This window comes from Pacificoceanicola algae (assembly GCF_049341065.1).
Lineage (GTDB): Bacteria > Pseudomonadota > Alphaproteobacteria > Rhodobacterales > Rhodobacteraceae > Pacificoceanicola.
On the sequence record NZ_JBMPIX010000009.1, the window covers coordinates 57,157 to 112,919 of the forward strand.

Consider the following 55,763-nt stretch of genomic DNA (forward strand, 5'->3'; position numbering starts at 1 on the left):
ATCGGTACGATCTGCGCCATGCCGCCGCCAGCAGCACCGCCTTTCATACCAAAGTTCGGCCCCAGGCTGGCCTCGCGGATACAGACTGCCGCCTTCTTGCCGATGCGGTTCAAACCGTCACCAAGGCCGACGGTGGTGGTGGTCTTGCCTTCACCTGCCGGGGTCGGGTTGATCGCGGTGACAAGGATCAGCTTGCCGTTTTCGCGGTCCTGAACCGAGCTGATAAAGTCCTGATTGACCTTCGCCTTGTCGTGGCCATAGGGCACAAGGTTTTCAAACGCGATGCCCAGCTTTTCACCGATCTCCTTGATCGGTAGCTTGTTTGCCTCGCGGGCGATTTCGATGTCGGTCTTGTAAGCCATCAGAGCGGGATCCCGTTGGTGTTTGCTGATATATTGGTCAGAGACATAACGGCCCCCGCAACAGACTGTGACAGCGAATCCGACATTTCTCAGGCGTCTTGCGGCGAAGCCTACGCGGATGTGGGACAGAATTCCTCGCATCGGAAACAGCTGTCGCGCGAAAGCGTCACGCTTCGGGCATCCAGCCGCGCTGATCCGGGATATGCAGACGCAGCTTGTCGCCCACCGCCACACGCCCCTCGCGCGCCACCCAAGCCGTTACCCCGCGGCGCCCTTCGGCGGCAGATTTGAACCCTTTGCCCTGCCCCGGCGCCACATGCTCGATGCTTTTCGCGGGGAACTGGCAAGGGCGGTTCTGCATATCCACCGTCACGGTCGCCCCCGAGGGCGCTTGAAGGCGCGAAGATGGCGGCAAATGGCTGAAATCGGCGATACCACGAATGACCATGCTGGCGCCCAGACGCGCGGGGTCGATCTTCTCTACGCCCATCTTCGCCGCGATCTGGATCAGCTCTTCTTCGGAAATGATGCTCAGCTGCCGTTCATTGCGGATTGCGGTGCCCTTCGGATACTGCGATTTCACCCGGCTGCAGCTTTCGCGTGTCGCCCCGCCATGAACCGAGCCTGCGATCCCGTCAAAGCGCAGCTCCACCGCCTCGCGCGCATCGGCCAACAGTTCCTTGCGGTCCATGTTGGCCACGACACCCAGCCAGATCACTTCGGCCACGTAGTCAGTCGGTTTGAGAGCAGGCATATCGCGTTCCTTCTGCGAGCTGTATTCAACCCGCCGCGCGGGTCAGGGTGAAGAACATCCGCCGGAAGGGAAACAGAACCGAGCCATCCCGAGCCGCCGGATATGCCTTGGCGATGACCTCTTCATAGGCAGAAATCAACTGCGTCTGTTCGTCCGACTTCAAGGCTTGCAGGATCGGGCGGGCGTAGGTGGATTCTGAAAAGCGGCGCACAGGATGCCCCTGATTGGACGGCGGCAGCAATTGGTAATATTCGGTTTCCCAAAGATCGAACTGACCTAGCGGCGACAGCAGGTGATGGTATTCAGCGGGGCGCATAACAGCGGGTAAGTCGCGGTGATCCACCCGGCCGGGAAACAGTTCATCGGCGATGCTCAACCAGATCCGGTGCGACGGCGCGTTGTTCTGATGAGGCACCTGCACGGCAAGCGTGCCGCCCGGGAGAAGCGCCCATACCAACCGAGGCAACAGCGACTCTTGCCCTGTCAGCCAATGCAACGCCGCGTTGGAATAGATCAAGGCCGCAGGCTCCGAAGCTGTCCAGTCAGCGATGTCGGCTTCGACAACCGCGTCGTAGCTGCCAGTCGCGCGGGCCTGTTCCAGCATGGCCGGAGAGTTGTCGACCCCCACCAGGCGCCGTTCCTCGAAACGCCTGCGCAACATCGCCCCGACAACGCCATTGCCGCACCCCAGATCAAAGGCGGCCCCATCGGGCAAGGCGGGCACACGGGCCAAAAGGTCCAGCGCCGGACGCAATCGCAGGTCTGCATAACGGGCGTAGTTCCCGGGGTTCCAATCGGCTTGCGTCATCGCGGCCTCCTGCCGTTTCGGCGAAACCCTAGGCCAGCACTTCGGCGGGTACAAACGCAAACGACCGGACCTCAGAGGCCCGGTCGTTTCAAATATTTAAATTGGCGCGATCAGGCCGAGGGTTCAGGTTCCATCCCGCCATCACCCTTGGGCTTTGACTTGGGCTTGGTCTTGGGGATCGCGGTCACGCTGGGTGTGTCGTCAGCGGCACCGGTTCCGTCGTCGTCAGCGCCCGAGGTCGGCGGCTCGCCGCGCATCACCCGCTTGATTTCTTCGCCGGTCAGGGTTTCGTACTCGAGCAGGCCCTTGGCCAGACGTTCCCAATCTTCCTTGCGTTCGGTCAAAATCTGGAAGGCGCGTTCATAGCCGCTCTGGATAAAGCGCTTCACCTCGTCTTCGATCAGCTCTTTGGTATGGGCCGATACGGACAGGCCAGCGGTATTGCCGGAATAGCCTTCGTGCGCCTCGGAATAGTCGATGTTGCCGACCTTGTCGGACATCCCCCAGCGCAGCACCATGGCCCGCGCCAGCCCCGAGGCCTGCTGGATATCGCCCGCAGGACCGTTGGACACGTTGTCCTCACCGTATTTGATGATCTCGGCAGCCTTGCCTGCCATGGTCATCGCCAGCTTTTCCTCGCATTCCGAGCGGTGCCAGTTCAGGCGGTCGATCTCGGGCAGGGAAACCACCATCCCCAACGCGCCGCCGCGCGGGATGATCGTCGCCTTATACACTGGGTCGCATTGCGGCAGGGTCAGACCCACCACGGCGTGACCGGCCTCGTGGTAGGCGGTTTTTTCCTTTTGATCATCGGTCAGGACCATGCTGCGGCGCTCGGCGCCCATCATGACCTTATCCTTGGCCTGTTCGAAATCCTCCATCGTGACAAACCGTCGCCCGATCCGGGCTGCCATCAAGGCCGCTTCGTTCACGAGGTTTGCCAGATCCGCACCGGAAAAGCCGGGCGTGCCGCGCGCGATGATGCGCAGGTCAACGTCAGGGCCAAGCGGGGTCTTGCGCGCGTGCACGGCAAGGATCTTTTCGCGGCCCTTGATGTCCGGGTTCGGCACTGTCACCTGACGGTCGAAACGGCCCGGACGCAGCAGCGCCGGGTCCAGAACATCGCGGCGGTTGGTGGCGGCGACGATGATCACACCTTCGTTCGCCTCGAAACCGTCCATCTCGACCAGCAACTGGTTGAGCGTCTGTTCACGTTCGTCATTGCCGCCGCCATAACCTTGACCACGGGCCCGGCCCACCGCGTCGATTTCGTCGATAAAGACGATACAGGGCGCGTTCTTCTTGGCCTGTTCGAACATGTCGCGGACACGGGAGGCACCAACACCCACGAACATTTCAACAAAGTCAGAGCCGGAGATGGTGAAGAAAGGCACGCCCGCCTCGCCTGCAATCGCACGCGCCAGTAGCGTTTTACCAGTGCCCGGAGGGCCAACCAGAAGCGCGCCCTTGGGAATCTTGCCGCCCAGACGGCTGAATTTCTGCGGGTTGCGCAGGAATTCAACGATCTCTTCAAGTTCTTCCTTGGCCTCGTCAATGCCGGCAACATCGTCAAAAGTCACACGGCCATGCTTTTCCGTCAGCAGCTTGGCCTTGGATTTGCCAAAGCCCATCGCGCCGCCTTTGCCGCCGCCCTGCATCCGGTTCATGAAGTAGATCCAGACACCGATCAACAGCAGGAAGGGCAGAAGGCTTAGAAGGAACGACTGGAAACCAGACTGCTCCTGCTGTTCGGCCCGCACTGGCACGTTGTTGTCGATCAGCAGGTTGGTGACACCTGCATCCTCGGGCTTGATGGTGACGAAGTCTTGTCCGTCATTGGTCCGATAGCGGACCTGCTCACCGTCGATGACCACATTGCTGACGGCTTTGTCCTCAACGGCTTTCACGAATTCCGAATAGCTGGCTTCACGGCTTTGCAGCGTCGTGCCACCTCCGGAAAAGAGGTTGAAAAGCGCCAGGATCAGAAGGAACAGGACGACCCAGAAGGCGATGTTACGAGCGTTGCCCAAGGCAGAACTCCTTTGAAAAGCTTAATGGCGCCAGAGTAGACGCGTTGCGATGTAACATAGAGATCAAACCCGGCGGTTCAATGCGAAAGAAGGAATGCTTTGAAGTCAAAGCCGCTTTGTCCCTGCGGCGAAAAGGCCGTTGTTCCGCCGGGGCCCACACCAAGCAGGTCACAAACGATCAAATCGTCCCCTTCCCAGACCGCAGGAAGCGCCAGCCCGACACGGTGCGCGGGGGCGCCTTGCGGTTTGTCCCTGACTTGCCGCCATCCGTCTTCGCCCAGGGCGCGGATGGTCAACCCCTTGGAACCCGGCAAGGAAACCAGCCACTTATTGTCCCAAAGAGTGTCCTTTCCTGCCTCGCTGATCTTGGCCTGCACCGCAGCATATTCCCGAAAGATGGTTAACCGTCCCTTAACGATTGCGGCTTCGCAGCCATGCAGAGTGCCGGTTCCGCCGCTGACAAGCCGGTCTCGGAGCGCTTCAAGCGCGTCCGCCCTTGGGCCATAATCCGCCGCCGAGACGTATTGCAACGCAGCCGAAAGCAACCGGCGCTGCGTCGCGGTTTCGACCTGCCCGTGCCAATCGGGCGCAAAGGACAAGCTGCCGTCCGGGTGGTCCTGCCCGATTTCCTGCCAGACTTGCGCCGCGCGCATCATCAATGCCTGCCGTTCGTCGCGCAGGCGGCGCGCTGTCGCGGCAAGGCTGTCTTTGTCCATGCCTTCGCCTTCAAGCACAGTCAAAAGCTGCCTGATCCGGGCACGGTCATAGCTGGGATCATCGTTCGAGGGATCGTCAACCCAAGTCCCTTTGAGCACCCGCAAATAGTGGCGCAGCGCATCGCGCGACATGTCGAGACACGGGCGCAGGACGCTAAATCCAGGTTGCCGCGCGCCGGTGCTTGGTGGGCGCGCGCCGGTACAATCCTCATCCGCGATGGCCGGGCGCTGGCCCACGGCAACCCGTCTTTTGGCGCGCATTGCCGACAGCCCCTCAACACCAGAGCCGCGCCTGAGGCGCATCAGGAAGGTTTCGGCCAGATCGTCTCTGGTATGGGCCATCAGGACATGACCAATATCCCCGCGCCATCGGTCAATCAGGTCAAGCCGGGCGCGTCGGGCCGCATCCAACTTGTTGCCCTGCCCGTCCCAGTGCCAGCGCAGCGTCGCATGAGGATGGCCCAGCGCCGCGCATTCCCGGGCGACCACGGCCGCTTCCTCCGCCGACTCGTGCCGCAGGCCGTGGTCCACCGTCACCACCCAAATCCGAACACCCCAGCGATGCGCCCAGTTGTGGGCCAGCGTCAACATGGCCATGCTGTCACCACCGCCTGAAACGGCGAGCGCAATGTCAGTGGGGAAATCCGGGCCAAGCAACTGGCCCATCGCCTCGGCAAAACGTTGATCGAGGCTCATGCGCCCTACTGGCACCCCAGTTCGGCGCGGCTGGCTTCGGCCTTTTGCACGAACTCCGACCCGGCATAGCGTGTGCCCACCTCGGACAACGTCACGCAGGCCTCGGGCGTGCTGCCCAAGTTGGCCAATGCCGTGCCCAGCCGCCAAAGCGCCTCGGGGGCGATTGGCGCTTCGGGAAAGCCGGAATAGGCGTTCAGATACCGCCGCGCGGCTTCGCGGGTGTCCCCCTGCCCGTCATAGGCCCGGCCTTCCGCGACAAGCGCGGCGGGCTCGAGCGGACCCATCGGATAGACTTCGCGGAACTGCGCAAAAAGCTGGGCGGCGGCGGCATAGTCACCGGCGTCCAGGGCCTTTTGCGCATCCATGAAATCGGCCTCTTCGCTGATTGCAAGCTCGCCCTGATGGGCCGGCAGGCTATCGGTTGCAGGCGCGGGCGACGGCGCTGGGGCGGGCGCAACGGCAACGGCTTCGCCGCCAAGCGGCTTGGTCGTGCCGACGCTGCCCAGATCGCAGCCCGGCTCGGCCTCGCATACCCGGAACTCCAGATCGCCAAGGCGGTTGGTGCCGTCCTTGACGATAGTATTGATCCGGAACTCCAGTTCTTCGGTCTTGGAGGTGACGCGCTGAAGCTCGGCCTCGATCGCGTTCAACCGGTCCAAAGCGGTGCCTCCGACGACCACGCCGCTGCTGCCCGTTGTGTTCAGCTCTTGCTTGAGCCGCAACAGCTCACCATTCAGGATGGCGATGTCCTGACGGATATCAGCAAGGGTTTCGCTTTGCTGCGCGGGCACAGCGCCCGCAACCAGCATCAGACAGACGGCAATAACGGCGCGGCGGATCAAGGTTTAGCTCCCAAGGCCCATGGAAATCACCGTCACGGCGCGACGGTTCTTGGCATAGCAGCTTTCGACCGAACAAATCTCGACCGGGCGCTCCTTGCCGTAGCTGATGAACTTCAGACGGCTTGCGGCGATACCCTTGGAGGTCAGATATTCCATCACGGCATTGGCGCGGCGGGCGCCCAGCGCGATGTTGTATTCGCGCGTGCCCTGTTCATCCGCGTGGCCTTCGATAACCGCCAGATAATCCGAATTGGTCATCAACCACTGGGCCTGCTGGTCCAGCGTCGCGCGGGCTTCGGGGCTCAGCGTCGACTGGTCAACGGCAAAAAAGACGCGATCCCCGATGGCCTGCTGGAAATAGGCGGTCGAGGTCGGGTCATTCGCACTGCCCGGAATGATGCCGCCGTCGATGCCTGTTCCGGCGCCCGCACCGGCGCCAGCATCGACATTGTCGAAACGATTGGGGTTGGTACAGGCTGATACGGCAAGGGCCGCGATCAGCAATACTGCCTTGGTGAGATGTGTCATCAGTCTGTCCTGCTCATTCTTGTGGTTTTGCGCGGCAGGCTACCACAGCCGCCGCCTCAGGAAAAGTTAACCTTATTGCAGCGGGCCCCAGCTGGGATCAGAGGCACCTGCCGGGGTGCGCACCCGTTTCAGGTTTCGTCCGGAGATATCCACCGAATACAGCGCCGAGGCCCCCTGCGCGCCCTGCGTTTCGCGGGCAAACATGATCACCCGGCCATTGGGTGCCCATGTCGGTCCTTCGTCAAGAAACGAGGCCGTGAGAAGGCGCTCTTCGCTGCCATCGGTGCGCATGACGCCAATGTGAAAGCGGCCCGCGTTCTGCTTGGTAAAAGCGATCTGGTCGCCGCGCGGCGACCACACGGGTGTGCCATAGCGCCCCTCGCCAAAGCTGATGCGCGTCGCTTCGCCGCCCTGCGCCGGCATGATATAAAGCTGTTGCGAACCTGAACGGTCGCTCTCAAACACAATCTGGCTGCCATCCGGCGAATAGCTGGGTCCGGTTTCGATCGAGGGAGCGGAGGTCAATTGGCGCGTGGCGCCGGTGCTGATATCCATCGCAAAGATGTCGGTGTTCGAACCGTTGGTCAGCGAATAGACCACCGTGGTGCCGTTCGGCGAAAAGCGCGGAGCAAAGCTCATCACACCTTGATCCGCCTGAAAGATACGGCTTTGCACATCGCCCACGTTCAGCACATGAATGCGCGGGCTGCCGGTTTCATAACTTGTATACAGAACCCGATCGCCGGTCGGGGAAAAGCGCGGCGCCAGAACGATGGCGTCCGAGCCGGTCAGGTACTGAATATTCGCCCCGTCGTAATCCATGATCGCCAGGCGTTTGGCCCGCGCGTTTTTGGGCCCGGTTTCCGAAACAAAGACCACACGGCTGTCGAAATAGGGCGTCTCGCCTGTCAGACGGCTATAGACCTGATCGGCCACCTTATGCGCCAGACGCCGCCAGCCGTCCTGCGTCGCGGTGAACTGCATGCCCTGCCCCAGTTCGGTGCCTGCGAACACATCCCAGACGCGGAACTTGACCACCACCCGGCCGGTGCCATCGGTACTGACCGCGCCGGTGATCAAAGCCTGAGAATTGATCGCCTTCCAGTCGGCAAACTGGATCGGCGCGGCAAAGCTGGCGACGGTGCTGATATGCGCCTCGCGGGGGACTTCACGGAACAGCCCTGTGCCGGTCAGATCATCGGCCACGACGCGACTGATCTGTTCGGCCAGTTGCCCCGCCTCGGCGGTTTCAGCAACAAAGTTGGGGACCGCATAGGGCATGGGTTCGACCACACCCTCGGTGATCTCGATCCGCAAGGGGCCATCCTGCGCCGCAGCGCCCGAGACACCAAGGATCAGAGCCAGCGCAAGGGCGCTGATCATCAGGCTCGCAATTCGGTGCATCATCCTGTTTCCCTCCTTCGGGAGCTGCTCATTGTGTCCGCAACGGATCTGCGCCCGTTTTCGGGCAGCATACGCGGCTTTGGTCCATTGCAAAACACCCCTGCCGGGCGCTTTCACGGGGAATTTGCGCGGGTTGTCGCTCATCTCAGACGCATATCGGCAGGGTTGAAGGTCATCTCGATCTCGCGCCATTGGTCGTATTTCTCGCCGGGCAGGTCATAGCCGTCTTTCTGGCAGCGTAGCACGGCCCGGCGAGCAGCCTGAAAGGCGGTCTCGACCGCAGCGCCCGAACCGCCAGTGGCATCAATCATGTCAATGCTACCTGACACGACCTTGCCATCACGGTCCATCTCCATCGACAAGGTCACGGTTACATTGGCCGCCTGACTGCCGACATCAACCACCCAGCAAGCCTGAACCGCCAGACGCAAGGCCTGCCGTTCGCCGCGAGTCAACGGCGGCCCGCTTGGGGCTTCGGGTTCCGGGCCGCCAGCCAATGCTTCTGCCAGCGCGGCCGCGACGGCGTCGGCGGTATCGCTGGAGTCGGCCGGTGCGGTCTCGGCTGCGCGCTGAGGGCGCGTCTTGGGGCGCGGACTGCTGGTCGGCGCCAGAGGCGCGCCCGCAGGCTCTTCGGCCTCGGTCACGATTTCGGTTGCGGCCTCTTCGGGGGCCGTGGCCTCTTGGGCCTGTTCGACCTGATCGGGCGAAGTGGCATCGGGATCGGCAGCTTGCTGGGTTTCTTCGGAAACGGTTGCATCCGGTTCAGGCCGCTCGACCGGTTCCGGCGCCACGCGCGGCGCCGGGCGCGGCTTGGGCCGGACCGAGGCCTGCGGTGCAAGCACGGGCGGCGGTGTCACTTCGGGAGGTGTCAGCGCATCCGGCGGCGGCGCGATCTCAACCGGCGGCGATGGGGGTTGAACCGGCTCGGGCAATGGCTCGGGCTCTGTTGCGGGGGTCACAGGCTGCGGGGCCGGTTCTTGAACCGGCTCCGGCTCTGGCGCCGGGGGTGTCGGTTCAGGCTCGGGCTCGGGCGGAGGTGTGGGCTGCGCGGGCGCAGGTTCGGTCTGTGGCTGGGGCACGTCCGGCGCGGGCTGCGTCAGGGCGGCGAACTCGGCCTCGGACAGCACGGTGACATCGGCCACTTCCATTTCCGGAGGGTCCGCCCGGAACACGCTTCCGAACAGAACCCACAGGATCGCGAGGGCGTGCGCCCCAACGGATATGTACTGACCCGTCGTCACATTGGCCTCTACTGACCCGACCCGTTAAGGGCCGGCCCGCCGATATCCGTCACAAGGCCGATTGAGGAAAATCCGCCCGCGTTCAGCGCGCCCATTATCTGCGCCACCTGTTCGTAGGGTATGGCTCCATCGGCACGCAGATAGACCCGATCATCGCTGCGCTCGGCGGCAATGGCGCGCAAACGCGGCACCAATTCATCACGGGAAATCTCGGTCGATTGCAGCAGGACGGCGCCATCGGCAGAGATGGTCACAGTCAAGGGTTCTTCGGTCTCGGAAGGTAAGGCCTGCGCGGCGGTCTTGGGCAATTCCACTGGAACGCCAACCGTCAGCAGGGGCGCGGCCACCATGAAGATGATGAGAAGCACCAGCATCACATCCACAAAGGGCGTGACGTTGATCTCGGACATGGGTTGGCTGCCGCCGCTTCTGCGGCGACGCCTGCGGCGGCTTCCGCCCCCGCCCCCGGATTTCACGACACCTGCGCCCATGGCTCAGGAATCCAGCTGGCGCGAAAGGATGGTCGAGAATTCGTCGGCAAAGGCCTCGTAGCCGCCAAGGATGCGATCGCTGTCCGCGCTCAGTTTGTTGTAAAAAACCACCGCCGGAATCGCGGCCATCAGGCCCAGACCGGTCGCCAGAAGCGCTTCGGCAATGCCGGGCGCCACAACCACAAGCGAGGTGTTCTGCTGCTGCGCAATCTCGATGAAGGCGTTCATGATCCCGAAGACCGTCCCGAACAACCCGACGAAAGGCGCTGTCGACCCGACGGTCGCCAGCACCGGCAGCCCCTTTAGCAGGACTTCGGATTCCTTCTGGATGGCCACATCCATGCTGCGGTCGATCCGGCTCTGGGCATTGGCGATCAGCCCGCCGTCCTCGCGGTGCGACCGCCGCCACTCAGTCATCCCGGACGCAAAGATCCGCTCGGCCCGTCCGCTTGGCTCTGGTCCAAGCTGTTCATACAGCTCGTCCAACGGCTCGCCCGACCAAAAGGCCTTGTCGAACCGCGCCGCCTCGCGCCGCGCCGTGCGATACGAGATCAACTTGTCAATGATTATGCCCCACGACCAGACAGAGGCGATGATCAATACGAACATCACCAGTTTGACGGTCAGTGTGGCGCGCGCAAAAAGCGCCCACATAGAGAAATCAATCTCCTGCGCAAGCGCTAGGGTTTCTGTTTCCATGAACCTGCTCTTTCCACCTGTCGGCCCTCTTGTGGGGCCGTATTAAAGGCGTGTTTACCTGATTTGCAGGGGAAAGGCCAACAGAATGCTGTGAGGTCGGTGCAAATAGGGCTTTTCGGCAAATCTTTGCTTTTCCGCCACAGCGTCATTCTGTCAGAACGCCATGTGGGCGACCTGCCAGAGGTACAGCGGCCACCGAGCCTAATGTACGCGCTTGCGAAGCCCCGCAGGAAGGCGCGCCGGTTGCCCCTCCAATGTTGCGCAAACCGCCGTGACCTCGGCGCGGAACAAAACCTCTTCGCCGCGAAGCACTTCTTGCGTCATGACCAGCCGCACACCGGTCATCGCCTTGACCTGGGTCCGCACTTCAAGGGCATCATCGTATTTTGCGGGCAGCAGGTAATCGCATTCGATCCGCCGCACCACAAAGACAATGCCTTCGTCGCGCATGGCGTTCTGGTCCAGCCCCTGTTCCTTAACCCAGTCGCTGCGCGCCCGTTCGATGAATTTCAGATAGTTGGCGTGATATACAATCCCCGCCATATCCGTGTCTTCGTAATAGACGCGGACGGGAAAGACATGGGTCATGGCAAGGCTCCGGAATGTGCTTTGGCAAAGCCTATCCGTTTGTTTGCAATAGCTTCAAGGCCCTAACGTTTGCGCCGCCCTCCGGCGCTTCGGCTGTGGAACTCGAGAGGGCGTTTGGCCACCCACGCCAGAAAGCGCGCAATCCGGGGATGCGCGCGCAGCGCCGCGATGGTGGAGTAGTCCCGCGCCAACTCCGCCTCGGTAAAGACCGCGTGGATTTCGCTGTGGCAAATCTGGTGGAGCAAAACCACCGGACCGCCTTTGCCGCCTTTCAGCTTTGGGATCAGGTGGTGCAGGCTTTGCTTGGCCCCGGGCGGAATCGGGCGCAGACACAACGGGCAGACGGGATCATCCATGGCTTGGACTTGTGCCTGACCGCGTCCCAAGGCAAGACTGCCTGAACCGCAAGACCCGGAACACCCCAATGAATTTCGACCTCGCTTCCCAGCCCATGATTGTTCAACAGGCCGCTGGCTATGTCCTGCAAGGCTGGGACGTTGCCAAAACATGGTTGCTGTCACCCGCCGCATGGTCACAGTTCGGCCTTCTGATCGCGGCCTTCGTGCTGGCCTGGCTTTTGACGAAAAGGCTGCGTCCTTGGCTGGAGCGCTGGCTGACACCGGACAAAGGCAATAATTCCATCCTTGCCACGATCCGCCGTTTCCTGCTGATCTTCGTGCCGCTTCTGCTGCCGCTTTTGGCCTGGGGCTTTACCGGGATCGGCGAACAGGTCACCCGCTCGCTCTTTGGATCGGGCGCTGTCATCGCCTTTGGCAAGCGGCTGTTCCTGCTTCTCGCCGCACGCATTCTGGTGCGGGAAATCATCAGCGACGGCTTTCTCAAACTGCTGGGCAAGTACGTTTTGCTGCCAATCATGGCGCTTTATGCCTTGGGTTTTCTGGACGACAGCATCGCCCGCCTGAACGAGATGACCATCTCGCTTGGCAATATCGAATTTACCGTCATGTCGGTGATCCGGGGTATGATTGCCGGGTCGATCCTGTTCTGGATCGGGCGGTGGTCGAACGACCAGACCGGCAGCTTCATCAGCAAACAAGAGGAAATGCCCCCCGCCACGCGTCAGCTGGCCTCCAAGGCGGCCGAGGTGGCGATCTTCGGTCTCGCCTTCCTGCTGCTCATGAACATCATGGGTATCCCGCTGACCTCCTTGGCCGTGCTGGGCGGCGCCATTGGTGTCGGGCTTGGCTTTGGCCTGCAAAAGATCGCGTCGAACTATATCTCCGGCGTGATCCTGCTGCTCGAAGGGCAGGCCACCGTCGGCGACTTCGTCGAACTGGACAGCGGCGAGGCCGGCACCATCGTGCAAACCACAGCCCGCGCCATGATCCTCGAAACATTCGATGGCCGCTGGATCGTTGTCCCGAACGAAGATTTCATCACCACCCGCGTGATCAACTATTCCGATCAGGGCAGCGCCAACCGATACGAAGTGCCCTTCTCGGTCAGTTACAAGACCGACATCAACACGGTTCCAGACATCATCGAAGCGGCTGTCGCGACCCATCCGGACGTTCTCCGAGAGCCATTCCCGCCCGATTGCGAATTGCGCGGATTTGGCGACAGCGGCATCGATTTCGCGGTCGAATTCTGGGTGAACGGGCTGGACGACGGCAAGAACAAGTATACCTCCGATGTACTGTTCCTTGTGTGGAACGCACTCAAGGACAACAATATCGAAATCCCCTATCCGCACCGCGTGATTGAAATTCGCCCTGCGCAGGACAGCTGACTACCTTATGCCTATCCGGTTATTCCAAGGACTCGAACCATGAGCACCGCCCTTGTCATTGGGGGCGGCCCAGCGGGCCTGATGGCAGCGGACGCGCTGCTCAGCGCCGGTGTCCCCACCACTTTGATCGAGGCCAAACCCTCGATCGGACGCAAATTCCTGATGGCGGGCAAGTCCGGTCTCAACCTGACCAAGATGGAACACATGGGCCCGTTTCTGGCCGCCTATGGCGCCGCCACCGGCAACCTGACGCCGATGCTCAACGACTTTGGCCCGCAGGACGTCAACGCCTGGGCCGAAGGTTTGGGGCAACAAACCTTTACCGGATCAACGGGGCGGCTGTTTCCAAAAACCATGAAGGCCTCACCCTTGTTGCGGGCTTGGCTTAAGCGGCTGAACGACATGGGGCTTGAAAGCCGCACAAGATGGCGCTGGACCGGCTGGACAGATGAGGCTCTGAGCTTCGACACCCCGGACGGCCTGCAAAAGCTTAGCGCGGCGGTTTGCGTATTCGCCCTTGGCGGAGGGAGTTGGGCGCGGCTTGGATCAGATGGCGACTGGGCCATGCCATTTGGCGCCGCTGGGATTCCGGTCATGCCGTTCCAGCCTTCGAACGCCGGGCTCAAGGTCGACTGGTCGACCCATATGATCCGGCATTTCGGCGCCCCGATCAAGAATGCCACGTTCCGCGCCGGGGACCTGATCAGTCGGGGCGAGGCGGTGATCTCGGCGCGCGGCCTTGAGGGTGGCGGGATCTATCCGCTGACACCGGCCCTGCGCGAGGGCGCTGCTTTGACAGTGGATCTGGCCCCGGACTTAAGCATCGAGGCCGTCACCGCACGGCTGGCCCGCCCGAAAGGCAAGCAAAGCCTGTCCAACCATCTGCGCAAGGCGCTGAACCTGACACCCGCCGCCCAAGCGCTGGTGATGGAATGCGCCCGCCCCTTACCCACTGAATCCGGCGCCTTGGCGCAATTGATCAAGGCCCTTCCCGTCGCGCACAACGGCCCGCGCCCGATGGACGAGGCGATCTCGACTGCGGGCGGGCTTGGCTGGGAAGGTATGACCGACGCGCTGATGCTCCGGGACAAACCCGGGACCTTTTGCGCGGGCGAAATGCTGGATTGGGAGGCCCCGACCGGAGGCTACCTGCTGACCGCCTGCCTTGCCACGGGCCTTTGGGCCGGGCAGCACGCCGCGCGTTATTGCCAGATGTAGGTCACACGCTCGCCCTCGGGGCCTGCAGCCGCGCCGCTGACGTCAATGCGGCCGCGCGGCACGCCGCGATCGGCCAACGCCCCGCGCAAAGCCTCGGCCCGGCGACGCGCCAATTGGCGGTTGAGCGCGGGATACTCCGTCAGACCCGCCTCTGCCTGAATCCTCAGGCGCAGATCGCCCGTCCAGGTACAGGCCCGGGCGACCGCCGCGAAATAGGCCAAGGGATGCACGGCGCCCAAGGCCGGTGCAAAGCGGGCTTGGGCGAACGGCACCGCCTGCCCTTTGTCCATCGCCTCGGTGCAGGCTTGCGCCCCCGCCTTGACCCGCACCTGCGGCAGCCAATAACCGTCCTGAAAGACCTGCGGCTGATCAAGCAGCACATGCGTCCTTTGGGTTCCGGACAAGGGCGGTTTGGCCCGTGCCACCGACAGCTGAACGGCGCTTGGTAAGGCAAGGCGCTGGGACAGGGTCTCGAACTGACCGCCCGGCGTGACTTCCAACTCCAGCGCAATCGCCTCGGGGCTATAGGTCAGCCGCATCCCATCCAGCAAAGACAGATATGGCTGCACAGCACGCAAGGCAGACAGAACCAGCCCACCATCGCCCTGCGGCGCAACGCGCGGATCGCCACGCAGCTCCAGCCCGCCCAAGGCCTCGCCCATGGCTTGCGGCGTCAGGCCCGCGGGCAGCTTGCCCTGCACGGCGGCCCCGATTGCCGGATCATACGTCAATTCAAACACCGCGGGGGCGCCATCGTCCGCCAGTTGGATCGCCGACTGCCCGGCGCCTCCCAAGACCGCCCGTGCCTGTTGCCGCGCAGCCGGATTGGCCGCCAGCCCGCTCAAATGCAGGCCCGAGACACCATAGCTCAACTCGCCGTTGCGCAAGATTTTCAGCGCCGCAAAGCCCGCCCGCAAAGGTGCCTGCCAGTCCTGCAAATCAGGATAAAGGCCGCGATCCAGACCCAGCTTTCCCAAGGCCATCCCCATAGGTGCGACCAGGGCTTCTGCATCAAAATCCGAAGGCACTCTGCCCGTCATAGCCAATGCCTGTCCGTCCCAGGACGCATGCAAGGACAGTGCCGGGCCATCGTCTACCGGGATCAGCGACAGGTTCAGCGCATAGCCCTGCGGCAGCGCCATGCCTGCGATCTTTTCGATTGTTTTTTGTGCAATCGGCCCGCCCTGCACCGATACGACGCCTGGCGCGATACTGACCGCTCCTTGGGGCAACTCTGCGATCATGGGCACCGCTGCGGCAAGCGCCTGCTCGAACCCCGGCACGTCCAGCGGTTTGGGCGCATAGTAGACCTGTTCAAAGGCGCCGTCCAACACGGACAGTCCGCGCAAATCGTAGTCTGGCGGCAATTTACCGGACAGGCGCACCCCCATGTAAGGATCGCGCGTCACCAGCAAACCATAGGGCAGTCCGTCATCCAAGGCTGTCAGCTTCAAGTCAGCAGAATACCCCTCGGGCAACTGCGCAAAACCCGCCTCGATCTGTCGGACCTGTTCGGGCAGATGCATCACGCCGACAAAGGTCAGGTGGGCGTCGCTGAGCAGCACATCGCCTTCCTCGGCTCCGGCAAGTGCCTGCGCCGCCGACAAAGCCACCTCGCCCCAGGCCGCATCCGGGGCGCCAACAGCCACGGTCAGCGGGGTCTCGTCCAGAGCAAAGACCTCTGAAATCGCCTCGGCGGTCTGGCTGTCAGGGACGTATCCGGACACCGAAACACCACGCGTCCGCTTTTGCATCCGCAGATCAAAAGGCGCGATTGTGGGCAGGATGACCAGCCCGCTCACGACCTCTTCGACGCCCTGAAGCGCAGCGAGGCGCGCAATGACTTGCGCCCCTTCGTCCTCGCTTTCAACCCGGCCGCTGACGGTCACGACACGGCCCTCGACGGCGATGCTCAGCGGATGGCGCGCCTGATAGACAGCGCCTTCGGCCCCAGCCTTGATCCCGGCGGCAACCAGCGCGTCTTCGTTTGGTACCTGAAAGACCCCCAGCGCTACCACCGCCAGAGCAATCACCAGAATGGCAAAGAAATCGCGCATGGCCCGCGGGTCTTAGACGGCGGCCTTGCGGCTCTCGTCCAGATAAATCTCGCGCAGACGCAGCGCGCGGTTGCCCGGCACTCCATCGCCCAGCGCGACACCGTCGATTTCGACAACGGGCATCACGAAAGTGGACGCCGACGTGACAAAGGCCTCGTCCGCCTCTTTCGCCTCGTCGATGGAAAAATTGCGCTCTTCGACCTCCATCTGCGCCTCGCGGGCAAAGCGCAGAACGGCGGCGCGGGTGATCCCGTGCAAGATGTCGTGCGACAGAGCGCGGGTGATGATCTTGTTGCCTTTGACGATATAGGCGTTGTTGCTGGTGCCTTCGGTCACGAAACCATCCTCGACCATCCAGGCATCATCTGCGCCGGCCTTCTTGGCCATCATCTTGCCCATCGACGGGTACAGCAGCTGCGTTGTCTTGATATCGCGGCGGCCCCAGCGGACATCCTCGATGGAAATGACCTTGATGCCCTTTTTCGCCACCGGATTGTCGGCAAGGCCGGGCTTGTTCTGGGTAAACAAAACCAGCGTCGGTTCGGTCGTTTCCGGATCGGGAAACACGAAATCGCGGTCGCCGGGAGCGCCGCGGGTGATCTGAAGATAGATCATGCCTTCGTCGATGCCGTTCAGACGCACCAGTTCGCGGTGGATCTCAAGCAGATCATCAAAGGCAGCGGGCTTGGGCATGTCGAGCTCGTTCAGCGACCGCTCCAGCCGTTTTGCATGGCCTGCAAAGTCGATCAGCTTGCCGCCCAAAACGCTTGTCACCTCATAGACCCCGTCCGCCATCAGAAAGGCCCGGTCAAAGATGCTGACCTTGGCTTCGGTTTCGGGCAGGTATTCGCCGTTAAGGTAAACGGTGCGGGTCATGGGCGGGTCTCCTTATCCCCAGAGGGCAGCGGTGGACGGATGCACACCGGCCTCGTCATAATGCAAAGCGTTGTCCCGGTCTTCGGCCAATAGCAGCGGCCCGTCAAGGTCCGTCACCAACGCACCCTGCGCCACCAACACCGCAGGCGCCATCGCCAGGGATGATCCGACCATACACCCCACCATGACCTTGTACCCCTCGGCCAGGGCTGCCGTGCGCAGCGCCAGCGCCTCGGTCAGACCGCCGGTCTTGTCGAGCTTGATGTTCACCACGTCATACTTGCCCTTGAGCCCAGGCAGACTGGCGCGATCATGGCAGCTTTCGTCGGCACACACCGGCACCGGCCGATCCATTCCGATCAAGGCATCGTCATCACCCGCAGGCAAGGGCTGCTCCACCAAGGACACGCCCAACCGCACCAGATGCGGCGCAAGCTCGGAATAGACCTTTGCGCTCCAACCCTCATTGGCATCGACAATGATCCGAGAGCCCGGCGCGCCGCGCCGCACGGCCTCCAACCGGGGCATGTCATCCGGCGTGCCCAGCTTGATCTTGAGCAATGGGCGATGCGCGTGTTTGCGCGCCGAGGCTTCCATCGCCTCGGGTTCCCCCAAGGACAACGTGTAGGCGGTCACCTCGGTCTTTGGCGCCGCCAAACCAGCCAGTTCCCAAACCCGGCATCCTACCTGCTTGGCCTCAAGATCCCAAAGCGCACAATCCACGGCATTGCGCGCTGCGCCTGCTGGCAAAATCCCGGCCAAGTCTGCCCGGGTAACGCCCTCGGGCAGACTTTTTATCTCGGCCTCGACGCTTTCCAATGTCTCATCATAGCGGGCATAGGGCACACATTCCCCCCAGCCGGTCACGCCGTCCCGGCTTACCCGGACCGTCAGCACCTTGGCCTCGGTCCGCGATCCACGCGAGATCGTGAACGCCTCTGCCAGCCGGAACACATCCCGCGTCACTTCAATCGACATCACTTGCCCTTCATCTTGTCAAAATTGCCCGCCAGCGGCACGACGGGACGGTGGGCGGGGCGAGGTTCCGGCGCAAAGCCGGAACAAGCGCCGTCCCGCCGGATCACAAAGTCGCCAAAGCCTCTGCCAGTCGCTCCGCACCATGGCGGAACGGATCAACCGTGGGCAAGCCCAACCGCGCCTCGACCTCTTCACAATAGCGCGCCGCCTCCGCCGCTCCCATATGCTGGGTATTGATCGACACACCGACAACCTGACAGTCCGGATTGGCCACGCGTCCCAATTGCAGCGACAGATCCCGAACATCTTCGAGCGACGGCAAGCCATAGCCCGGCAATCCGCGCATGTGGCTGCGCGTCGGCTCGTGGCACAGGATCAGGGCGTCTGGTTGCCCTCCATGGATCAAGGCCATGGTGACCCCCGAAAAGCTTACATGGTACAGGCTGCCCTGCCCTTCGATGATATCCCAATGATCAGCGTCGTTATCCGGCGTCAGCCATTCAATCGACCCGGCCATGAAATCCGCAATCACGGCGTCCAGCGGCACGCCATCGCCGGTGATCAGAATGCCAGTCTGGCCGGTGGCGCGAAACGTGCTTTTCATTCCCTTGTCGCGCATCGCCTTGTCCAACGCCAACGCCGTGTACATCTTGCCGACCGAACAATCCGTCCCGACCGCAAGTACCCGCTTGCCGCTGCGCTTTTCGCCATTGGCAATCGGATATTCGACCTCCGGCACCCGAACATCATGCAACGCCCGACCGCAGGCCTCGGCCACGGCGACCAGATCGGTCTCGTTCCGCAGCAGGTTGTGCAACCCCGAGGCCAGATCGAAGCCTTCCTCAAGGGCGGCCACCAGCACCTTTTTCCAAGCCGGGCTGATCTTGCCACCCCGGTTGGCCACACCGATCACAAGCGTCTTGGCCCCGGCAGCCCTGGCCTCTTCGAGGTTCATGTCGGTCAGACCCAGATCAGCTTTACAGCCCTCCATCCGGTACTGCCCAACACAATTTTCGGGCCGCCAATCCTTGATGCCTTGCGCCACTTTGGCTGCCAGCGGATCAGGGGCATCCCCCAAGAACAGCAGATACGGTGTCTCGATCATTTCATTCCCCTTTCCAAGCCGTTGCCGCGACTGTGCACAAATCGACATAGGATATTCACCCCGAGTTCCGAGGGAATCGGGGCAAGCATCGAAGAATCCGCGCGTTTGGACAATTTCTGCGCAACCTTCTCCCGATTATTATGCAAAGCACGCCAGAAACGGCCCGCCGCCTTTCAGAAATGCTGCAAACGCAAAATCCCCTTGCGCAGCGCAGCGTAATTTCATAACCAATTCCAGACCTGAAACGCAATTTCCTTACCGAAGGGGAGCTTCCCATGTCCTTCCGCATCCAGCCCACCGCACCTGCCCGGCCCAACCGCTGCCAGTTGTTCGGCCCCGGTTCGCGCCCCGCGATCTTTGAAAAGATGGCCGCCAGTGCTGCCGATGTGATCAATCTCGATCTCGAAGATTCGGTCGCCCCCAGCGACAAGGACAGTGCTCGCGCAAATATCATCCAGGCCATCGGCGATATCGACTGGGGCACCAAGACCCTGTCGGTGCGGATCAACGGGCTGGACACGCCCTATTGGTACAAGGACGTTGTCGACCTGCTCGAACAAGCCAGCGAACGGCTGGATCAGATCATGATCCCCAAGGTCGGATGCGCCGCCGACATCTATGCGGTCGATGCGCTTGTCACCGCCATCGAACGCGCCAAGGGCCGCAGCAAGCCAATCAAGTTCGAGGTCATCATCGAATCCGCCGCTGGCATTGCCCACGTCGAGGAAATCGCAGCCGCCTCTCCCCGGCTTGAAGCGATGAGCCTTGGCGCCGCCGATTTCGCCGCGTCCATGGGCATGGCAACCACCGGGATCGGCGGCACGCAGGAAAACTATTACATGCTGCACGAGGGCCAGAAACATTGGTCGGACCCGTGGCATTGGGCGCAGGCCGCCATCGTCGCCGCCTGTCGCACCCATGGTGTGCTGCCCGTCGACGGCCCCTTTGGCGATTTCAGCGATGACGAAGGATTCCGCGCTCAGGCGCTGCGTTCGGCCACGCTGGGCATGGTCGGTAAATGGGCGATCCACCCCAAGCAGATCACTTTGGCCAACGAAGTCTTTACCCCCTCCGAGGCCGCAGTGGCGGAAGCGCGCGAAATCCTTGCCGCGATGGAAGATGCCAAGGCCAAAGGCGAAGGCGCGACCGTTTACAAAGGCCGTCTGGTGGATATTGCCAGCATCAAGCAGGCCGAAGTCATCGTGCGTCAGTCAGAGATGATTGCCGGAAATAGTTAAAATCTGAAACCTCAAAGCCCTGTTAATACAGATGTACGACAGTCCCTGCGTGTGGAAAACCGCGTGGGGGCGCGTCGCTATGCTACTGGGAAACAATCTTGTTGAATTTGCCGCGCCGATAGGGCTGCTTTGCATCTTGATCGTCGGCTTCGGTGAAGTCAGGCGCTTGCTGATCAGCCAAGCGCAGGCGCAATATATCATGGGCACCATTTTCGGTGCGATTGCCGTTCTGGAAATGGAAATGCCGATCTCACCGTTCGAGGGTGTGATTATTGATTTGCGCAATGTTCCAATTGTTCTGGCCGGCGCGTTCCTTGGTTGGCGCGGTCTGGCGATATGCCTCGCCATGGCCATGGTAACCCGGCTGCATATTGGTGGCATTGGCGCGACGGCTGGCATATTCGGCATGCTGATCGCAGGCTATGTGGGCGCCATCTGGGCAGAAGTGACCAAATCACCTTCAAACCGTGGATTCTGGCCACTATTGGCCTTAGGCGCTTTGACACCGCTCAGTTTTCTGGCTGTGCTGTTCTTGCCAATGGAAATCGCCTTCTGGTTCTTCAAGCATGCCGCTCCCATCACCGGAGCGATCTACCTTACGGTCGTGCCATTGATGGGCGCATTTCTGCAGCGCGAAATCCTGCGGACAGAAGCCGAGCATTACATGCGAAGTGGCGCGTCGACTTGCCCGGGTAGCGGGCTGCTTCGCCCCGCATCATTCATGCGAGAGACCGTGCAGCTGTCGGTCAGTGGGGCAAAAGGCACGGTTGGCGGTTTACTGGTGATCTCTCCTGTCTGTCCGAAATGGGTGATGACGTTCTGGGGTGCGGTGGCGACAAACCGGGTCAATTCGGCCATGGCAACGGCATTGGCGGGAAAGCTGACCCATTGTGATCGCATCGGCCTGTCGCACGGCGGTTTGCTGTTGGTCCCCCTGACCTCGACCGAGGTTTTGGAATTGGAAAACTCGACCGAGCAACTGGGCCAACTTCTGTCCAAAGCAGAGCTTCGCCTTGCCACCAAGGCAAAATTTCGTTTGCGGGCAGATCTGAAGGTTTCCGCGGTCTCTGACGCGACCGAGCTTTGCGAAATTCTGCAAATGGTCGACGAAACAAGCGCAGCGCCGCGACTGACCGCGGATCCGCCCGAGGATATGAACAAAACAGTCAAAGGCTGTCTGCCCGCCGCGAAGCAACAGCCGCTTTTTGCCAAACTCGAAGCGACCCTGGCCTCGACCCGCTCCGTGACCGTCCACCTCAATGATTAGGCCAGGCTCAGACTAGCTTCGCTCGTCCTTGGGAGATCCCATAACGACATAGGTTTGCAGGGTGTTCACCTGCGGAAGGGCGCCCAGAATATCGGTGTGGAAGGCTTTGTAGGCAGTCAGATCGGCGACCTCGACCCTAAGCAGATACTCCACCGCGCCCGTGATATTATGGCATTCGCGGACCTGCAGAGCGGTTCGCATCGCGCGTTCAAAGGCCTCTTGCGCGGATTTGGTGTGCTGATTCAGGCCCACCGTGACATACGCGGTGAACCCAATCCCCGTCTTGTCCGGCGACAGGACCGCGCGATAACCCTTGATCACCCCACGCTTTTCCAGGGTGGCAACCCGGCGCAAGCAGGCCGAAGGAGACAGCCCCACGCGTTCTGCCAAGGCAATGTTCGACAACCGCCCGTCCCGGGAAAGTTCGCGCAATATCCTGCCGTCAATTTCATTCAAATCGCTCATAAATTGCAACTCTACCGCCAAACCGGTCGATAATGCAATTTCATGGCGCATTAAATCGGCGAAAATTGCGCCATGACACCCGAGATTCTTTTCGCGCTTGCGCTGTTTTGTGCTGCGACCCTGTTCACGCCGGGGCCGAATAACCTGATGCTGATGGCGTCGGGGGCAAACTTTGGCCTGCGCCGCACGGTGCCACATCTCAGCGGCGTTGCCTTGGGGTTTCCGCTTATGATTGTGCCCGTGGGGCTGGGGGTCATGCGGCTGTTTGATCTCTGGCCGCCCGCCTATCTGATCCTCAAAGCCCTGTCAGTGGTCTATATCCTCTGGCTGGCCTGGAAAATCGCCCATGCCGCCCCGCCCAGGGAAAGCAGCGCAGAGGCGCGCCCCCTAAGCTTTGTTCAGGCTGCGGCCTTTCAGTGGGTAAACCCCAAAGCCTGGTCCATGGCCCTTGGTGCGATCACGCTATACGCCACCGGACGCGAGCTTTCGTCTATCCTCTGGGTGGCGGGCGCCTTCCTGGCGATTGGGATCGTTTCGGCCCTGACATGGGTGACACTGGGCACCGGTGTTCGGCGCCTTCTGGCGAAACCGGCGCGCTTGCGGGTCTTCAACTGGGTCATGGCTGGCCTGTTGGTGGCCTCGATGCTTCCGGTTCTGATCGGGTAATCAAGCTTTATTGCATCCGGCGCGCCAAGCAGCCATATAGCGACAAGTTGCAAGGAGGCCATGATGACCCATTACCTCGACTTTGAAAAACCGCTGGCCGAGATCGAAGGCAAGGCGGAAGAGCTGCGCGCCATGGCGCAGGGCAATGAGGATATGGACATCGAGGACGAAGCCAAGGCGCTGGACCGCAAGGCCAACGCGCTGCTTCAGGACCTCTATAAAAAGCTGACGCCATGGCGCAAATGCCAGGTCGCCCGGCACCCCGAGCGCCCGCATTGCAAAGATTACATTGAGGCGCTGTTTACCGAATACATGCCTTTGGCTGGGGATCGCGGCTTTGCCGATGACCATGCGGTGATGGGCGGACTTGCCCGGTTCAATGACCGCCCCGTCATGGTGATCGGCCACGAAAAAGGCAACGACACCCAATCGCGCATCGAACGCAACTTTGGCATGGCGCGCCCCGAAGGCTATCGCAAAGCGATCCGCCTTATGGAAATGGCAGATAATTTCGGCCTGCCCGTGATTGCGCTGGTCGACACCCCCGGCGCCTATCCCGGCAAAGGCGCAGAAGAACGTGGCCAGTCCGAAGCCATCGCCCGGTCCACCGAAAAATGCCTGCAAATCGGCGTGCCACTGGTGTCGGTCATCATTGGCGAAGGCGGCTCGGGCGGGGCGGTGGCCTTTGCCACATCGAACCGGCTGGCGATGCTGGAACACTCGGTCTACTCGGTGATCTCACCGGAAGGCTGCGCTTCGATCCTTTGGAAGGACGCCGAGAAGATGCGCGAAGCGGCCGAGGCGCTGCGCCTGACCGCGCAGGACCTCATGCGGCTTGGCGTGGCGGACCGGGTGATCCCGGAACCGCTGGGCGGCGCGCATCGTGATCGCACGACCACCATGGATCTGGTCGGTGCCGCGATTTCCGGAATGCTGGATGATCTTGACGGAAAATCGCCCAAAGAGCTGATCACCACCCGTCGTCAAAAGTTCCTGGATCTCGGCACCAAGGGGCTTGCCGCCTGAATAGGCTAAAGCATGCTTTCCAGCCCGAGCGAGGCGATCAGCTCGTAATAGGCGACGACAATCGCAGCGAAAAACGCCAGCATGATCAGCTCCAGCTTGAACTGGTGCGAATGGAAAAAATTCCGGTCGCGGTGGTGCAGGACGTCCATCAATTCGTCGCCGAACCGGACCGAAAGAAACGTGCCTGCCCCGGACAGTAGGATGATCGCCCAGTAGGGCATCGGGTGGGTCAGGATCTGGTGAAACAAACGCGTCAAAACCGTTGTGTCGTAGAACTGCGGCGCCATCAAAAGAACGCTCAGGTTGATCGTTCCGGCCAAGACCCAGACCACCATTTCAGAAAGCACCATGCGGACCCCGAACAGCAGCCGCAGCGGGAAATCCAGCAGGAACCCCGCATCCGCGATCGGCGTGCAAAGCACAAAGAACGACCATGTCAACGCCGCCGTAACGGCCCCGGTCGCCGCGTCAAACCGCCACCAGAGGTATATGAAATAGCCAACCAAAAGCGCGCAAAGCAGGGCGAATTTGAAAAACACCTGAAGGTGAGGTTTGGCGGAATTCGGGGCGGTCATAGTGGTCTTTCGGAGCTTGGGCGAACTGCGAAGCGCAGCAAAGCTGTTTCGAGCGAAAGAAACGTTACCCGGCCAGCATCCGCAACCCCTGCGTGACATCAGAGCGCACGGCAAGACGCAACCCAGGTTCGTCTCCAGCCTTGAGCGCCGCAATGATCAATCGGTGGTACTGCGGCGGCTCGGATCGGCGCAACCGCCCGTACAGCGCGCGCATCGTTGGCCCCAGTTGCAACCAGACGGTTTCACACATGGCCAGCATCGCAGGGGCCTGCGCGCGCAGGTAAAGCGCGCGGTGAAATTCAAGATTGGTGCGGATATAACCCACCGCATCGCGGTTGCTGACGGCATCGGCGATCGTCGAATTGATGGTTTGCAAGCGCTCGATCAGCGCCATATGCGCACGCGGCAAGGCACGGCTGGCCAATTCAACCTCGAGCAGAGACCGCAGGGCGGCGAGTTCCTCAATCCGCTCATTTGACAGTTCGGGCGTCGATACGCGGCCCGAATTGGACATGCTCAGCGCGCCTTCGGCGACCAGCCGATTCACGGCTTCGCGGGCCGGGGTCATCGACACGTCGAATTCGCGCCCGATGCCGCGCAGGGTCAGGGCAAAGCCCGGTTCGATCTGGCCGTGCATGATGCGTGTCCGCAATCCGCGATAGACGCGGTCATGTGCGGAAGTCGAGGGATCGATGGCGCGAGGGATGATGCTTTGCATGGCGCGATGTGATCACAAAATTCAAAGCCGCGTCAATCACCAAAGCGATAGCGATGCAGGGCCGCGCCTTCGGTGCGCAACCAGCCGCGGGGCTGCTTCCAATCACCATAGAGATCTTCGACCAAGCGCCAAAAGGCCGCCGAATGGTTCATCTCCGCCAGATGGGCCACCTCATGCGCGGCGACATACTCCAACACCTCAGGCGGGGCGAGAATCAGCCGCCACGAATACATCAGCCCACCATCCGCCGTGCAGGATCCCCAGCGCGACCGCGTGTCGCGCAGCGTCAGGCGAGTGTAGGGCCGTCCCAGCGCCCCCGAATAGCGGTCCGAGGCTTCGGCCAGCCGATCACGCGCCAACGTCTTGAGAAAGGCCTGCACCCGCCGCGGCACCTGCGCCTCGGCGCCCGGCACTTCGATCGCCCCTTCGGTCAGGCGCACCGACCGCCCCGCACCGGCGAGAATCGGCAGTGGAGCTCCCAAAACGGGCAGGATCGCGCCATGGGTGACATAAACCTCGGCCTGCTGCTGATCCAAATGGCCGCGCAGCCAGCTTTCCTTGGCCAGCACAAAATCGCGCCCTTCGGATTCGCTCACGCCCTTGGGTAGTGTCAGCGTCACGCGGCCATCCAGACGTGACAGGCGCAATGACAGCCGCCGCGCCCGGGCCGAGCGGCGTAGAATCACCTTTATCGGAGGGTTGCCAGGTAGGCTAATCTGCCCCATATGCCGCTTGCCCGTCTGTTTCGCGCCAAAGCCTTTGACATGCCCCCCCTGTTATGGCAGTTGGCCCGGATTGTCGATATGACCACGAGTTTGAAGGGAATCTCCGATGCCCAAAGAAGAATGGGGCGTTAAGCGCATCTGCCCTACAACCGGTAAGCGGTTTTACGATCTGGGTCGCAACCCTGTCGTCAGCCCCTACACCGGCGAGGCTGTAAACCTCGACACAGGAAAGCGCGGCCAAATCGAAGCGGATAGCGAAGATAAGGCAGCAAAGTCCAAGGCAACTGAAGCGACCGAAGAGGTCGATCTGCTGGACGACGACGACGTTGATGTCGATCTCGAAGACGATGATGTTCTCGAGGACGAAGACGACGACAACGTGTCGCTTGACGACATCGCCGATGTCGCAGCGGGCGACGACGACGAGTCTTGAAAAATTTGTTGCCGGGCGGGATTTTTCTGCTTGATCCCGCCCGCAGCATTGCGTAATCACCCGCGGACGGTGCCCATGGCACCAACACTGATGGGGCCTTAGCTCAGCTGGGAGAGCGCCTGCATGGCATGCAGGAGGTCAGCGGTTCGATCCCGCTAGGCTCCACCAAATCCCTTGGTTCATAGCGCGATGACTTGGCCAGTTCGCAGGCTGTTTCGGCTTTGTGCGCCGTTCTTGCGAAGCTTGGGGCAAGAAGTGTTTTTCGTGTTAGAGTTTCCGCCGGAAACCGCCGCACGAGGACAGGCACTTGGACAAACTCTCGGTCATGAATGCCTTTTGCCGGATCGTCGATCGCGGCAGCTTTGCCCGCGCCGCAGAGGACCTTGGCGTATCGGCTGCCTTGCTCAGCCGCGAGGTCAAATTGCTTGAGAATAGTCTGGGGTGCACGCTGTTGACCCGCACCACGCGCAGCATGTCGCTGACCGACCAGGGGCGGCTTTTTTATGACGCGGCACAGGACATTCTGGGCGCGGTGGACCGGATCGAAAGCCGCCTGCAGGCGCAGTCCGGTCTGGTGCGCGGCCACCTCAGGATCAATGCGCCGAACTCCTTTGGGCAATTCGTGTTGTCGCGCATGCTACCGGATTTTCTGAAACAGCACCCTGACCTGAAAGTGACGCTGTCGCTTGATGATCAGGTGGTGGATATGATCGAAGGCGGCTTTGATCTGTCGTTGCGCATTCGAGCCGAGTTGCCCGACAGCGCATTGCGCGCCCGCCGTATCGGTGACGTGCGCCAAAGGGTGTTCGCCGCGCCTGCCTATCTTGATCGCGCAGGCGCGCCCAGCACTCCAGAAGATCTGCAGCAGCACGAGACCATCGGGTTCCTGCTGGCCGACCATTTGGCGGTTTGGCAACTCAATGGGCCAGAGGGCAGCCATATCGTCAACCTTGCGCCAAAGGTCCGCGTTGGCAGCAGCGTCGTTCTGCGGGATCTGCTGATTGCCGGGCATGGCATTGGCACCCTTCCCGATTTCATCTCGGCCGAGGCCGAAGCGCGCGGCGATCTGGTGCGCGTACTGCCGCAGCATGAATTGCCGCGCCGCCATGTCTATGCTGTCACCGCATCGCAACTGGGTGCCGATGCAAAGGTTTCGGCCTTTCTGGATCACCTGCGCGCCGCGCTCTAGGCCGGCATTCTTCACTCAGCGTTAAGAGTGATTTGCAAGCGGGCCGCTTATTCCAAGGCACCTTTGGATGCATCTTCCCGGGATCGCAACCCGACCCCAAGGAGGATCGTCATGACCCGTATTCTTGTTCTGTATTATTCCAGCTATGGCCACGTCCGCACCATGGCCGAGGCCGAAGCCGACGGCGCGCACAGCGTCCCCGGCACCCAAGTCGACATTCGCCGCGTGCCCGAGACTGTCCCCGAGGCCGTGCGCCAAAGCGCGGGTTTCATCGACGATGACACGCCGATCGCCGCCCCAGCGGACCTGGAAAACTACGACGGGATCATTTTCGGCACGCCAACGCGCTTTGGCATGATGGCAGGGCAGATGAAGCAGTTTCTGGATCAAGCCGGTGGCCTTTGGGCCCGCAACGCGCTGGTCGGCAAGGTCGGGGCTGTTTTTGCCTCGACAGGCTCGCAGCACGGCGGGCACGAGGCGACCTTGCTGTCGACGCACATCCCGCTGATGCACTTTGGCTTGCTGATCGCAGGACTGCCTTACAGCTTTGCTGGCCAGACCGGTGCCGAGGGGATCATCGGCGGCGCCCCCTACGGAGCCGGGACCATTGCCGGAGCAGACGGATCGCTTCTCCCAACCGGGACCGATCTTGATGGCGCCCGTTTCCAAGGCGCGCATGTGGCCCGGATCGCTGCCCGCCTTGCCGCAACCTCTGATCAGGCGCAGGCCGCCTGACATTCCCTGAACCGGAGGCTTACCATGTCCCGCCAATCCGACATCCTGCTCACTGCGCTGGCCCCTGCTATCTGGGGCAGCACTTATATCGTCACGACCGAAGCCCTGCCTCTGGGGTATCCCATCACCCTTGCGGTGCTCAGAGCGCTTCCTGCCGGGCTGCTTTTGCTGCTGCTGACGCGCAACCTGCCGAACCGCGACTGGCTGGGGCGCGTTCTTGTGCTGGGGGCGCTGAATTTCGCGGTGTTCTGGACGCTGCTTTTTGTGGCCGCCTATCGCCTGCCCGGCGGATTGGCGGCGACGCTGGGCGCCCTGCAGCCCCTTATGGTCATCGCCCTCAGCTTTGGCTTTCTAGGCACGCCCATCCGTGCGGCGGCGGTCCTGGCCGCACTGGCTGGGCTGGGCGGCGTGGCGCTGCTGGTGCTTGGCCCCGAAGCCCGGCTTGATCCGATTGGCGTGGCGGCCGGTCTTGGCGGCGCGGCCTCGATGGCAGCGGGCACTGTGCTCAGCCGCAGATGGCAGCCGCCGGTCTCTCCGCTCAACTTTGCCGGATGGCAGTTGACGGCAGGCGGTCTGATACTGGCGCCGGTCGCCCTGATGTTTGAACCATCGCTGCCGCCTTTATCGGCGCTGAACCTCAGCGGGCTTGTCTGGCTTGGCGTGATCGGCGCCGCAGGCACTTATGTCCTGTGGTTTCGCGGCATCGCCCGGCTCGACCCCGGCACGGTGTCGATGCTGGGCATGATGAGCCCGGTGACCGCCGTCGGGCTGGGCTGGCTCTGGCTGGGGCAGGCACTGACGCCGGTTCAGGCCATTGGCGCGGTTGTCGTCCTGTCAGCCGTCTGGCTGGGGCAGGCGGCCAACCGCACCAGGCCCAGCCCTAAGCCTCGGCCGGTTTATTGACCTTGAGCAGGCGCACGAGGAACCCAAGCGATCTTCCGCGCCCGCCATCAATCACGCTGAACAGCGACGGCACAAAGACCAACGACAGCATTGTGGACAGCAGCAGCCCGCCGATCACCGCAATCGCCATGGGCGCGCGGAATTCGCCGCCCGTCCCCAACGCCAGCGCCGACGGCACCATGCCCGCCGTCATCGCAATGGTTGTCATGATGATCGGGCGCGCGCGTTTGTGGCAGGCATCCAGCATGGCTTCGGACTTTTGAACGCCGTTGGACATCGCATCCAGCGCGAATTCCACCAGCATGATCGCGTTCTTGGTCACGATCCCCATCAGCATCAGGAACCCGATGATCACCGACAGACCGATCGCGTTGTCTGTCAGGTACAGCGCAAAGATCGCGCCGCCGATTGCCAAAGGCAGCGACAACAGGATCGTCACCGGGGTGACAAAGCTTTTGAACAGGACCACCAGCACCACATAAACCAGCAAGATCCCCGCGATCATCGCCAAGGCGAACTGGCCAAAGATATCCGCCATGATCTTGGCATCGCCCGAGGCGTCGATTTCGGTACCGTCAGGCATATTTTGGGCGGCTGGCAGGGCATAAATCGCCTCGGTCGCCGGTCCAAGGATCGCGCCATTGGCAAGGTTGGCGGAGACGGTCGTGTTGTATTGCCCATCGACCCGCGAGATCGTGCTCGCCCCCGAGGACAACGAGATATCAGCCACCGCCTCAAGCGGCACCTGCATACCGAAGGACGACGGAATACGTTGGCCGCGCATCAGAACCAGATTGTCGCGCACCTCTTCCTTCATTCGCACAACGATGGGAATCTGGCGGTCTCCGGCATTGAACTTGGCTGCATTCGCCCCTGTTTCACCCAAAGTGGCGATGCGGATGGTCGAGGCAAGCGCCGAGGCCGTCACCCCCAGTTCGGCCGCCTGTTCGGGGCGCGGGGTGATACGGATCTCGGGCCGGACCAGCGCCGCGTCGGTCTGCGCGTCGGTCAACTCGGGCAGGGCTTCGATCTGGTTGGCAAGCTCGGCGGCGGCGCTGACCACCGCATCCTGACTATCGCCAAGGATGTTGAGGATCACGTCCCGCTGGCCGGTTTCCGAAACGATCAGACGCACGTCGGGCACGTCCTGAAGCGCCGCGTGGATGTCCGCCTCGATGGCCTTGAAACCGCGCTCGCGCGTGTCCTTCTGGCCAAAGTTCACGGTCACACGTGCCTTCGTGGCCGAAGTGGCACTGACGAAAACCGAGCGCACTTCGGGAACCTGCTCAACGCGCGCGGTGATCATCCCGGCAGTTTCGCGCATGTCCGCGATCTCGACGCCCGGAGGCATTTCGACCGAGATGATGGTCCGTCCGGTGTCCGAGGCAGGTACAAATTCCGAGGGCAACAGCGAGGCAGAAAAGATCGAGGCGGCAAAAATCAATAGCCCGGCAATCAGCGTCACAACCCGGTTGCGGAGCGTCCAGTTCAGCATGCGCATGTAAAGGCGCATGACCAACCCGTCCTTTTCCTCTTCTGCGGGCAGGCCGTCGCGCAAAAAATAAGCGGCCAGCATCGGCGTGATCAGACGCGCGACCAACAGGGAAAACAGCACCGCCACGGCGACGGTCAGGCCGAACTGCTCAAAGAACTGCCCGCCGATGCCGGACATGAAGCTGACCGGGGCAAAGACCGCGACGATGGTGAAACTGATGGCGATCACCGTCATGCCAATCTCGCCAGCGGCTTCTTCGCTGGCTTCGTAGGCCGGTTTGCCCATGTGGATGTGCCGGACAATGTTCTCGATCTCGACAATTGCATCGTCGACCAGAATCCCTGTGACCAGCGTGATCCCAAGCAGCGACACGGTGTTCAGCGAAAACCCCAGCATGTTCATCACGATAAAGGTCGGGATGATCGACAGCGGCAGGGCAAGAGCGGTGATGATCGTCGCGCGCCAGTTGCGCAGGAACAAGAACACCACGAAGACCGCCAGAAACGCCCCTTCGTAAAGCGTGTCCATGGCGGCGTGATAGCTGCCCTCGGTATAGACCGTGGCATCGTCGATCAGCGAAAAGGTGACGTCCGGATAGGCCTGCGACAGCTCGGCAATCTTTTCCTTTGCGGCATTTCCGGCAATCAGGTCACTGGCACCGCTGGCGCGATAGACGCCGATGGCGACCACCGGGCCGCCGTCCAGCAAGGCAAAGCTGTTTGTCTCTTCGGCGCCATCGATAACGCGCCCCAGATCGCCCAGGCGCACAGTGCTGCCTGCCGGCGTCGGGATCGGCATTTTGGCAAGCGCCTCGATGCTGTCAGCCGAGCCCAGCGCGCGTATAGCATATTCTTGCCCAGCAAGGCTGCCGCTACCACCGCCCAGATTGACGTTTGCCTGCCGGATCTGATTGTTCACGGTGCTTGCAGTCAACCCCAGCGCCAGCAAACGGTCCGGGTCGAGCGCCACTTCGATGGCGCGATCCGCCCCGCCGATCCGCTCCACTTTGCCTACGCCTTCGGCATTGCCGACATCCCGGGCGACAACGTCATCCGCGAAATAGGACAGCTCTTCGATGCTGCGGGTCGGGTCGGAAATGGCATAGCTGAGGATCGGCGCCCCGATCACGTCAACCCGGGTGACCTGCGGCTCCAGAATGCCGTCCGGCAAGTCGCTGCGCACCTTGCTCACCGCATCTTTGATATCGGCCACAGCGCGGTCAAAATCGACCTCAAGATCAAAGTTGATCACAATCGACGCGCTGCCATCGGTGGCGGTGGCGTTTACGGTATCGACGCCCGTCACGTCCGTGACCACGTCTTCGATCGGCTTGATGATCTGGTTCACAATCTCGGACGGCGATGCCCCCGCCTGCGTCACCGAAACCGAGACAACCGGGATATCGACATTCGGCATGTCGGTCACGGGAAGCGAGCGAAAGCCAAACATCCCGGCCACGACCAGCACCAGAAACAGCGCCACCGGGACAACCGGCGACCGGATCGACCATGTCGAGATGTTCATTGCCCCGCCCCCTCGGCAAAGACAGGCTGGACCTTGTCGCCGTCGCCAAAGAACGTTCCGGCGCGCAGCATCACCACGTCGCCTTCGGCCAATCCATTCAGGATCTCCCGCTGGTTCTGATAGATCAGCCCCGCCGTCACATCCACGCGCTGAACCACGCCCTCTTCGGTGATCCGCAGAACATAGGTGCTATCTTTGTCCACCAAAACGGCGGACGACGGGACGGTCAGACCCTGATGCCGGTCAATCGTGATCATACCGCTTGCAAAAACACCGCTGGGAAGGCTGCGTTGCTCATCGGTTTCGATGTAGATCCTTCCCAGTCGCGTCGCCGGGTTCACCGCCGGCGAGATCAGCCGCACTTTGCCAGGAACCGCGCCAACACCGGCAATCTCAAGCGCGACAGGATCGCCTTCCGAGACAGAGCCAAGCGCGGTTTCGATCACCTCGGCCTCGACCTCGATCCGGCCATTTTCGGCGATCCGGAACATCGGATCCCCGCCGGTGGTAGCGATCATGCCGATGTTGCCGTTGCGGGCAAGGATCAGCCCATCGACCGGCGCATTGATCGTGGCATGACCCAGATTGGACTCTGCAATCCCAACCGCCGCATCCGTCCGCTCGGCAGCGGCCTTTGCCGCCGCCAGACCATCGTGCGCCGAGGCCGCCGAGGCCCGCGCCGACTGTGCATTGGCCCGCGCGGTTTCAAGATCGGCATTTGCCAGATTGCCCCGGTCAGCCAACTGCTGCGCCCGGGTCAGTTTGTTCTCCGCATTGTCCAAGGCAGCCTCAGCGGCGTCGATCTGGCTTTGCGCCTGACGGACCGACGCCTGCGCGCTGCTTTGTTCGGCCTTGGCCTGCAACAGCTGGCTTTCCAGAACCCGAGTTTCCATCTGCGCCAGTACGTCGCCTGCACTGACCTGATCGCCAACATCGACAAAGATGCTTTCAAAGGCGAAGCCACCGACTTTTGGGAAGACCAGCACTTCTTGCCGGGGGGTCGTTGACCCCGAAACCGGAATTTCGTCCACCACTTCCGCCCGGCTTGCCCGGGCGACCGTGACATGCGGAACAAGCGCCGATTTGTCGGCGGGCATGTCAGTCTGCGCTGGCAATGCCGCGCCGAACAGGGCGAAGAGAACCGTCAATGCCAAGGCGGGCACCGATCGAAGCGGAGCGGAACATGGAGTGTGCATTAACAAGGGCCCTGGTTGAGTGACTATGATCTTGGTAGAAATACGCTGCACGCGCAGCAATTCAAGTATTTTGTTTAGTACAACCTGAACAAATTGACTGTCCAAGCGTATGACGTTGGGTCGGGCCCTGTTTAATCCCTGTCCAACCGCTCTGCGCTGTCCTGCGCCAGATCACTTAACGCGCTGTAAAATTCGGCATAGGCGCGCACCCGGTCGCGGGCTGCACCGTCCGAAAGCTGCGCCACGGTGGCCTCGACTTCGGCCTTGGAGCGGTCAAAGGAAAGCCGGGCGTTGCGCATCATCGTGGCATAGGGACGTTCGCCCAGTTGAAAATAGTCCTGCCGTTCTCCGGGCTTGGTCACTCGCTTGATCAATCCGCGATCAATCAAGGTGCGGGTCGAGGTGCTGATGCTACCCCGACTGACCTGCAATTCATCCGCAAGACTGCCAAAGGACACCGCCTGCCCGTCAAAGATCAACAGCCCCAGAACCCGCCCGGCGATCCGGGGCAAGTTTTCGCCCTGAGCGATCAGCCCGACTTTCTCGATAAATTCTGCCCTGACTTTGGCCTGATCCGCCATCATCCCCCCCCGACATGCCTTGCCTGGCTTTGAAAGGACAGCATGGCCGAGCCTTCCGGAAAGTTCAATTCGTTCGCTTTGAACTGAATTCAATATCCTGTCGATACCGTTCGCCTCAATCGCCCCGATAATCGTCATCCGCCGAGCGCAATTCCTCGGGCGAGGCCAGTCCGTCCTTGTTCACATCGACGATATTGAAGGCAAAGCCATAGGCTCCGAAGGTCCGGATCGTCTTGGCCGTGGGCTGGCCGCTGCGCGCCATGGCCTGCACAAAGGTGCGAAATTCGCGCAAGGTCAGGACCCCATCGCGGTTTTTGTCCGCCGCAACAAAGGCATCAACTTCTTGGTCCGTGGCGGAAAAGACCTGAGCCGACAGCGGCAGCGGCAGCAGCATTAAACTGACCAGAACGGGTTTCATACTCATGGCTCCTGTTTCAAGGCGCCCATGGGGGCTTCGACCAACCATTCGAGAAAGATGAGCCGCCCCGCCTTGCCGCGCAAGTCCAAAGGGGCCACCAGCGCGGGCACCAGTCCTCCGGCAGCGCCTTGTCGCCACAGAACCAGCGACTGGCGCACAGCAGCCACGGTGATGCAGCCCGCCTGCCCGGACAATATCGACGCCTCTGGCGGTGGCAGGCGACGATTGCTCAGCGCTTTGGCTCCGGAATTGTAACTGGGGTTTTCAAGGCAAAGGCGCACCGGGCAAGGTACATGATCGCAACCCGGCCCGATCCTTTCTTGAATCTGCACTTGATCACCCGAGGCGCTTTGCAGAACCAACATGTCGGCCGATCCGGCCTGCCCAAACTGCGGCGCGCCCAATGTGAGAAGTGTCGCCACCAACGTAGCGGCGTGGCGTAGAAGGAACATGACCGGTCTCCCTGGATCGCGCGGAGCGCCGTGCACCGCATTTGACCAAGGTAGCCAAGGCCCCCATCCGCCCCCATGGGGTGATCACCCCAATCGCCTAAAGTTCCGAGGCCGGATCGACCAGACCTTCGCGCAGCGCATAGGCCATCAGTTGCGGTACCGAATGCACGTCCAGCTTTTGCATCATGCTGGTGCGATGCTTGTCCACGGTCTTGGCGCTGATCCCCAAAAGCGCCGCGATTTCCTTGTTGGAATGGCCGCCAAGGATCATGTTCAGGATCTGCTTTTCGCGCCCCGTCAGCAGCCCGGCTTCGGGTTTGTCCTTCAGGGCGGTGACGAACCGATCCGCGATATGGCGCTGGCCGCGCAGGATACCGGGCAAGCGGGTGTAAAGTTCCTGATTGTCGTCCCCCTTGGAAAACAACCCATCAACGCCGCTTTCCACAAGAGAGCTGATCATGCCCAGCGCGGTGACCCCCGTCAGCACGACGATCTTGGTCGCTGGGCTCCAACGCTGCACTTCGACAATCACTTCGACGCCGCCCGCCATCGGCATCTGAACATCCAGCAACAACAGGTCGGGTTTGTGCACGCGCGTTTGTGCGATGGCCTCAAGACCATTTTCGGACTCGGCCAGGACCTCGATGCCTTGGGGTTCGATCAAACCGGGCTGCTCCAAAGCGCTGCGCAACCCGCTGCGCACTATTGCATGATCGTCGGCGACGACCGCATAGTACTTTCCACGCTCTCTCATTATATCATTATCCCAAAACCTTTTGCCCAAAATGTGCCACGCCCGCCTGAGAATACCCAGAATTTTCGCGGCTTTCCTGCTGTTTTTGCTGATGTCTGGCGCCGCTCAGGCACAACTGGTCGAATTGGACCCGGGCCATCAGGTTGCAGATCTGGTTCCCGATCTGCGCTATTGGCCCTCGCTGGACCCAGAGGTCAGCAATGCGATCACGGCCTATCGCGAAGGCCAATTCGAACGCGAGATGAAGACCGTCGCCTATAGCGCCGGGTATTCGCCTGAAACATGGGCCGCCGTGGAAATCGTCAACCGGACCGCAGCGGACGGACGCCCGCCAGACCGTTTTGCCGTAACGATAGACGCGCCCTTGGTCAGTGGGCTCAGGATTTTTCTGGTACGCGCGGACGGGCTGACCGAGAACCTGACCGACTATTCGATCTTCGCGCCCTTTGATCCGCTGGACCATGCCGTGACCCGTCTGCGCACCCCCGAATTCGATTTGGCCCCCGGCGAACAGGTGACGCTTCTTGCGCACGTGCAGCTTGGCCCGTTTCCCGATTTCGGCATGGCCCTGCACAGCCCTGAACACCTGACCGAAGCGACGTTTCTTTGGGGGATCGGACACACAGCTTTTTACGCTTTTGCGCTGAGCTGCCTGATCTTTTTCTTCGGGTTTCAGGTGGCCATGCGCAGCGCCGTCGGAGCGTGGAACACGCTGCTGTTCCTCGCCTTTCTCGGGCTGATCGCCTTTGTCGATGGGCTGCTGTTCCGCGCCTTTTACCCGCAGCACCCCGAGCTTCAGTCCCCGATCGGCTTTGGTCTGCTTTTCGCCCTTTCAGGCGCGGGGTTTCTGGTGGCGGGCGCGGGTATCAGAAGTGCCGCGCCTAGCCGTGCGCGGGCTGTCTCTGCGCTTTCGCTGCTGTCTTTTGTGGGCTTCCTGCTGGCGCTGTTGGTGCCCGGACCGCTTACGGCAAGCTTTGCCTACGTCTTGATCGGCGTCATGCTGGCCGCCCAGATTCCGGCCGCCCGCGCCATGCAAAATGATCACGTTGCGCCGCCCGTTGGTGCAGTTGTCGTTGCGGCTCTGGCTGTGTTGGGGGCTCTGGCGGTGATAGCCCTTATCCTCAGCGGATGGGGTGGACGCTGGCTGGATGCGCCGAATGCCATGCGCATGGTCTTTGCCTTTTTGCTGCTGGCGACCATGACCTTTCTCACCGCCAATGTCATCGCGCTGCGCCGCCGCCATCTGAGCGCCGTCGAAGCCCGCGTCATCGCGCTCGAGGCCGAGGCCGAACGCAGCCGCGAATTGCTGGAGGCCGAACGCAACTATGTCCGCGCCCGCGAATTGGCCGCCCTGCGCCAACGGCAGTTGGCGACCGCCTCGCACGACCTGCGGCAACCTCTGATGTCCCTGCGCATGACCTTTGACACGCTCGCCTCGGAGATGCAGCCCGAGGTAAAGACCCGTCTGAACGAAGCCTTCGACTATCTTGGCGCGCTGGCCACTGGCTATGTCGATGACAGCGTGCCCGACACCGAACCCGAGCCCCCGGAAACCGAAGCCTATCCGCTTGCGGTTCCATTGGGCACGACCCGCCAGATGTTCGAAAACGAGGCGGTGTCGAAGGGCATCAAACTTCGTGTTCTGCCGACTTCGCTTGACGTGACCGTGCCGCCCATCGCCCTGATGCGGATCGTCACCAACCTTGTCTCCAACGCCATCAAATACACAGCAGACGGCCGGGTTGTCGTGGGGGTGCGCCGCGCCAATGGCCCTCGGATCTGCGTGATTGACACCGGCCCCGGCATGACCGAGACCGAAATCGCCGCCTTCCGCCAAGCCTATGCCAAAGGCGAAAACTCGACCGGGCACGGCCTTGGCTTGTCCGTCTGTTTTGAACTGGCCCGCGCCAACGGGATGTCGCTGGATGTGACCTCGGTCAAAGGGCGCGGCACCTGCTTTTCACTGACCGTTTAGGGGCATCGTCCGGTTGTCACCTGCGGCGTCCCGCGCTGGCAGACATTTGCACGGCCAAGCTCCGTCACGGCCCATTCGTCACCGCGCTTTTCCATCAGCACGCGGTAAACCTGCCCTGCAACCGAGTCGTCCGCCCAGCCGAAATCCAGAACGTTCGCCGCAACCTTGTCGCCGCTTTGCTCCATCGCAACCTGCATGCGCGGTCTGCCCTCTTCCAACGAAGGGAAATCGACATCAAGCATGGCGACGATCTCTCGCGGGGTCTTTAGCGACCAGTCGGGTGAGGCGAGCACGTCAAACCCGTTCAGATCGAAGGACAGGCCAAGCTCTTCCAGTATGGACGGACGCTGTGGCGGCCAGATTGTCACTTCACCGGAATCCAGGCTCACCGCCGCGCTTTCAAGCGCCGCGCCCCATTCGCTGACCGCGTAGCGGTAGACAAACGCCCCTTCCCCCATACCGGGAGCGATCCTTGAGGCGGATTCGATCAGCATTTCCTCTGGTCGAACAAACCCTGACGACAGCAGCGGCGAACTGTGGATCGCGCCCAAATTGGGACGGGACCAGTTGATCAGCTCGTCCGGCCCATAATCGAATTCAAAGGAAGGCTGAGCAAAACTCAGCGGCATCAGCCTGCCGTCAATCTCGAAAACCATGACCGAAAGTTCGTCGGCAAAGGTCGTCCGGCAGGGCATCTGGTGCAGCACGCCATTTCCGAAGGGCTGGCTGATGACATCGCCGGGCAGGGAGCATTCACCCGGGGCCAGTGCGTCGCGCAGGGCCAGCAAGGCGTCATCCTCGGCGGCATGGGCCAGCCCTGCGCTTAGGATCGCCGCTATGGTCAGCACAAAAACATTTCGGGACAACGGCGATCCACGGTGAGCCTGCTGTTCCCCGAATGGCTGTGGGTGAAAAAGCGTCATGGCGATATTCCTTCGTGAACAATCGGGCCGCGGCCCAAGCGAAAAGGTCTACCCGATCATGGGCAGACCCGCAGATCAATTCCAGAGTTTCGTGTAGGCGTAGGTCAAAGCCCCGCCGCCACCGATGCTGCCGATCCCGACACCCAAAGAAAATCCCTGGAAATCAAAAGGCTTGGCAGAGAACCACATGTTCAGCCCTGCGCCGCTGCCGACGTCAAACTCGGCAATCGAGCCAAAGGCATGGCCGTCGATATGCGCGTTTCCGGATTTGAAGAAGGAAAAGACCAGATCGTTGCCACCACCAAAATGGTATCCGCCGGACAGCGACGTTGTCGTGTAAACCTTGGCGGCGCTGTCGAAATCCATATCCATGGAAAACCCGGTTTCATGCGCCCCGCCGATCCCATAGGAGCCGCTGGATTCGATCCCCACTGTGATGGTCCGGAACCCCAGCCTTTCAAGCTGGTCAAAGCTTTGCCGCATTTGGGTGTTGCGCTTGAGGATGCTTTGCACGCGGTTGCCATCCTTGTCCCTGATCGCCTTCGCCAGATCCTTGGCGTCACGGCCACTGGGCAGGGCCTTGCTGATCTGGCGGGCAATGTCGGCGATCTGGGCGCCCTGCGTTCTGGCAGCCGCGCGGACCTTTTCCTTGTTACCGCCGCTGAAGACATTGCCAATGCCGCTGCCCACATCCTGCAACTTGTCTCCGACACCGTCACCGATGTCTTTGAGACCCTCACCAACCTTTCCAACGATCGTCTGGCTGGCCGGGACACATTTGCCCCACTTGTTCCGCAAGCCCGGCTTGCATGATGGCCCCTTGTGGTGCCACGGGCAGGCTTTCTGGCCGTTGCTGCCGCAGCTTTTTGCTTCGGCCATCGAAGCCGGGGCGAAACTCGCGGAGGCCAAACCAAGGGCCACCACCATCATCGTGCGTTTGACAAAGCTTTTCATTGGTCTTCCTCCGCGTTTCGGTTTGTGGGGATCAGTCGGTCAGCGAAACTTCGTAGACGTGGTTGCGTGTGCATTCCTGGAAATCGGAGGTTGCCCGTTTCAGACCCGACCACTTGTTGAAGTGCGCGTTGTCGGTGCGAACCCGGTAGACTACGATCACCTGAGTGTTGCGCTCATTGGCGCGCTCAAGGTTGCGGGTGATGCTGAAGACCTGCCCGGCCGGGATGTCCTGATTGCGGATCGGTTCGGATTTCTTGCCGTAGCCCGAGATCTGGTAGTGCATGTCGACAACCTTGACCTTGTGGCCGGTGTCATTGGTGGCGACGACATAGGCGTCCTTGCAGGTTCCGCGGGCAAAGCTGGGGGTGGCAACCGTGGCGGCCATGGCGAGGATTGCGGTGGTGAGGAGCGTCTTGGTGATCATTGTTCTGGTCCTTGTGTGTGTGCCGGATTTCTGTTTGTGCCCCGGCGGTTGCTGTTTCTCGGATCGGCTGGTGTGCCGTTCGATGACCTCACAATGCCCGTTGGTCGCCGACTTCGGGATCGGGGAAACACCCCATTCGAAGGGGCGACTTATGGGGTATTTCCCCCAGTGCCCTTTGGCCCGGTTTCGGGCCTTTTGATCGCCACGCGGCCAACGCAGGCCGACACGTCAAACACCGTTTCAAAGGAGAGCCCTTATGTTCCGCCCCCATTTCACCCTGTCCGCAGCCCTGCTTGCCTCGACCTGCCTTGCCGGTCTGGCCCAGGCCCAAAGCATCCCCGAAATCACCCGGATCGAATTGGGTCAGGCCGGTATCGCCCGCTACACGATGACCGCCGAGACCACAGGCAATCTGATCACCTTCACCGTTCCCAAAGGCGCCTCCAGCGATGTGCTGGCCTCGCTTGTGGTGCGTGATCCGGCGGGCGGCGTGGTGGACCTTCAGACCGAAACGCCCGGCTCGGCGACCGCAGCGCTGCGCGAGACCGCCTTTGCCGCGGGCATCCCGACGGACACGCCCAGCCTGCTGGCGGCGCTGACCGGACAGACGGTGACCCTGACAACTTCGCTTGGCAGCACCACGGGTCAGGTCATGGGCCTGCGCCGCTTTGATGCTGTCGAAGATGGGCAGCGGGTTGACCGCATGGCCGCGCTTTTGCTGAACCAGTCCGGCGTGGCCGAGGTGGTCCTGTCCCCTGGCACCAAGGTCGGGTTTTCCGAGGCGGCAGCGCGCCATCTGGCGGAAGCCATGGCCTCAGCCCAAAACCGCGATGACAGCCGCCGTTTCGATCTGACCCTTGAGGCCGAAAGCCCCCGCTCGGTGGATCTGTCTTATGTGACCGAAGCCGCCGCGTGGAAAAACTCGTGGCGCCTGCTGCTGGACGAAGGGCGCTTGCAAGGCTGGGCCACCTTTGAAAACGTGTCCGGCGCCGGTTGGGACGATGTGCAACTGACCCTGACGACCGGCGCCCCGGTGGCCTATCGCCGCGATCTGATCGACCCGCTGTTCATCGCCCGGAACGAGTCAGACGACACCGCACCCAAACCGATCACGGCCAAGGCGGATAATGGCGTTACGGGATTGATGAACCTTTACAACGGCACGGCCCAATCGGAGTCACGGACACTAAGACCAATGCCCGCGCCGCCGTCTGGCAGCGCGTCAGAGGCAGCGGCGTCAAACGACAGCGGCATCCTGCGCTACACCCTGCCCGAAACGGTTGATCTGGAGAACGGCCGAACCGCGAACCTGATGTACCTTGATCTGCCGATCGAGCCGGAAATCCGCGGCCTGTACCGCGCAACCGAGCGGAGCAGGACATTGTTGCTGGCGGCTTCGATCACCGCTGATCAGCCGCTGGCCTCGGGGCTTGTGTCGGTGCAGGACGCGGATGGCTTTGTCGGCGATGCGCCGTTTCAGGGGATGCTGGCCGATCAAACCCGCCTGCTGCCCTTTGCCTCGGTCTCGGGCGGGGCGATCCATACCGACAGTCAGGCCATCGCCCGGCTGACATCCATCGTGCATCAAGAGGGCATTCTGACACTGGAACTCCTGCGCACCCGCACCACCACCTATTCCGGGGCTCTGCCTGAAATGGTCGATCTGTTCACCGTCGAGCACCCCATCGGCTATGGCGCGCTGGACAGCTCGAACGGCACAGCCGAACGCGGCGACGGGTTTTACCGGGTCACCGTCCCGGTTGCGGACGGCACAGGCACCGTGCGGCTTGTCGAGAAAGAGACGGTTCAAAAGCAGGTCCGTCTGGGCGCGGGCGATTTCGGTTCATTGCTGGCCGAGATCGAAGCCGGGCAAATTGAACTCTCGCAGGACTACCGTGCCGCCTTTGATCAGGCCAGCCGCCTGAAGACCCAATTCGAAGCAGCCCAGCGCGAGGTGTCGTCGGTTCGCAACCGCTATTCCTCGCTGGTCGGGGAACAGGAACGCCTGCGCGAGAACCTTGAGAGTGTCACCCAAGAGGCCCTGCGCAACCGTTATCTGACCGCGCTGGACAAGACCGAAACCGAGATCGCCAACAGCTTTGACCGGATCGACCAGCTTGAAACCCGGATGTCCGAGATCGAGCAACAGGTTCTGGCGGTCTTCGCGGCACTATAGAGATCAGGCATAGGTGCGCTGCGCCATGGGCGTGTCGTCGATCACCTCTTGCAACATGGTCAACAAAATCTCCTCGGCGCGGTTCAGGATCGCGCTGGGGTTCCATACCAGATGCACGTCAATGGGCGGCAGATCGTCATAAGGCGGCACTTGCCACAGCAGACCATCCTCCAGATCCCTCCGCACGACGTGCACCGGCAAAGGCCCTATCCCCAGCCCCGCAATGATCATCCGCCGCACTTCTTCGAGGTTGGAAGAGGTCGCAACCACCCGTTCACCCAATTGCGATTGCGCCCGCATCACAGTGACCGGGCGCAGCACGTCCTGCAGACGGTCGGTGTCAAAGCTGACGGCGGTCTGCCCGGCCAGATCCGCATGGGTCAGACCTTTTCGGCCAAAGAGCGAATGGTCCGGCCCGCAGAACAACCCGAAAAACTCGCGATAAAGGCGTCGGTATTCCAGCCGCGGGTTGCGGTCCCGCACAAGGCAGACCGCGAAAGACGCGCGCTTGGCCTGCACCTCGGCGATGGCATCCGCACTGGACAAGACGTTGATCGTCAAGCCCGCCGCCGGGTGCTGCGCATGAAAAGCGCCCAGGGTCTGATCAAATAATGGACAGACCACATGGCTGGCCACGGCGATCTTGACATGGCCGCGCACCTCATCGGTCATCTCGCGCAGCAGCGTCGACAGCCGCAGAATCGAGCCGTTGATGTCCACCGCTTCACGGTACAGCAACTCTCCTGCTTCGGTCAGCGCGTATTGCCCCGGCCCGCGTTTTATCAGTTTACGGCCAACCCGATCTTCCAGCCTTTTCAAAGCGGTAGAGACCGATGGCTGTTTCAGCCGCAACCTGCCCGCCGCCTCGGTGATCGAGCGGCTTTCGGCAAGGACAACGAAGGTCCGCAACAGGTTCCAATCCAGCTCGCGCGCAATGCGATCCGGGTCGTACCAACTGTCCGACTGCGTGCCGACCATAGATCACCTCTATATTGACAATATCCATTATCTATTTGCGTGATACCTCGCCCCTTCGCAAGGTCTTGGATAACCCGAATGACCTAGGGAATCCCAAATGTCGGTCGAAGCCCGCGAGGCGCGCCAACCATGGATATTGCTCGCACCGTCCCTGACGGCAGTTGCCCTGTTGCTCTTCGTGCCGCTGATGTTCATCGTGGTCTACAGCTTTTGGCTGCGCACTGCGACTGGCGCGGATCAGGTGGGGTTCTTCCTCGACAACTGGCAAGAGGCGCTGACTGACGCCTTTTACCGCGACATCCTGCTGAATACGCTGAAGATCGCCGCGATCACCACCGTGGTTTGCGCCGTCATGGGCTATCCGGCGGCCTATTTCATCGCCCGATCGCGTGGCAACAAGCCTGTCCTGCTGCTGATGCTCATGCTGCCGTTCTGGATCAGCTACATCATCCGCACGATGAGCTGGATCAACATTCTGGGAGTCTCGGGGGCGTTGAACACCTTCCTGATGTGGATCGGCATTATCAATGAGCCGCTTCAACTGCTCTACAACCAGACGACGGTGATCCTTGGCCTCGTGCATTTCCTGCTGCCTTTCATGATCCTCAATGTCTTTGTCAGCCTCGAAGGCATCGACGTGACGCTTGAGGATGCCGCCAATTCGCTTGGAGCCACCCGCTGGCAGGCGTTCTTGCAAGTCACCCTGCCGCTGTCCCTGCCCGGTCTCGCCGCCGGAGGGCTGCTGTGTTTCGTTCTGGGGGCGGGCACCTATATCACACCGCTGGTTCTGGGCGGGCCGACCGACGCGATGTTCGCCAACCTCGTGTTCGAGGCAATCATCACCCAATTGAACTGGCCGCTTGGGTCGGCCCTGTCGCTGATGCTGCTGGCGGTGCTGGGCGCGCTGGTGATGATCTACAATCGCTACCTTGGCATGGCGCAATTGATGAAGGGGCTGGGCTGATGGGCGGCATGGGATGGCAATTGATCCGCGCTTACGCAGTGCTGGTCTATATCTTCATGTTCCTGCCGGTGGCGGTGGTGGTCCTTCTGTCCTTTAATGCCAGCCAGTTCGGCAGCTTTCCCATGACCGGCTTTTCCTTTCGCTGGTTTCTTGAGCTATGGAACAACGACGCCATCCTGCGCGCCTTTCGCACCTCGGTCATTCTGGGGCTTCTGACGGCCGCAATCTCGACCACTCTTGGCGTGCTCGCCAGTCTTGCGCTTGTCCGCTACCGGGTGCCCGGGGCCAACATGATCTCGACCATCCTGATCGCGCCCATTCTGGTCCCCGAGGTGGTTCTGGCCGTTGCTCTGCTTCTGTTTCTCAATTTCCTTGGTGTGAACAAGAGTTTCACTCTGCTGCTGTTCGGCCATGTGATCTTTACCCTGCCTTTCGTGATCCTTGTGGTGCAGGCCCGACTTGTCGCCATCCGCCGCGACGTGGAAGAGGCCGCGATGAGCCTTGGCGCCTCGCCCATTCAAACCTTTTTCCAGATCACTCTGCCGCTGATGCTTCCGGCGGTTCTGGCCGGAGGGCTGTTCGCCTTTACCATCAGTTTTGACGATATCACCGGCACCCTGTTCTGGAAGCCCGGCGGTGTCGAAACCGTGCCGACACAGATTTTCGCCATGCTGCGCAATTCCATCAGTCCAGAAATCAACGCCCTTGGCACCGTGATGATTGTGATGACGGTCGGCCTGCCCCTGTTGGGCGCGGCCATCGCGCGGCAAATTTCCAAGAAAAGCGGCGTCTAAGGCCGCGTTCCCCCAACCGACAAGGAGAAACAGATGAAGAAAATGGACAACACAACCCGCTACGAACGCCTGCGCGAGCGTTACATGAATGGCGATATCGATCGCCGCTCTTTCCTTGGGTTGCTGGGCGCAGCCGGTGCGGCCTATGGCCTTGTGACACCCTATCGCGCCATGGCCCAAAGCGTCAGCCAGGTCCGTTTTGACGGCTGGGGCGGCGTCGTGTCGGAAGCCTTCCGCAAATACGCCTTCGATCCCTACACCGCCGCAACCGGCATCGAGGTGGTTGATGGTACCTTTGGCGGCGGCGACGAATACATCAGCCGCGTCAAGGCCAGCCAGCCGGGCGAATACAACATCGCCCACCTGTCCGGCGTCTTCGACTATGCACGTTATCACGGGCTCGGGCTGACCTCGGAATTGAACGAAGACAACATTCCCAACCTCAAGTTCGTGATCCCCAAGCTGGTCGATGTCTTCCGCGCCGTGACCGACGGCAAGCTGTCCTGCGTGCCCTATGACTATGGCACCACGGGCATCGCCTATAACCGCAAGCACATCAGCGACGATCAGATGCAGGAGATGGGCGCGAAAATCCTCATCGACGAAAACCTCAAGGGCAAGATTTCCGGCTGGGGCGACTGGCGCACCCGCATTTGGTTTGCCTCGTTGCAGACCGGGCAGGATCCGAACGGTGCCACCGATATGGACGCCGTCTGGGACGCCATCCGCAAACACCGCGACCTGTCGCTGAAATACTGGGGCTCGGGCGCGGAACTGATGAGCCTTCTGGCCGAGGAAGAAATCTATGTGACCGAAGGCTGGTCGGGCCGCATCTATGCGCTGCAGGAGCAGGGCCATGATATCGGCTACATGGACCCGCCCAATGGCTATGGCTGGCAGGAATGCATGTTCGTGATCAAAGGATCGCCGATGGAGGCCTGCGAAGAACTGTTGAACTTCATGTTGGCACCCGAAACCTCGATCGCGGTGGCCGAAGGGCAGAACTATCCGCCTGCGCTGGACCCGCAGAAGGTCGATCTGGGGTCGAAGATCCCGACCTTGCCCGCCTTTGATCCCAGCGGCACGCTGGAGGGGCTGACCTTTGCCGATCCGGCCTATTGGAACGGCAACGAGGCCGAGTGGTCAAAAACCTTTGGCCGCGTTCAAAAGGGCTACTAAGCCCAAGGGGGCAGGCCCTGCGGCCTGCCCCGACACCCCCTTCAGGATACCCACATGAGCTCGGTTACGCTGAAAAACATTGTCAAGCGGTTCCACAACTTCACCGCTGTGCATCAGACCAATCTTGAGATCCCCGAGGGCGCCTTTGTGACGCTTCTGGGCCCGTCGGGCTGCGGCAAGACAACGAACCTGCGGATGATCGCCGGTCTGCTGGACCCGACCGAAGGTGAAATCCTGATCGGTGGCAAGCGCGTCAACGACGTGCCGATCCACAAGCGCAACCTTGGCATCGTCTTTCAGAACTATGCCCTTTTCCCGCACAAGACCGTGGCCGAAAACGTCGCCTTTGGCCTGAAATACCGCGATGTGCCAAGCGCAGAAATCGCCGGCCGTGTGCAGCGCGCGCTGGAACTTGTGCAACTGCCTGATGTTGGCGACCGCTATCCAAAGGCGCTGTCCGGTGGCCAGCAACAGCGCATCGCACTGGCCCGCGCCATTGTCATCGAACCGGATGTTCTGCTGCTTGACGAACCCCTGTCCGCGCTGGATGCCAACCTGCGCGAAGACATGCGGGTCGAGCTCAAGCGGATTCAGGACCAGATCGGTGTAACCACGGTGTTTGTCACCCACGACCAGTCCGAAGCCCTGGCGATGTCCGATCAGATCGTGGTGATGAGCGCGGGCCGGGTTGAACAGGTCGGCACCCCCGAAGAGGTCTATAACCGTCCGGCCAGCGAATTCGTCGCCAATTTCCTTGGTGCTTCCAACATTCTGCAAGCGCAATGCGCCGCCATCACCGCCGACGGGGCCGCGTTGGAAACCACACTTTTTGGCTCGGTTCTTGTGCCGCCGGACAAGATGGCAGAGATAACCGAAGGCCCCGCCAAGCTGGTTCTGCGGGCCGAAAAGTTGCACGTTCGGGCGGGGGACGCCCCAACCGATGGCCTGTGCGCCGCGCCCGCAACCGTGGAAACCGTGGATTACCAGGGCCAGACCGTGCGTTATTTCCTGCGCGTCGGGGACACGCAACTTCAGGCCATCAACATGATCGACGTCCGCCCGTTCGAGCAGGGACAGTCCGTTCAGGTCGCCTTTCGACCCAAGGATTGCGCGGCCCTCAGAGGGGGGCAGTGATGAGCCACCTGTTCTACCAAGGGCGCGGCCGCAAACCCGTGCTGGATCAGGCCCGCGGCGTCTACATGTGGGACACCGACGGCAAGCGCTATCTCGACGGCTCCAGCGGCGCGATGGTGTGCAACATCGGACATTCCAACGAGAACGTGCTGGACGCCATGCGCGCTCAGATGGAGCGATCGACCTTTGGCTACCGGCTGCATTTCGAAACTGAAGCCTCGGAAAAGCTGGCCGCCAAGACCGCTGAAAAGATGCCGGACGGGCTGACCAAGGTCTTTTTCGTCTCGGGCGGCTCTGAGGCGGTGGAAAGCGCCATGAAGCTGGCCCGGCAATATGCGCTGGCCGTCGGCCAGTCCGAGCGTTGGAAGGTGATTTCGCGCAGCCCATCCTATCACGGCTGCACCCTGGGCGCGCTGGCGGTGACGGGGTATTCCACCCTGACGACGCCTTTCGCGCCCATGATGCGCGAGATGCCCAAGGTGCCCGCCCCCCGCGCCTATCTGGACGGGTTGGATCCGGACGATCCGGCCACCGGGCACCACTACGCCGAAATGCTGGCCCGGCAGATCGAGGCCGAGGGTCCGGAAAGCGTGCTGGCCTTTATCCTTGAACCCGTAGGTGGCGCTTCGACCGGGGCGCTGGTGCCGCCCGCGGGTTATATGGAGCGGGTGCGCGAGATTTGCGATGAATACAGCGTGCTGCTGATCATGGACGAGGTCATGACCGGCGCGGGCCGTACCGGCGCTTTTCTGGGGTGCGAACACTGGAACACCCGCCCCGATATCGTCGTGATGTCCAAGGGTTTTGCGGCTGGCTATGCGCCGCTTGGCGGCATGGTTGCCCCAGAATGGATCGTCGACCCGGTGCTGGACAAGGGCGGCTTTGCGCATGGGTTTACCTATGCCGGCAACCCTCTGGCTTGCGCCGCAGGACATGCGGTTCTGGAAGAGATCGACTCGCAGGGATTGGTGGCCAATGCCGCCACCATGGGCGACAAACTGAAAGCCCGCCTTCAGGCCCTGATGCAGCGCCACGAAATCATCGGCGACGTGCGCGGCAAAGGGCTGCTTCTGGCGTTCGAATTCATGTCCGACCGAACGACCAAAGCGCCGCTTCCGCGCAGTTGGAACGCCCATGACCGCTTTGTTCAGATCGCCTATGACAAGGGGCTGATCGTCTATTCCCGGCGGACACGCGATGGCCTCGAAGGCGATCACATCCTTGTCTGCCCGCCACTGATCGTCAATGACACCCACCTTGACGAAATCACCGAGGTGCTCGACCAATCGCTGACCCAATTCACTGCCGAAATACCTGGCCTTCGTGAAAGCGCCTGATGTCCAAGATCCTGATCTCCTGCGCCATCACCGGCTCGATCCACACGCCTTCAATGTCGCCCTATCTGCCGATCACCCCGGATCAGATTACCGAACAGGCGGTGGGCGCCGCCGAGGCGGGCGCCGCGATCCTGCATCTGCACGCCCGCGATCCGGATGATGGGCGCCCCTCGGCCAGCCCGGAACATTTCATGGCTTTCCTGCCGCGCATCAAACAGGCGACGAGCGCAGTGCTGAACATTACCACAGGCGGTAGCGCGGTGATGTCGCTGGAAGAGCGTCTTGCCGCCCCCAAAAGGGCCGAGCCGGAAATGTGCAGCCTCAACATGGGATCGATGAACTTTGCCTTGTACCCGGCAGCAGAGCGGATCACGGATTGGAAATACGACTGGGAAAAGCCGTTTCTGGAAAATTCCGACGATCTGGTCTTCAAGAATACCCCGCGCGACATTGCCCAGGTGCTGACCCACTTGGGTCTTGAACGTGGCGCGAAGTTTGAGTTCGAATGTTACGAGGTTGGCCACCTGTATATGCTGCGCCATTTCATGGATCGCGGGCTGGTCAAAGCACCGGTCTTTGTCCAGTTTGTTTTTGGTGTGCTCGGCGGCATTGGCGCTGATCCGGAAAACCTGATGCATATGAAGACAATCGCCGACAAGCTGTTCGGCGACGATTACACTTTTTCGGTGCTGGCCGCGGGACGCCACCAAATTCCGCTAACCTCGATGTCGGCGGCGCTTGGCGGGCATGTCCGCGTCGGGCTTGAAGACAGCCTCTCCATCGCGCGTGGACAGTTGGCCAAAAACAACGCCGAGCAGGTCGCCAAGATCCGCCGCATCGTCGAAGATATGGGCCGCGAGGTTGCGACACCCGATGACGCACGCGCGATGCTGGGCCTCAAAGGCGCGGACCGCACGGCGATATGACACAGATCCGGCAAGCAAACCGCAGCGACGCAGCGCGGCTCAATCGCGCCTTGGCCCGTCTGTCGCGTGATCTGAGCGACACCCATCGCGCCACCGACGCCCAGATCGAAGCCGCCCTTGCAGGACAGCGCCCGATCGCGCGCGCGCTGCTGGCCGAAGATGGCGATGACGTGACCGGGTTGGCCTTTTACTCGCCCGGGTTTTCCACCGCGCGGGGCGGCGCATGGGTTTATGTCTCGGATCTGTGGGTCTGCGATTCCCGTCGCGGCAAAGGGTTGGGGCGTCGCTTGCTCAGGGCTGTGATGCAGGACGCCAGCAGCGTCTGGAACGCAAGATGGCTAAAATTGTTCGTCTACGACCACCGGCCCGAAACACGCGCCTTTTACGAGAACCTGGGCTTTGTCCCGACCACAAACCAAAGCGAGCTGAGCATTTCAGCCGAAACACTGCGAGGACCGACATGAAAGGTTTTTTCGACGACCGCCAGTGGAAGCATGACCCCAAGCATTTCATGGCCAATGGCGCGATCATGCCCAACCCCGAGCAGCCGCGTCGCATCGAGGTTCTCAAGGCGGCCGCCGAAGAGGCTGGCATCGGCTTCGAGGCGCCCGGCGACGCGGGTCTTGGCCCCATCGCCGCGCTGCATTCGCCGGAGTATCTGGTTTTTTTGCAGAACATCTACACCCGATGGCGCCGCATTGATGGCGCCGGCCCCGAGGTGATCCCCAATATCCACCCCGCCAGCCGCAACAACGGATATCCGAAATCCGCTGTTGGTCAGGCGGGTTTCCATCAGGCCGACACCGCCTGCCCGATTACCGAAGGCACGTGGGAGGCGGCCTATTGGTCTGCCCAGACCGCCATCTCTGGCGCTGATCACATCGCTGGCGGCGGCAACGCCTATGCGCTGTCGCGCCCGCCCGGCCACCATGCCTTTGGCGATCTGGCGGGGGGATTTTGCTTTCTCAACAACTCTGGCATCGCCGCCGAGCGGTTGCGCACCAAAGGCATGCGCCCCGCGATTCTGGACGTGGACGTGCACCACGGAAATGGCACGCAAGGTATCTTTTACGACCGCGACGACGTGTTGACCGTTTCGATTCACGCCGACCCTGCGCGCTTTTACCCCTTTTTCTGGGGCCATGCGGATGAACGCGGCACCGGGCGCGGGCTGGGTTACAACCTCAATCTGCCGCTGCCGCGCGGCACCGGGGATGCAGATTTTCTGAAGACGCTGGACACCGCTTTGGCCCGCGTGCGCGCCTTTGGCTGCGATGCGCTGGTGGTGGCGCTGGGGCTGGACGCGTCGATCGACGATCCGTTTCAAGGGCTGGCCGTAACGCAAGACGGTTTTGCCCGCATCGGCGCTGCAATAGCCGGGATGGGTCTGCCGACGTTGTTCGTGCAGGAAGGCGGTTATCTGAGCGACACGCTGGGCATCAATCTGACACGCACGCTGAAAGGATACGGGGACGCATGACACAGGCAGATATCATCGTGATTGGCGGCGGCATGGCTGGGATCAGCGCGGCGGCGCGCTTGTCCGAACATGCGCGTGTGATCGCCCTTGAGGCGGAAACGCAGCTTGGCTACCATTCCACAGGGCGCTCTGCGGCGATCTTTATCCTGAACTACGGCAACGCCACGCTGCGCGCCTTGAATGCCCGCTCGGTCGGGTTTCTGGAGGCCCCCGAAGGCGTGTCCGAAACCTCTCTCTTGTCGCCGCGCGGCGAGCTTTTGATGGCGACAGAAGCCAACATGAGCGATGCCGAAGACTATGCCGCTGGCGCGGAAGGGCTGGAATGGCTGACCCCGGCCGAGGCCCATGAATTGGTTCCGATCCTGCGGGACGACATCTTTGTCGCCGGGCTGTATGAGGCGGACGCGCAGGGCATTGACGTGGATCGAATGTTGCAGGGCTTTGCCCGATTCCTCAGGGATCGCGGCGGCCAGATTGTCACCAAGGCGCGGGTCAACGCGCTGACCCGCAGCAACGGCCAGTGGGTGGTGACAACCGAAAGCGGCAGCTACAGCGCCCCCTTGGTGGTGAACGCAGGCGGCGCATGGGCCGGAGTGCTCGGTCAGATGGCGGGCGCCTTGCCGATCACGCTGACCCCGTGCCGCCGCTCGGCTGCGCTTTTGCCCGCGCCAGACGGCTTTGAGATCGACAATTGGCCAGTTTTCGGGTCGGTCGCCGAAGATTGGTACGCAAAACCCGACGCGGGCAAGCTGATGGTCAGCCCCGCCGACGCCGACCCGGTCGAACCGCAAGACGCATGGCCCGACGACATGGTTATCGCCGAAGGGCTGCATCGCTACGAAAGTTCGGTCACGGTGCCGGTCACGAGGGTCGAGCACACTTGGGCAGGGCTACGCACCTTTGCCCCGGACAAAACCCCAGTGGTCGGCTTTGATCCGCAGGCCGAAGGCTTTTTCTGGCTGGCCGGTCAAGGCGGCTATGGCATTCAGACCGCGCCTGCGTTGGCCGATCTGGCCTGTGCCCTGTGCCTTGGCAAGGGGGACAACGACGCGGCGCTGCTCGAGGCGTTGTCGCCCCGGCGCTTTGCATAGCGCGCCGTTCGTCTACCCCGCGAGATAGCGCAACGCGCTGCGTCCGGGCAGGAAGAAATAGCCGCCGCCGCACATCCGCACAACATCGTTGAAGCCCTCGACGATCACCGGCCCGGCCTCGGTCGGGACGGTGAGTTGCCCGCCTTTGCCGCCACGGCCGAGGATCGCATCCACTTCCTCGGTCAACCCGTGGAAATGGCGCGACATCGCCCATGTCTGTTGGACAAATTCAAACTGCCGTTCCAGATCGGCGTTGAGACACATGAACAGCAGGCCCTGCGCGGCGCCCTCGTCATAGGGTCTGCCGATCCTCAAGATCCTGTGACGATTCACGATCCCCATCTGCTTTTCCGACCCCGGCTCAAAACTGTCGCGCGGGTTGCTACGCCGGATATGGGCGCTGAAAGGACAACGACGCCCGGCCGGGTCCTCTTGGCCATGCAGGAAATCGTTGTCTGGCACACTGTCCTTTTCGCCTGCCCAACCGCCGGCCGGCTCATGTGGGTGGCGGGTCAGGGATGATCCGTCAGGCCAACGCCCCACCGCCTTGGCCCTGATCCATGTCGCCCTTTGGTCCCGTGACAGACCCGGGGGCACGCCGGGATGCGTCTCGAGCCTGTCGGCCTGATCCAGCGATTGCTGATGGAATTTCTCTACCGCTTGCTCCAGTTGCCGGACCACCATGAACGAGCCATTTCGCCCCAGATCGCGGGCGATGCTGGCGGTGTCACGCTGAAAGTCCGGCCAGTCCGTGTCCGCAGTCTTTGATGTCCGCGCGGGCAAGATGTTGTCCGGATCGCGCTCTGGCGGCACGCAGGGGGACACCGGCAAAAATCCCCGATTGTCGGGGTACCCCAGCAGAAACTCTCCGGGCTCTACCACATCACGCGAGGTCTGATCCTGCGCCCAGCGCCGGGACCCGCGCAGAATGGGCTGCGACACACCATCGACAAACCCAAAGGGTTCGCGCACCGGCCCCTCCTTGGGCAATTGCCGGGTTGCAATCTTGGCAACCACCGCGCCGCCGTGTTTTTGCAGCGCTGCCACGGTCTGGGCTGCACTGTCCACAGCCGCGTTTTCGAGTCCTTGGGCCGGACGCGCAACGACCATCAGCGCAAGATCGACTCCGCTTGTCCCGTTGCCCCATTTCCAGCGCGCCGGCTCATCCTCGCCAGTGTCCATCAGCACCCGCGCGGCCCGCTTTTCGTCGTCCATGCCCTGAAGAAAAGCGACCGGAAACTGGGCCATATCGACCTTGTTCAGGCCAAGCCGCGCCAAGCCTGTCGCGCTGAGCGCCAGAATATGTGCGCTGTCCAAAGGCTTGCCATCGCCAAAGGACACCGTGGGCAGAGTCTCGCGCAGCCAATTGCGCGCGGCCTGCGTATTTTCCGGCAGGCGGAGGCCGTAGAACACCCCGTCCTGCAAACGTCGCATTCCGCCAAAGACGATCTTCTGGATCTCATCCGTTTCAAGCGAGCGGGTCCGACGCGGACGCGAGCCGAACAGGTCAAACCAGTCCTGCGCCTCGTCCTCGGTGCTGGCGGTCAACAGACCGTGCCGGATCGCTGCATGGAGCCGCACCTGATGCGCCGTGGTATTTGGGTAAGCCCGATACCAGAAATACGACGGGCGCTGTTGCCGCCTTGCCCAGCGCTTGAACCTGTCACCATCGGTGGCGCCATCGAAAAACAGGTTCGAGGTGCGTGGAAACCCGATGGTATTGGACCAGACCCCGGTCAGTCCGCTGTTCGCCTTGGTTATGAAATCCTCAAGGTAGCTTTCCCAACTGCCGCTGTAATTGGAGAAGAACAGCAGCTTGTCCGTGCCCGGCACCAGCACCCAGCGTGCCGAATGAATGGTTCCGATCTCACCGAGAAACCCTGGACGAAACTGCCGCGTAGCCAATTGGGCGATCACCCAAAAGGCAAGCCGAAGGGACAGGCGCCGCAAACGCCCCGGTTTCATCTTTGAAATCCCGGCCAGATGATTGACGACGCCGTCATCCTCGATCTGCATGACCTCGCTGAGGACCTTGTAATCGGGCGGGCTGTCGTCCACCTCGTCGGTTTTTTCGGCCCGTCGCAACGCGACATATAACGCCCCGATCCACGCAAGCAGCGCCGCCAAGGCCAGCACCGCCGTCAACGCGGCAATGCCAATGCCCGCCCAAATGCCGCCTGTCACCCCGGCCCATAGGCCAAAGCCCAAAACCAAAAGCGCCACCACCCCCAGCACCGGCCAAAAGAAGTTGCCGACCCCGCGCAGCACCATGCCCAACAACGACGCCAAACCGCCGCCGCCCTTGGCCGGAGCAAGAAAGCCGACATCGGCCTTGGTCATCATCTCTTTGAAGGCGACTTCATCGGCAATACGGGCGCGGATCAGCCCCAGCCGGTGCAATGCGCCGCCGTCGCTGCGATCACGCGCGACCATCTCGCGCAGGCGCCGGGCAAAGGCCTCTTCCTTATAGATCCTGTCCACCGTCATCCCCGGTGCCCCGCGATGCGGCAGCCCAGGAACGGCGCGCAGCTTGGTTCCGGTCTCGATGGACTGGTCGCGCAAGAACCGGGCAAGGTCCGAAGGCACCGAAATCTGTGCGGCCTGAAGTATTGCGGTCAAAGTCTCGGGGATGTGGCGGGCCAACACGTTGATCGCCTGCGCCTTGCCCCCATCATGCGAGGATTCGAGCACCAGAAAAGCCGAATGCCCATCATCCTCGGGAACCGTTGTGATGCTCAGAAAATGCACGCCTTGCCCGCGGAGCGCGTCGCGGATCGACCCGCCGCGATATGCTTGCCGGCCCTGTTCTGCCAAAATCTGATCGACGGCCTCTTGCCGAGCACCGGAAAACGGCACGGCCACTGTCAAATATGTAAAGTCCATGTTTCTATCCCGCGTATTCAAAATCTGACCAGCGCGTAAAAATGCTCGCGCTCCGCGTCTCAGAATACCCGACTTTGGGAGGCTTCAGGAAAGTTTTTCAATTTAAACGGGTGTCAGGTGTAGATCGCGCGCCGCAAAAGGTTCAAACCCGCGATCAGCAGGATAATCAATGTCGCGCGGCGAAACGCTTTCTGGTCGATCCGGTCCTGAACCTTGCCGCCAAGCCACATCCCCAGAACAGCTGGCCCCAACAGCGCCAGAGACAGCCAGACGGTCCGGCTGTTCAAAATGCCCGAACCGATATGGGCAAAAGTCAGCGCCACCGCGCCAAGGCCATAAATCACGCCCTGAACGCGCATCTGTTCGTGTTTCTCCGTGCCCATTGCCGTCAGATAGGCCACGGTGGGCGGGCCCCAGACCCCGGAAACACCGCCGATAAACCCGGCAAAAGCGCCAATTCCAGCCTCGAGCCTTGGGTTCTCGTCCGCCAGCTTGGGCTGCCAGCCGGACAGTTGCATCAGCACGAACAAAACCACCGGAACAGCAATCGCCAACATGAACAGGCGTTCGGGCAAAACGGCCACCAACAATGACGACGACAACAGCATCACCAAACCAGCCAACAGAAAGACCCGGAATCGCCGGACCGAGCCAATCGCAGCGCTTGGCCCCTGCCGCAGTGCCTGCATTCCGTTCGACACGACGGTCGGCAGGATCAACCCCGCCAAGGCAAGGCTGGGCGGCAGGAAACTGGACAAGCCCGAGACAAGGATCATCGGCATGGCAAACCCGACCATGCCCTTGACCACGCCCGCAAGCAGCGCAATTGACAAGGCAACGATCCAAAGGGCGGGTGTCAGTTCAGGCAATAGCGTTTCCATAATTGCCTGTTAGCACGTCATTTTGCGCTGCACCGCAAGAAAACGAATGCGCAATAAACGAACAATACGCTACGCGCAAAGGTATTTTTGTTGCGCTGCACCTGCAAAGTGGCTATCCAGCCCAGAACAGTAAAAGAGGACGTGATTCATGGCGCATGATG

General features: G+C 61.6%; 55 protein-coding genes and 1 tRNA gene (2 of these 56 only partly in view). 23 read left to right on the plus strand and 33 right to left on the minus strand.

Annotated elements, in window-relative coordinates; all coding sequences use genetic code 11:
* The 13 genes from ACOYQJ_RS14460 to ACOYQJ_RS14520 all read right to left on the minus strand — a co-directional run.
* On the minus strand, positions 1–362 hold the 5' end (the start) of the coding sequence (locus tag ACOYQJ_RS14460) for a formate--tetrahydrofolate ligase (RefSeq protein ID WP_422906739.1). Its footprint begins 1,315 nt before the window's first position; only the first 362 of its 1,677 coding nucleotides appear in the window; its start codon is at positions 360–362; the stop codon falls past the left edge of the window.
* 166 nt (positions 363–528) lie between these two features.
* Positions 529–1,116, minus strand: coding sequence for an MOSC domain-containing protein (locus ACOYQJ_RS14465; RefSeq protein WP_422906740.1), 588 nt, complete (start codon positions 1,114–1,116; stop codon positions 529–531).
* Positions 1,117–1,141: 25 nt separating this feature from the next.
* A complete protein-coding gene (locus ACOYQJ_RS14470; RefSeq protein ID WP_422906741.1) occupies positions 1,142–1,924 on the minus strand; it encodes a methyltransferase domain-containing protein in 783 nt (260 codons plus the stop codon).
* A 110-nt stretch (positions 1,925–2,034) separates the two neighbouring features.
* Positions 2,035–3,954, minus strand: a complete 1,920-nt coding sequence (gene ftsH / locus ACOYQJ_RS14475; protein WP_422906742.1) for an ATP-dependent zinc metalloprotease FtsH — start codon at positions 3,952–3,954, stop codon at positions 2,035–2,037.
* Between the two features lie 77 nt (positions 3,955–4,031).
* The gene (gene tilS, locus ACOYQJ_RS14480) at positions 4,032–5,366 is read right to left on the minus strand and encodes a tRNA lysidine(34) synthetase TilS (RefSeq protein WP_422906743.1); all 1,335 of its coding nucleotides are present in this window, start codon (positions 5,364–5,366) and stop codon (positions 4,032–4,034) included.
* Positions 5,367–5,371: 5 nt separating this feature from the next.
* The gene (gene ybgF, locus ACOYQJ_RS14485) at positions 5,372–6,205 is read right to left on the minus strand and encodes a tol-pal system protein YbgF (RefSeq protein WP_422906881.1); all 834 of its coding nucleotides are present in this window, start codon (positions 6,203–6,205) and stop codon (positions 5,372–5,374) included.
* A 6-nt stretch (positions 6,206–6,211) separates the two neighbouring features.
* Positions 6,212–6,736, minus strand: coding sequence for a peptidoglycan-associated lipoprotein Pal (gene pal, locus ACOYQJ_RS14490; protein ID WP_422906744.1), 525 nt, complete (start codon positions 6,734–6,736; stop codon positions 6,212–6,214).
* Positions 6,737–6,808: 72 nt separating this feature from the next.
* On the minus strand, positions 6,809–8,143 hold the full coding sequence (tolB, locus tag ACOYQJ_RS14495) for a Tol-Pal system beta propeller repeat protein TolB (protein ID WP_422906745.1): 1,335 nt from the start codon (positions 8,141–8,143) through the stop codon (positions 6,809–6,811).
* 137 nt (positions 8,144–8,280) lie between these two features.
* Positions 8,281–9,381, minus strand: a complete 1,101-nt coding sequence (tolA, locus tag ACOYQJ_RS14500) for a cell envelope integrity protein TolA (protein WP_422906746.1) — start codon at positions 9,379–9,381, stop codon at positions 8,281–8,283.
* An 8-nt stretch (positions 9,382–9,389) separates the two neighbouring features.
* A complete protein-coding gene (gene tolR, locus ACOYQJ_RS14505; RefSeq protein ID WP_422906747.1) occupies positions 9,390–9,872 on the minus strand; it encodes a protein TolR in 483 nt (160 codons plus the stop codon).
* Positions 9,873–9,875: 3 nt separating this feature from the next.
* Positions 9,876–10,571: a protein TolQ gene (gene tolQ / locus ACOYQJ_RS14510; protein ID WP_422906748.1), complete on the minus strand. Its 696-nt coding sequence runs from the start codon at positions 10,569–10,571 to the stop codon at positions 9,876–9,878.
* 201 nt (positions 10,572–10,772) lie between these two features.
* Positions 10,773–11,159 carry a tol-pal system-associated acyl-CoA thioesterase gene (gene ybgC / locus ACOYQJ_RS14515; RefSeq protein ID WP_422906749.1) on the minus strand — a complete coding sequence of 129 codons (387 nt, stop codon included), beginning with the start codon at positions 11,157–11,159 and terminating at the stop codon, positions 10,773–10,775.
* A 62-nt stretch (positions 11,160–11,221) separates the two neighbouring features.
* Positions 11,222–11,515, minus strand: coding sequence for an HNH endonuclease family protein (locus tag ACOYQJ_RS14520; RefSeq protein ID WP_422906750.1), 294 nt, complete (start codon positions 11,513–11,515; stop codon positions 11,222–11,224).
* Positions 11,516–11,583: 68 nt separating this feature from the next.
* Between ACOYQJ_RS14520 and ACOYQJ_RS14525 the strand changes: the two genes are divergently transcribed.
* Positions 11,584–12,909: a mechanosensitive ion channel family protein gene (locus ACOYQJ_RS14525; RefSeq protein ID WP_422906751.1), complete on the plus strand. Its 1,326-nt coding sequence runs from the start codon at positions 11,584–11,586 to the stop codon at positions 12,907–12,909.
* 39 nt (positions 12,910–12,948) lie between these two features.
* Entirely contained in the window at positions 12,949–14,127 is a 1,179-nt protein-coding gene (locus ACOYQJ_RS14530; RefSeq protein WP_422906752.1) for a TIGR03862 family flavoprotein, read from the plus strand.
* Here the strand turns inward: ACOYQJ_RS14530 and ACOYQJ_RS14535 are convergent.
* The 4 genes from ACOYQJ_RS14535 to dgcN form a co-directional block, all read right to left on the minus strand.
* Entirely contained in the window at positions 14,112–16,184 is a 2,073-nt protein-coding gene (locus ACOYQJ_RS14535; RefSeq protein WP_422906753.1) for a hypothetical protein, read from the minus strand. The genes ACOYQJ_RS14530 and ACOYQJ_RS14535 overlap by 16 nt on opposite strands.
* 12 nt (positions 16,185–16,196) lie before the next feature.
* The gene (locus ACOYQJ_RS14540; RefSeq protein ID WP_422906754.1) at positions 16,197–17,060 is read right to left on the minus strand and encodes a D-amino-acid transaminase; all 864 of its coding nucleotides are present in this window, start codon (positions 17,058–17,060) and stop codon (positions 16,197–16,199) included.
* Between the two features lie 12 nt (positions 17,061–17,072).
* Positions 17,073–18,038, minus strand: a complete 966-nt coding sequence (dgcA, locus tag ACOYQJ_RS14545; protein ID WP_422906755.1) for an N-acetyl-D-Glu racemase DgcA — start codon at positions 18,036–18,038, stop codon at positions 17,073–17,075.
* A 103-nt stretch (positions 18,039–18,141) separates the two neighbouring features.
* Positions 18,142–19,143, minus strand: a complete 1,002-nt coding sequence (gene dgcN / locus ACOYQJ_RS14550) for an N-acetyltransferase DgcN (RefSeq protein WP_422906756.1) — start codon at positions 19,141–19,143, stop codon at positions 18,142–18,144.
* A gap of 275 nt (positions 19,144–19,418) precedes the next feature.
* On the opposite strand from dgcN, the gene ACOYQJ_RS14555 reads away from it, so the two are divergent.
* Both ACOYQJ_RS14555 and ACOYQJ_RS14560 read left to right on the plus strand, forming a co-directional pair.
* Positions 19,419–20,381: an L-malyl-CoA/beta-methylmalyl-CoA lyase gene (locus ACOYQJ_RS14555; RefSeq protein ID WP_422906757.1), complete on the plus strand. Its 963-nt coding sequence runs from the start codon at positions 19,419–19,421 to the stop codon at positions 20,379–20,381.
* 79 nt (positions 20,382–20,460) lie between these two features.
* Positions 20,461–21,648, plus strand: a complete 1,188-nt coding sequence (locus tag ACOYQJ_RS14560) for a LytS/YhcK type 5TM receptor domain-containing protein (RefSeq protein WP_422906758.1) — start codon at positions 20,461–20,463, stop codon at positions 21,646–21,648.
* A 12-nt stretch (positions 21,649–21,660) separates the two neighbouring features.
* Here the strand turns inward: ACOYQJ_RS14560 and ACOYQJ_RS14565 are convergent, their stop codons facing one another.
* Complete coding sequence (locus ACOYQJ_RS14565; protein WP_422906759.1) at positions 21,661–22,113, minus strand: Lrp/AsnC family transcriptional regulator; 453 nt, start codon at positions 22,111–22,113, stop codon at positions 21,661–21,663.
* 72 nt (positions 22,114–22,185) lie between these two features.
* Between ACOYQJ_RS14565 and ACOYQJ_RS14570 the strand changes: the two genes are divergently transcribed.
* Together ACOYQJ_RS14570 and ACOYQJ_RS14575 are read left to right on the plus strand one after the other, a co-directional pair.
* On the plus strand, positions 22,186–22,779 hold the full coding sequence (locus tag ACOYQJ_RS14570) for a LysE family translocator (protein ID WP_422906760.1): 594 nt from the start codon (positions 22,186–22,188) through the stop codon (positions 22,777–22,779).
* 63 nt (positions 22,780–22,842) lie between these two features.
* The gene (locus ACOYQJ_RS14575; RefSeq protein ID WP_422906761.1) at positions 22,843–23,805 is read left to right on the plus strand and encodes an acetyl-CoA carboxylase carboxyltransferase subunit alpha; all 963 of its coding nucleotides are present in this window, start codon (positions 22,843–22,845) and stop codon (positions 23,803–23,805) included.
* Positions 23,806–23,810: 5 nt separating this feature from the next.
* Here ACOYQJ_RS14575 and ACOYQJ_RS14580 read toward each other — a convergent pair whose 3' ends face one another.
* The 3 genes from ACOYQJ_RS14580 to ACOYQJ_RS14590 form a co-directional block, all read right to left on the minus strand.
* A complete protein-coding gene (locus tag ACOYQJ_RS14580; protein WP_422906762.1) occupies positions 23,811–24,380 on the minus strand; it encodes a hypothetical protein in 570 nt (189 codons plus the stop codon).
* A gap of 64 nt (positions 24,381–24,444) precedes the next feature.
* Positions 24,445–25,098: a GntR family transcriptional regulator gene (locus ACOYQJ_RS14585; RefSeq protein ID WP_422906763.1), complete on the minus strand. Its 654-nt coding sequence runs from the start codon at positions 25,096–25,098 to the stop codon at positions 24,445–24,447.
* Between the two features lie 32 nt (positions 25,099–25,130).
* Positions 25,131–25,823, minus strand: coding sequence for a M48 family metallopeptidase (locus ACOYQJ_RS14590; RefSeq protein ID WP_422906764.1), 693 nt, complete (start codon positions 25,821–25,823; stop codon positions 25,131–25,133).
* Positions 25,824–25,929: 106 nt separating this feature from the next.
* On the opposite strand from ACOYQJ_RS14590, the gene ACOYQJ_RS14595 reads away from it, so the two are divergent.
* The 5 genes from ACOYQJ_RS14595 (at position 25,930) to ACOYQJ_RS14615 (ending at position 29,083) form a co-directional block, all read left to right on the plus strand.
* Positions 25,930–26,256 carry a TIGR02300 family protein gene (locus tag ACOYQJ_RS14595; RefSeq protein ID WP_422906765.1) on the plus strand — a complete coding sequence of 109 codons (327 nt, stop codon included), beginning with the start codon at positions 25,930–25,932 and terminating at the stop codon, positions 26,254–26,256.
* Positions 26,257–26,348: 92 nt separating this feature from the next.
* Positions 26,349–26,424 (plus strand) — tRNA-Ala (locus ACOYQJ_RS14600).
* A 139-nt stretch (positions 26,425–26,563) separates the two neighbouring features.
* On the plus strand, positions 26,564–27,445 hold the full coding sequence (locus ACOYQJ_RS14605) for a LysR family transcriptional regulator (protein ID WP_422906766.1): 882 nt from the start codon (positions 26,564–26,566) through the stop codon (positions 27,443–27,445).
* 111 nt (positions 27,446–27,556) lie between these two features.
* On the plus strand, positions 27,557–28,180 hold the full coding sequence (gene wrbA, locus ACOYQJ_RS14610; RefSeq protein ID WP_422906767.1) for an NAD(P)H:quinone oxidoreductase: 624 nt from the start codon (positions 27,557–27,559) through the stop codon (positions 28,178–28,180).
* Between the two features lie 24 nt (positions 28,181–28,204).
* Positions 28,205–29,083 carry an EamA family transporter gene (locus ACOYQJ_RS14615; protein ID WP_422906768.1) on the plus strand — a complete coding sequence of 293 codons (879 nt, stop codon included), beginning with the start codon at positions 28,205–28,207 and terminating at the stop codon, positions 29,081–29,083.
* Here the strand turns inward: ACOYQJ_RS14615 and ACOYQJ_RS14620 are convergent.
* From ACOYQJ_RS14620 to ACOYQJ_RS14645, 6 genes are all read right to left on the minus strand, one after another.
* On the minus strand, positions 29,061–32,102 hold the full coding sequence (locus ACOYQJ_RS14620) for an efflux RND transporter permease subunit (protein ID WP_422906769.1): 3,042 nt from the start codon (positions 32,100–32,102) through the stop codon (positions 29,061–29,063). The two genes, ACOYQJ_RS14615 and ACOYQJ_RS14620, sit on opposite strands and share 23 nt — an antisense overlap.
* Complete coding sequence (locus tag ACOYQJ_RS14625; RefSeq protein ID WP_422906770.1) at positions 32,099–33,256, minus strand: efflux RND transporter periplasmic adaptor subunit; 1,158 nt, start codon at positions 33,254–33,256, stop codon at positions 32,099–32,101. Before ACOYQJ_RS14625 ends, ACOYQJ_RS14620 begins: the two co-directional genes overlap by 4 nt.
* A 173-nt stretch (positions 33,257–33,429) precedes the next feature.
* The gene (locus ACOYQJ_RS14630; RefSeq protein WP_422906771.1) at positions 33,430–33,879 is read right to left on the minus strand and encodes a GbsR/MarR family transcriptional regulator; all 450 of its coding nucleotides are present in this window, start codon (positions 33,877–33,879) and stop codon (positions 33,430–33,432) included.
* A gap of 115 nt (positions 33,880–33,994) precedes the next feature.
* Positions 33,995–34,303 (minus strand): EF-hand domain-containing protein, encoded by a 309-nt coding sequence (locus ACOYQJ_RS14635; RefSeq protein WP_422906772.1) that lies wholly within the window; start codon positions 34,301–34,303, stop codon positions 33,995–33,997.
* Positions 34,300–34,749 (minus strand): hypothetical protein, encoded by a 450-nt coding sequence (locus tag ACOYQJ_RS14640; protein ID WP_422906773.1) that lies wholly within the window; start codon positions 34,747–34,749, stop codon positions 34,300–34,302. The genes ACOYQJ_RS14635 and ACOYQJ_RS14640 overlap by 4 nt, the downstream gene beginning before the upstream one ends.
* A gap of 97 nt (positions 34,750–34,846) precedes the next feature.
* A complete protein-coding gene (locus ACOYQJ_RS14645; RefSeq protein WP_422906774.1) occupies positions 34,847–35,503 on the minus strand; it encodes a LuxR C-terminal-related transcriptional regulator in 657 nt (218 codons plus the stop codon).
* Positions 35,504–35,594: 91 nt separating this feature from the next.
* Between ACOYQJ_RS14645 and ACOYQJ_RS14650 the strand changes: the two genes are divergently transcribed.
* The gene (locus ACOYQJ_RS14650) at positions 35,595–37,478 is read left to right on the plus strand and encodes a sensor histidine kinase (RefSeq protein WP_422906775.1); all 1,884 of its coding nucleotides are present in this window, start codon (positions 35,595–35,597) and stop codon (positions 37,476–37,478) included.
* On the opposite strand, the gene ACOYQJ_RS14655 is transcribed toward ACOYQJ_RS14650, so the two are convergent.
* From ACOYQJ_RS14655 to ACOYQJ_RS14665, 3 genes are all read right to left on the minus strand, one after another.
* Positions 37,475–38,401, minus strand: a complete 927-nt coding sequence (locus tag ACOYQJ_RS14655) for an NAD(P)/FAD-dependent oxidoreductase (protein WP_422906776.1) — start codon at positions 38,399–38,401, stop codon at positions 37,475–37,477. The two genes, ACOYQJ_RS14650 and ACOYQJ_RS14655, sit on opposite strands and share 4 nt — an antisense overlap.
* A 75-nt stretch (positions 38,402–38,476) precedes the next feature.
* Positions 38,477–39,355 carry a hypothetical protein gene (locus ACOYQJ_RS14660; protein WP_422906777.1) on the minus strand — a complete coding sequence of 293 codons (879 nt, stop codon included), beginning with the start codon at positions 39,353–39,355 and terminating at the stop codon, positions 38,477–38,479.
* 31 nt (positions 39,356–39,386) lie between these two features.
* The gene (locus ACOYQJ_RS14665; RefSeq protein WP_422906778.1) at positions 39,387–39,779 is read right to left on the minus strand and encodes a hypothetical protein; all 393 of its coding nucleotides are present in this window, start codon (positions 39,777–39,779) and stop codon (positions 39,387–39,389) included.
* A 256-nt stretch (positions 39,780–40,035) separates the two neighbouring features.
* On the opposite strand from ACOYQJ_RS14665, the gene ACOYQJ_RS14670 reads away from it, so the two are divergent.
* The gene (locus ACOYQJ_RS14670) at positions 40,036–41,955 is read left to right on the plus strand and encodes a hypothetical protein (protein ID WP_422906779.1); all 1,920 of its coding nucleotides are present in this window, start codon (positions 40,036–40,038) and stop codon (positions 41,953–41,955) included.
* A gap of 3 nt (positions 41,956–41,958) precedes the next feature.
* Here ACOYQJ_RS14670 and ACOYQJ_RS14675 read toward each other — a convergent pair whose 3' ends face one another.
* Complete coding sequence (locus ACOYQJ_RS14675) at positions 41,959–42,933, minus strand: LysR family transcriptional regulator (protein ID WP_422906780.1); 975 nt, start codon at positions 42,931–42,933, stop codon at positions 41,959–41,961.
* A gap of 97 nt (positions 42,934–43,030) precedes the next feature.
* Here ACOYQJ_RS14675 and ACOYQJ_RS14680 point away from each other — a divergent pair, with 97 nt between their 5' ends.
* Genes ACOYQJ_RS14680 through ACOYQJ_RS14720 form a run of 9 tightly spaced genes read left to right on the plus strand, consistent with a single transcriptional unit; the run spans position 43,031 to position 51,838 of the window.
* The gene (locus tag ACOYQJ_RS14680; protein ID WP_422906781.1) at positions 43,031–43,897 is read left to right on the plus strand and encodes an ABC transporter permease; all 867 of its coding nucleotides are present in this window, start codon (positions 43,031–43,033) and stop codon (positions 43,895–43,897) included.
* Between the two features lie 8 nt (positions 43,898–43,905).
* Positions 43,906–44,691 (plus strand): ABC transporter permease, encoded by a 786-nt coding sequence (locus tag ACOYQJ_RS14685; RefSeq protein ID WP_422906882.1) that lies wholly within the window; start codon positions 43,906–43,908, stop codon positions 44,689–44,691.
* 42 nt (positions 44,692–44,733) lie between these two features.
* Positions 44,734–45,870, plus strand: coding sequence for an extracellular solute-binding protein (locus ACOYQJ_RS14690; RefSeq protein ID WP_422906883.1), 1,137 nt, complete (start codon positions 44,734–44,736; stop codon positions 45,868–45,870).
* 54 nt (positions 45,871–45,924) lie between these two features.
* Positions 45,925–47,004, plus strand: a complete 1,080-nt coding sequence (locus ACOYQJ_RS14695) for an ABC transporter ATP-binding protein (RefSeq protein ID WP_422906782.1) — start codon at positions 45,925–45,927, stop codon at positions 47,002–47,004.
* Entirely contained in the window at positions 47,004–48,341 is a 1,338-nt protein-coding gene (locus tag ACOYQJ_RS14700; RefSeq protein WP_422906783.1) for an aminotransferase family protein, read from the plus strand. The genes ACOYQJ_RS14695 and ACOYQJ_RS14700 overlap by 1 nt, the downstream gene beginning before the upstream one ends.
* Entirely contained in the window at positions 48,341–49,267 is a 927-nt protein-coding gene (gene kce, locus ACOYQJ_RS14705) for a 3,5-dioxohexanoate:acetyl-CoA acetone transferase (protein ID WP_422906784.1), read from the plus strand. Before ACOYQJ_RS14700 ends, kce begins: the two co-directional genes overlap by 1 nt.
* A complete protein-coding gene (locus tag ACOYQJ_RS14710; RefSeq protein ID WP_422906785.1) occupies positions 49,264–49,731 on the plus strand; it encodes a GNAT family N-acetyltransferase in 468 nt (155 codons plus the stop codon). Before kce ends, ACOYQJ_RS14710 begins: the two co-directional genes overlap by 4 nt.
* Positions 49,728–50,747, plus strand: a complete 1,020-nt coding sequence (locus ACOYQJ_RS14715; RefSeq protein ID WP_422906786.1) for a histone deacetylase family protein — start codon at positions 49,728–49,730, stop codon at positions 50,745–50,747. The genes ACOYQJ_RS14710 and ACOYQJ_RS14715 overlap by 4 nt, the downstream gene beginning before the upstream one ends.
* Positions 50,744–51,838: an NAD(P)/FAD-dependent oxidoreductase gene (locus tag ACOYQJ_RS14720; protein WP_422906787.1), complete on the plus strand. Its 1,095-nt coding sequence runs from the start codon at positions 50,744–50,746 to the stop codon at positions 51,836–51,838. Before ACOYQJ_RS14715 ends, ACOYQJ_RS14720 begins: the two co-directional genes overlap by 4 nt.
* A 12-nt stretch (positions 51,839–51,850) precedes the next feature.
* Here ACOYQJ_RS14720 and ACOYQJ_RS14725 read toward each other — a convergent pair whose 3' ends face one another.
* Both ACOYQJ_RS14725 and ACOYQJ_RS14730 read right to left on the minus strand, forming a co-directional pair.
* Complete coding sequence (locus tag ACOYQJ_RS14725) at positions 51,851–54,721, minus strand: Dyp-type peroxidase (protein WP_422906788.1); 2,871 nt, start codon at positions 54,719–54,721, stop codon at positions 51,851–51,853.
* 113 nt (positions 54,722–54,834) lie between these two features.
* Complete coding sequence (locus ACOYQJ_RS14730; RefSeq protein ID WP_422906789.1) at positions 54,835–55,602, minus strand: sulfite exporter TauE/SafE family protein; 768 nt, start codon at positions 55,600–55,602, stop codon at positions 54,835–54,837.
* A 148-nt stretch (positions 55,603–55,750) separates the two neighbouring features.
* On the opposite strand from ACOYQJ_RS14730, the gene ACOYQJ_RS14735 reads away from it, so the two are divergent.
* On the plus strand, positions 55,751–55,763 hold the 5' portion of the coding sequence (locus tag ACOYQJ_RS14735) for an acyl-CoA dehydrogenase family protein (protein WP_422906790.1). 1,673 nt of this gene lie beyond the right edge of the window; 13 of the gene's 1,686 nt are visible here — the first part of the coding sequence; its start codon is at positions 55,751–55,753; the stop codon falls past the right edge of the window.

Coding starts and splice junctions, on each gene's coding strand:
- ACOYQJ_RS14465 (WP_422906740.1), bottom strand. CDS start 1,116: ATGCCTGCTCTCAAACCGACTGACTACGTGGCCGAAGTGATCTGGCTG.
- ACOYQJ_RS14470 (WP_422906741.1), bottom strand. CDS start 1,924: ATGACGCAAGCCGATTGGAACCCCGGGAACTACGCCCGTTATGCAGAC.
- tilS (WP_422906743.1), bottom strand. CDS start 5,366: ATGAGCCTCGATCAACGTTTTGCCGAGGCGATGGGCCAGTTGCTTGGC.
- pal (WP_422906744.1), bottom strand. CDS start 6,736: ATGACACATCTCACCAAGGCAGTATTGCTGATCGCGGCCCTTGCCGTA.
- tolB (WP_422906745.1), bottom strand. CDS start 8,143: ATGATGCACCGAATTGCGAGCCTGATGATCAGCGCCCTTGCGCTGGCT.
- tolR (WP_422906747.1), bottom strand. CDS start 9,872: ATGGGCGCAGGTGTCGTGAAATCCGGGGGCGGGGGCGGAAGCCGCCGC.
- tolQ (WP_422906748.1), bottom strand. CDS start 10,571: ATGGAAACAGAAACCCTAGCGCTTGCGCAGGAGATTGATTTCTCTATG.
- ybgC (WP_422906749.1), bottom strand. CDS start 11,159: ATGACCCATGTCTTTCCCGTCCGCGTCTATTACGAAGACACGGATATG.
- ACOYQJ_RS14520 (WP_422906750.1), bottom strand. CDS start 11,515: ATGGATGATCCCGTCTGCCCGTTGTGTCTGCGCCCGATTCCGCCCGGG.
- ACOYQJ_RS14525 (WP_422906751.1), top strand. CDS start 11,584: ATGAATTTCGACCTCGCTTCCCAGCCCATGATTGTTCAACAGGCCGCT.
- ACOYQJ_RS14530 (WP_422906752.1), top strand. CDS start 12,949: ATGAGCACCGCCCTTGTCATTGGGGGCGGCCCAGCGGGCCTGATGGCA.
- ACOYQJ_RS14535 (WP_422906753.1), bottom strand. CDS start 16,184: ATGCGCGATTTCTTTGCCATTCTGGTGATTGCTCTGGCGGTGGTAGCG.
- ACOYQJ_RS14540 (WP_422906754.1), bottom strand. CDS start 17,060: ATGACCCGCACCGTTTACCTTAACGGCGAATACCTGCCCGAAACCGAA.
- dgcA (WP_422906755.1), bottom strand. CDS start 18,038: ATGTCGATTGAAGTGACGCGGGATGTGTTCCGGCTGGCAGAGGCGTTC.
- dgcN (WP_422906756.1), bottom strand. CDS start 19,143: ATGATCGAGACACCGTATCTGCTGTTCTTGGGGGATGCCCCTGATCCG.
- ACOYQJ_RS14555 (WP_422906757.1), top strand. CDS start 19,419: ATGTCCTTCCGCATCCAGCCCACCGCACCTGCCCGGCCCAACCGCTGC.
- ACOYQJ_RS14560 (WP_422906758.1), top strand. CDS start 20,461: ATGCTACTGGGAAACAATCTTGTTGAATTTGCCGCGCCGATAGGGCTG.
- ACOYQJ_RS14565 (WP_422906759.1), bottom strand. CDS start 22,113: ATGAGCGATTTGAATGAAATTGACGGCAGGATATTGCGCGAACTTTCC.
- ACOYQJ_RS14570 (WP_422906760.1), top strand. CDS start 22,186: ATGACACCCGAGATTCTTTTCGCGCTTGCGCTGTTTTGTGCTGCGACC.
- ACOYQJ_RS14575 (WP_422906761.1), top strand. CDS start 22,843: ATGACCCATTACCTCGACTTTGAAAAACCGCTGGCCGAGATCGAAGGC.
- ACOYQJ_RS14580 (WP_422906762.1), bottom strand. CDS start 24,380: ATGACCGCCCCGAATTCCGCCAAACCTCACCTTCAGGTGTTTTTCAAA.
- ACOYQJ_RS14585 (WP_422906763.1), bottom strand. CDS start 25,098: ATGCAAAGCATCATCCCTCGCGCCATCGATCCCTCGACTTCCGCACAT.
- ACOYQJ_RS14590 (WP_422906764.1), bottom strand. CDS start 25,823: ATGGGGCAGATTAGCCTACCTGGCAACCCTCCGATAAAGGTGATTCTA.
- ACOYQJ_RS14595 (WP_422906765.1), top strand. CDS start 25,930: ATGCCCAAAGAAGAATGGGGCGTTAAGCGCATCTGCCCTACAACCGGT.
- wrbA (WP_422906767.1), top strand. CDS start 27,557: ATGACCCGTATTCTTGTTCTGTATTATTCCAGCTATGGCCACGTCCGC.
- ACOYQJ_RS14615 (WP_422906768.1), top strand. CDS start 28,205: ATGTCCCGCCAATCCGACATCCTGCTCACTGCGCTGGCCCCTGCTATC.
- ACOYQJ_RS14620 (WP_422906769.1), bottom strand. CDS start 32,102: ATGAACATCTCGACATGGTCGATCCGGTCGCCGGTTGTCCCGGTGGCG.
- ACOYQJ_RS14630 (WP_422906771.1), bottom strand. CDS start 33,879: ATGGCGGATCAGGCCAAAGTCAGGGCAGAATTTATCGAGAAAGTCGGG.
- ACOYQJ_RS14635 (WP_422906772.1), bottom strand. CDS start 34,303: ATGAGTATGAAACCCGTTCTGGTCAGTTTAATGCTGCTGCCGCTGCCG.
- ACOYQJ_RS14640 (WP_422906773.1), bottom strand. CDS start 34,749: ATGTTCCTTCTACGCCACGCCGCTACGTTGGTGGCGACACTTCTCACA.
- ACOYQJ_RS14645 (WP_422906774.1), bottom strand. CDS start 35,503: ATGAGAGAGCGTGGAAAGTACTATGCGGTCGTCGCCGACGATCATGCA.
- ACOYQJ_RS14650 (WP_422906775.1), top strand. CDS start 35,595: ATGTCTGGCGCCGCTCAGGCACAACTGGTCGAATTGGACCCGGGCCAT.
- ACOYQJ_RS14655 (WP_422906776.1), bottom strand. CDS start 38,401: ATGACGCTTTTTCACCCACAGCCATTCGGGGAACAGCAGGCTCACCGT.
- ACOYQJ_RS14660 (WP_422906777.1), bottom strand. CDS start 39,355: ATGAAAAGCTTTGTCAAACGCACGATGATGGTGGTGGCCCTTGGTTTG.
- ACOYQJ_RS14665 (WP_422906778.1), bottom strand. CDS start 39,779: ATGATCACCAAGACGCTCCTCACCACCGCAATCCTCGCCATGGCCGCC.
- ACOYQJ_RS14670 (WP_422906779.1), top strand. CDS start 40,036: ATGTTCCGCCCCCATTTCACCCTGTCCGCAGCCCTGCTTGCCTCGACC.
- ACOYQJ_RS14675 (WP_422906780.1), bottom strand. CDS start 42,933: ATGGTCGGCACGCAGTCGGACAGTTGGTACGACCCGGATCGCATTGCG.
- ACOYQJ_RS14680 (WP_422906781.1), top strand. CDS start 43,031: ATGTCGGTCGAAGCCCGCGAGGCGCGCCAACCATGGATATTGCTCGCA.
- ACOYQJ_RS14685 (WP_422906882.1), top strand. CDS start 43,906: ATGGGATGGCAATTGATCCGCGCTTACGCAGTGCTGGTCTATATCTTC.
- ACOYQJ_RS14690 (WP_422906883.1), top strand. CDS start 44,734: ATGGACAACACAACCCGCTACGAACGCCTGCGCGAGCGTTACATGAAT.
- ACOYQJ_RS14695 (WP_422906782.1), top strand. CDS start 45,925: ATGAGCTCGGTTACGCTGAAAAACATTGTCAAGCGGTTCCACAACTTC.
- ACOYQJ_RS14700 (WP_422906783.1), top strand. CDS start 47,004: ATGAGCCACCTGTTCTACCAAGGGCGCGGCCGCAAACCCGTGCTGGAT.
- kce (WP_422906784.1), top strand. CDS start 48,341: ATGTCCAAGATCCTGATCTCCTGCGCCATCACCGGCTCGATCCACACG.
- ACOYQJ_RS14710 (WP_422906785.1), top strand. CDS start 49,264: ATGACACAGATCCGGCAAGCAAACCGCAGCGACGCAGCGCGGCTCAAT.
- ACOYQJ_RS14715 (WP_422906786.1), top strand. CDS start 49,728: ATGAAAGGTTTTTTCGACGACCGCCAGTGGAAGCATGACCCCAAGCAT.
- ACOYQJ_RS14720 (WP_422906787.1), top strand. CDS start 50,744: ATGACACAGGCAGATATCATCGTGATTGGCGGCGGCATGGCTGGGATC.
- ACOYQJ_RS14725 (WP_422906788.1), bottom strand. CDS start 54,721: ATGGACTTTACATATTTGACAGTGGCCGTGCCGTTTTCCGGTGCTCGG.
- ACOYQJ_RS14730 (WP_422906789.1), bottom strand. CDS start 55,602: ATGGAAACGCTATTGCCTGAACTGACACCCGCCCTTTGGATCGTTGCC.